Raw genomic sequence first — 57,671 nt, 5'->3', positions numbered from 1 at the left:
CACTTCGTGGACAAGTGCCGGGCCGGCGCCGACTACGCGATCACCCAGATGTTCTTCCGCCCCGAGGACTATCTGAGCCTGCGTGACCGGGTCACGGCCGCCGGTTGCGAGACCCCGATCATCCCCGAGATCATGCCGGTCACCAGCGCCAGACAACTCGAACGGTTCGCCGAGCTCAGCAACGCCTCGTTCCCGCCCGAGCTGAAAGACAGGATCCTCTCCGTCAAGGACGATCCGGCCGCTGTACGCTCCATTGGCATCGAGTTCGCGACGGAGTTCTGCGCAAGGCTGCTCAGCGAGGGTGTCCCCGGACTGCACTTCATTACCCTCAACAACTCCACGGCGACGCTCGAAATCTACGAGAATCTCGGACTGCACGAGCAGTCGTGACCGGCCGTACCCGTCCCGTATCGGGACAGCGGCCGCATGAGAGGGGCGGGCATGGGCTGGACGGTCCTCTATATCGCGTTCGGCATCGTCGCGCTGTGGCTGCTGGGTGAGGTGCTGCTGCAGTACAAGGCGCGGCTGCGCTGGCGCCTGCTCGCCTTCGGTGGATTCCTCTGCGTGGTCCTCGGTGTGCTCATGCCCTCGGTCGTGGTCATCGCGCTGGGCGCGATCGCGTTCGCGGTCGGCCAGACCTATGTGACGCTGTCGTTCCGCCGCGGCTTCTCGACCGGCTGGGCGCTGGGCGGCAGCCCGGGTGCCAGCAGGCGCCGTAAGTCGGGCCCGAGGGACGCCGGCGCCGTGCGCGAGCCCACGCTGGAGGTCTCGGACCTCTCGTACGAGCCGGCCGAGCAGATGGACCCGATGCTCTCGACGGAACCGGCCGAGCCGGAGGTCTACGAGCCCCAGCCACTGCCGGAGGACACCGGCCAGTACGGGATATACGCGGACGCGGGTTCCGGGCCCGAGCATGACCGCAGCGAGAACTACGCCCAGTACGGCGGGGGGTACGCGGCCTACGACGCGTACGCGGACTACGGACAGCAGCAGCAACAGCCGGCGGCCCAGTACGACTACGGGAACGGGCAGCAGCAGTACGCCACGTACGCGGACCCCTATGGGGGCGGCCAGCAGTACGCCGCCTACGGCACGTACGACAGTTACGGTGGCCAGCAGCAGTACGCGACGGCCGACCCGTACGCCCAGCAGACGTACAACGAAACGCCTCCGGGCGGTGTGTGGGTGCCGCAGCAGCGGGACGACGAGTACATCCCTCCGATGCCGCAGGAACAGCCGTCGCAGTACGGCTACGACCAGGGCTACGACGAGCAGCAGTACCGCTACTGAGCGACCGCCGCCCTCGAGACGCCTGCGTGCGGCAGCCCGACGCGCGCCGACCGCGCTGACCGGGCTACTGCGAGCCGCGGAAGTCCGCGCCCTCCACGATCAGTCCCGCGACCAGCGCACCCGACATGCCCGCGTGGGCCAGGCCGCCGCCGGGGTGGGACCAGCCGCCCGCGAAGTACAGACCGGGCACGGAGGAACCGTTGCCCGCGGGCAGGAAGGCCCCGCCCGCGCCCGCCAGGGCAGGGGCGGAAACCTCGAACGCCCCGGTGTCATGGCGGATGTCCGCCGGCGTGCGCACCTCGCTCCAGAGGATCCGGCCGCGCAGGCCCGGCACCGCCGCTTCCGCCGCCTCGGCCATGCGGTCCCCGAACTCGCCCGCCGCAGCAGCCCAGGACTGCCCGGACGGCACCCGACCCGCCACCGTGGCCGTCAGCGTGATCGTCTCGTGCGCGTCGTCGGGGCGCAGCAGCGGATCGTCGGGGCGCAGCACGGTCACCGTCGGCCGAGCGCACAACCGGCCGGCGGTGATCGCGTCCCACTCGGCCGCGGAGTCCGCCGTGTGGACCACCGTGCGGTGCACCGCGTCCGAGGGGCGAGCGCCCCGCAGCGCCAGCAACACCGTGACCCGGCCGGTCCGCACGCCCGACTGCCACTCGGGCCACTGGTCCTGAGGGACCCAGGGCACGATCCCGTCACGGAAGAGCGCGGGCACCGGGGCTCCGGCGACCACCAGGTCCGCCTCCACCGTGCTGCCGTTGTCCAGCTCGAGGCCCACCGCGCGGCCGTCCTTCTCCAGCACCTGTGTCACCGCGGCGCCGAAGACGAACTCCACCTTCCGGGCCACGCACCGCTCGTACACCGCGTCCGCGAGCGCCCGGATGCCGCCCTTCACATACCAGCTGCCGAAAGTCTGCTCCATGTAGGGAAGGACGGCGGCGGAGGCGGGCGCCGAACGCGGATCGAGTCCGTACGCGAGGGCGTGGCTCTCCAGCAGCGCGGCCAGGCGCGGATCGCGCAGTTCCCGGCTGCCGACCTCGTGGAGCGTGCGGGCGGTGCGCCGCAACAGGCCCTGGCGCAGCGCCGGATAGGGGTCCCGGCCCAGTGGTGACCGGTCGGCGGGCAGCGGCTCCTCGAGCAGCGGCCGGCGCGAGCGGTCCCACGCGTCCCGGGCGCGGCCCAGGAACTCGCCCCACCGCCCGCCCGCGCCCGCCCCCAGCGCCGTGTCCAGCGCGGAGACAATGCCGGACCGCGACACGTTCGGCAGCAGGACGTCGGTGCCGTCGGCGAACAGATGGCGGCTCGCCGGGTCGACCTGGACGAGCTCGACGCACTGCTCGAGCGGCTCCTTGCCGGTCTTGACGAACAAGTCCCGCCAGACGGCGGGCAGATGCAGCAGACCAGGCCCGGTGTCGAAGCGGAAGCCGTCGCGCTCGAAGCGGCCCACCGCACCGCCGTGGGCCGCCGAGCGCTCGTACACCGTCACCCGGTGGCCTGCCACGGCCAGCCGGGCAGCCGCCGCCATCGCGCCCATCCCGGCGCCGATCACCGCAATCCGTGCCATGTCCGCGACCTTACCCGGGCCGTGGTTCACCAGGCCGGGGGCGTTGGTGTTGCTGTCCGGTGGAGGGCTTCCACCGGGCTGACGGCATTGCGCGGGCCGTGGTCCACCGGGGGCGTTGAGTACGGAAACGGACGTGCTGGTGACCAGCCCCCGTACCCCACGGCTGGGGATGAGCGCGGAGGGCTGAGTACCCGTACCTAGGAGGAGAGATGAGTATGCGCACGGATGGGGTCCCACCTGCGCAGAAGGAAGAGTGGAGACCACGGAAGGGGCGCGGCGCCCGTACCGCCGGCACGGGGCGGCGGAACGGCGCGGCTCCCCTGCCGCAACGGGGTGCACGACGGAGAGCTCACGACCGCGGGGGACAGCGGGGGACCGGGCTCTTCGGGCCACGGGGGACCAGGGGAACGGGGCGAGGGGAACGGGGGAGCGGGAAAACGGGGAAACGCGCCGGTCCGGCGAGGCTCGGAGGAATCGAGCCTTCACCGGACCGGCGCACTCGTGTTTCGTGCGGATGCGGGTGTGCTTGAGACAGCCGGCTCAGTCCCGGCGGCCGCTCACCCGCCCGTGCAGCAGCAGCGACAGCGCCCCGTGCACATCGTCCAGCGACCGTTCCCGCTGGAACGCCTGCCAGTCCAGCGCCGCCACCAGCACCATCCCGACCAGCGCCGCGGCCGTGAGCGGAACGTCGATCTCCTCGCTCAGCTCTCCGCGCTCGACGCCCTCCCGCAGCACCGTCTCGACGACGGCCACCGCCTCCTGCCGAACGACGAGCAGCGTCGACTGCCAGGCCCGGTTGGTCCGCCACAGCTCGGCGACGTACAGCTGGGTGAAAGCCGGGTAGCGGCCGATGAAGACCAGACCGGCCCGGATCATCGCGTCCAGCGCCTCGACCTTCGTGCCGCCGCGCTGCTCCGTCTCATCGGCGGCCTCCCGCAGTGAGGCGGTCAGCAAACCGACGCCGTAGCGCAGCAGCTCCTCGAAGAGCTCGGTCTTGCTCTTGAAGTTGTAGTAGACCGTGCCCTTCGCGACCCCGGCGCGCTCGGCGATCTCGTCCACCGTGGTGGCGGAGAATCCCTGCTCGGCGATGAGGGTGACCGCCGCCTCGTAGAGCTTGTCCCGAGAGCTCCGGCGTCTGGTGCTGCTGCTGTCCATGAGACCGATTCTCACAGGTTTCACCCCTGTCACAGGCTCAGCTCCGGATGCAGCCGGCTCAGCGTCCATACCTGCTTGCGCCGGGCGGAGACCGCGGTCAGTGCGAGCGCGCCCACGGTGAAGGCGGCCAGCACGGCGCATGCGTGCCACACCGGTCCGAGTCCGCCGCCCGTGATCAGTATGCGCAGTGACTCGACGACGTACGTCATCGGCAGGAACGGGTGGATCGCGTTGAAGAACGCCGGGCTCGTCTGGACGGGGTACGTGCCGCCGGCCGAGGTCAGCTGGAGCATCAGCACCGCGAGGACCAGGATCCGGCCCGCTGCCCCGAAGCGGGCGTTGAGCCACTGGATGATCGCCGCGAAGCAGCAGGTGACCAGTGCCAGGAACCCGACGGCCCCGGCGGCGTGGGCGAGCTTCAGTCCAAGGCCCCAGTGCAGGACCGCCATCAGGGCGGCGACCTGGAGCAGCCCGATGGCGGCGACCGGCAACAGGCCGGCCAGCGCGATCCGCCAGGCGGAGCCACCGGCGGCGAGCGCCCGGCGGTTGAGCGGCTGGATGATCATGTACGCGACCATCGAGCCGACCCAGAGGGAGAGCGGGATGAAGTACGGGGCGAAGCCGGTGCCGTAGTTGTCGGCCTTGTGCAGGGACTGCGCGGCCAGCTGGACCGGATCGGCCATCACCTCGGTGCGGCGGTCGCGCTCCTGCCTGTCGTAGTCGGGGATCTTGTCCACGCCCTCGTTGAGCCCGCCGGCCAGCTCGGTGGATCCGTCGCGGAGCCGGTACAGCCCGCCGTCGAGGTCTCCCGCGCCCTTCTTGAGCCTGCCGACACCCGTGTCGAGGTCGGTGGAGCCCGTCTTGGCGCTGGTCAGCCCGGTGTGCAGCTGGTCGGCACCGCCGGCGACCTTGTGGGCGCCCGCGTTGAGCTTGTTGATGTCGCGGACGGTCGACTCCAGGTCCTCGTCCAGGCGGGGAGCCCGCTCGGCGAGATCCCTCGCCTGCTTCTCCAGCTTCTTGAGGTTCCCGTCCAGCGTCTTGAGACCGCCGCTGTTGTCCTGCACCAGCGCATTGACGTCGTCCGCGATCCCCGCGACGTCGGCGGCCGTGTCCTTCGCCCGTTTGAGAGGGGGGCAGAAGGCCGGGTCCGGGAGCAACTCCTGCTCGCAGCGCGTCCGGTACAGCTCGTCCAGTTCGTCCGCCGACGCGTGGGCGGCGGCCGCGCTGCCCGGTGCGACCTTGACCAGGGTGTCGAGATTGCGGCGGACCGCCTGGGAGGTGTCGGCGACCAGCCGGGCCGAGTCCCCGATGAGCCTGCCGTTGTCCTTGAGGTACGGGCGGATTCCGGACGCGTACGTGTTGACCTTGTCGGCGAGCCGCTGGGTGCCGTCGGCGACCTGCTGGGAACCGGTCTCCAGGTCGGCCGCGCCCTTGTTGAGCTTCGTCAGCCCGCCGGCCAGCTTCCCGCTGCCGTCCTTGGCGTCCTTGAGCCCGTCCGCGAGATCCTTGGAGCCCTGCTTCGCCTTGCCGACCCCGTTCTTGATCTTGTCGGCGCCCTTCGCGGCCTTCTCGGTCGCGCCGTGGATGTCGGAGAACGAGATGAAGATCCGGTCCAGGAAGGAGCGCGAGGTGTCGGTCGACGCGGCGGTGCGCACCTCGGCGAAGACGGTCCTCGAGATCTGCCCGACGATGTAGTTGTTGGCATCGTTCGTACGGACCTGCAGCGCGCCGGTCTCGGGGGAGTCGCCGGAACTCGAGGCGATACGCCTGCTGAAGTCCTCCGGCATGGTCAGCGAGAGGTAGTACGTGCCGTCCTCGACGCCCTTGCGGGCCTCGGCGTCGCCGACCTCGTGCCACTCGAAGACGCTGCTGTCGAGCAGGCCCTTGGTGATCTCGTCTCCCGCGGTGATCTTCTTGCCGGAGGCGGTGGCGCCCTTGTCCTCGTTGACCAGCGCGACAGGGATCTTGTCGAGCCGGCTGTACGGGTCCCAGAAGGAGCACAGGTACAGGGCGCCGTACAGCAGTGGCAGCAGCAGGACCGCGACGAGCGCGGCGGACGGCAGCTTCCCCCTGCCGAAGCGCTTCAGCTCAAGCGCGGCCAGTTTCGGCGAGCGCATCGGCCGCCCCCTCCTCGTTCGTACGGATGTCGGTGGCGGACCCGCTCGCGCGCCTGCTCCCGCTCCCGGGCCTGCTGTCGGTGTCGCTGTCCGCGTCGCTGTCGGACTCGGGCTTGCCGCCGCTGTCGCTGTCGGACGCCGGCTCGGGCCGGGGTGCCGGGTCGGCCTCGGACGCGGGCTCGGCCTCGGTGAGCGCCGCCTCGGCTGTGGTGTCGGCCTGCGCCGCTTCGGCCTCGTCGCCCGGGGCGACCGAGGCGGCGAAGGCAGGGGCGCCCTGGACGGCCGTCGTGCGGACGACGGTGGTGCCCTCGGGCGCCTGGCTGCACACGGCGAGTACCGTCGTGCCGCCGTCGGCGATGCTGCGCAGCAGTGCCCAGGCCTCGGCGCGTTCGGCGTCGGAGAGCTTGAGGTCGGCGTCGTCGACCGCAAGCAGCCGGGGGCGGCCGATCAGGGCGAGCGCGACGGACAGCCGCAGCTCCTCCAGCCGCTCCAGATCGCGTACCGCGGTCCGCCCCTGCTTGGGCAGCGCCGCCAGGTCCAGCCCGGCGGCATCCAAGGCCCTGTCGATACGGCCTTGGGCCTCGGCCGCCCTCTCGGCGCGCGGGCGCAGCAGGGCGCGCAGCGAAGCGTCGAAGCGGCGCTGCAGCAGGGCCCTTTCGCGCAGATGCTCGGCGACGGTCAGCGCCGGGTCCAGATCGCTGACCCCCGGCACCGGGCCGAGAGCGCTGATCCGGCGCACGGCGGCCATCTTGCGTGGCAGCTGCAGAGCAGCCACCTCGGCGTGGCCCTCGGTCGGGCGCATGCGTCCGCTGAGCGCGAGCAGCAGACAAGTGCGCCCCGTGCCCGAGGGGCCCTCGATCGCCACGAGTGACCCCGGTGCCGCGTCGATGCTCACCGAGCGGAACGTCCAGCCGCGCGGCCCCTTGAGCCCGAGCCCCTCGGCTGTGACGGCCGCCCCGTGCGGGCTGTCCACGTGCCCCACCCCCACTCCCCCTTTTTGAACTGACTGGTCAGTTCAAAAAAGTACCCCGAGACCCCCGCTCCAAGCAAAACCGGTGCGCTCTCAACCCTCGCGATCGCGCCGCGGCTCGATCTCCGCCACCATCTCGGCGAGCCGTGCGCAGAGCCGCTTGATCTCCTCATGCGTCTCGTTCCGCTCGGTGATGACCGCCGCGAGCAGCAGCGCCGTCAGAGCCGTGGTCCCGTTGAAGGCCTGCAGCGTCACCATGTCGGCGAACAGGTCCAGATCCGCGAACGGTCCTGACTGCCGGGCCGCGGCGAGGATCGCCAGCGTCGACACCCCCAGCGCACAAGTCGCGGCACCGGCGAGCTGGAAGCGGATGGCGGCCCAGATCAGGAACGGAAAGACCAGGAAGAGCAGGGCCGCACTGGTGGTACCCGTCGCCAGGATGGTGGCGAAGAGCGTGCCCAGCAGCAGCGCCGTCGCCTCGATCCAGCGGCGGGGTCGTGCCTTCGGCGGCCACCGGAACCTGCGCAGTGCGAGCAGGAACGGAGTGACCACGAGGACACCCATCGCGTCACCCGTCCACCACACCGACCACGTCGGCCAGAAATCGCCCGCGTCCAGCGCCCCGGAAAGCACCAGGACACCGGTGCCCACGGTCGCGCTGATCAGCATCCCGGCCAGAGCGCCGAGGAAGACCAGCGCCAGGACATCCCGCAGGCGGTCCAGCCGGTCCCGGAAATCCGTCCGGCGCAGCATCAGGTACGCGCACACCGGAGCCGCGGTGTTGCCGGCGACGATGGCCAGCACAGCGAGGGCCGTGGGGCCGATGGACACATTGACCAGGAAGGCGCCGAGCGCGATGCCCGGCCAGATCCGCAGGCCGAAGACGAGCAGCCCGGCAAGAGCCACGCCGGTCGGTGGCCACAGAGGCGTGACCTGGCCGCCCACCAACTGCTGGAGCAGCCCGAGTCGGGCAGCGCCGTAGTAGAAGGCGGCGACGGCAAGGATGCGCAAAGCAACCGACCAGTAGCGGCCGATCTCTGCAGTGCGCACTTCAGCAGTCTGCGCTGTCGACGGGGCGACGGCGACTCAGGCCGCGCAGAGCGGTTACCAGGGCTCGCGCGGACCGTCGTAGCGGACGACGAGGACGGCGGCATCGTCGCGGTGGCCGGTCCGGTCGGCCACTTTGACGACGGCGGAGGCCAATACGTCGGGGTCGGCGTCGAATCCCGCGCGCGCCAGCTGTGCCACCTCCTCCAGGCCGGCCTCGATCGGGTAGCTCGGTCCTTCCACGACCCCGTCGGTGAGCAGCACGAGGACCCCGGCCTCCCACAGCCGTCGGTGGGTCACCGGATAGCGCACGCCCGACACGACGCCCAGGGGCGGGCCTCCGCTGTCCAGGGCGATGCCGTAGCGGCCGCCGGCAGTGGCCCAGATCATCGGGACATGGCCCGCCCGGGACGCCGTGAGATCGCGGCTGACGGGGTCGAAGCGCAGGAAGCAGCAGGTCGCGAAGAGGCCACACCCCATGGAGATCAGCAGATCGTTGGCGCGGCTCAGCACTTCTCTCGGATCGCTCGTCGCCTCGGCGAGGGCCCGCAGACTGGTGCGGACCTGGCCCATGAACGCGATGGCCTCCACGTCGTGGCCCTGCACATCACCGATCGAGAGCCCGAGCGACCCGTCCGTCATCTCGAAGGCGTCGTACCAGTCACCGCCCACGTCGAGGCCGTCACGTGAGGGGGTGTACCGGGCCGCGATATGCAGACCGGTCAGCTCCGGCAGTCGGGGCGGGAGCATATGACGCTGCAGGGCCATGGCCAGCTCGACCCGGGCCCGTTGCATCTTGATCCGGTCCAGGGCCTGGTCGACGAGCTGCCCGAGCGTGGTCAGGAGTTGCTGCGCGCTGTCGGGCGGAGGGTCGGTGCGATGTCCGCGCATGACAGTCCCGAAAGTTCCCGCGTTCTTCTCAACCCACCTTAGCCTCCGCCCCCGCTCACCAACTCCCAGGAGAAACCAGCAGGTCGGAGCCGATTGTCAGTGGGGCCCCTCACGATGGACACATACGGACACAGTGCCGTCACACGACGACAGGAGGCTCGTCATGGCCAGCTACTCCGCAGCAGCCGCACCGCGGCGCCGCGCCACCGGCCCTGCCCCCTCACTGACCGGACCCGCTCACGACGTCCACCCCGTCCTGCGGCGGGCCTCGGCGCCCCCCGCCGCCCTCGACCTGCTCGCCCAGGCCCGCACCGGACTGGACGAGGCCGCGGCCCTCGACCAGCCCAACGAGCGGTATGCCACGGCACATCTCGCCGCGCTGCGCACCGCTGCCGCGGTTCTCGCCGCCCGCGGCCGCCCCGAGACGAGTGCCCGCCGCAGGCAGCGCATACGCAGCGCCTGGGAGGTGCTGCCCGAGATAGCGCCCGAGCTCACCGAGTGGAGCATGCTGTTCGCCTCGGGTGCGACGCGCCGGGCCCGAGCCGAGGCCGGCATCCAGGGCGCCGCCAGCACCCGCGACGCCGACGACCTGCTGCGCGACGCGGCCATGTTCCTGCGCCTGGTCGAGCGGCTGCTGGTGCTGCAGCCGGTGCTGCCCCAGCCCAGGGCCGACCAGGTGCGGCGGCCGGGGACGGGAGACGCCGTGGGGTGAGACGGAGGGTCGGGACGCCCGGCGGAGGCAATAGGGTGGGATGCGTCTTCACCAGCACACCGCCCGAGGAGTCAACTGCCGTGTCGGACCCGATGCGACCCCGCGCCGCTCTCCGTACCGCCGTGGTCTGGGACGTCCTCGAAGAGGCCCTGGACCGCCGGGTCAAGGCGACCGGGACGGACGCCTTGGACGTCCTCGACACCGGCGGCGGCTCCGGAAACTTCGCGGTGCCCGTCGCCCGGCTCGGCCACCGGGTCACTGTCGTCGACCCCAGCCCGAACGCCCTGTTCGCGCTCGAGCGCCGGGCCGCCGAGGCAGGGGTCGCCGAACGCGTCCGCGGCGTGCAGGGCGACATTCACGGCCTGTTCGACGTCGTCGAGCGCGGTGGCTACGACGCCGTCCTGTGCCACGGCGTCCTGGAGTACGTGGAGGACCTGGCCGAGGGCGTGCGCAACGCGGTGGACGCGCTGCGCCCGGCCGGCGCGCTCAGTCTGCTCGCCGCCGGAACCGGCGGCGCGGTCCTCGCCCGGGCCCTCGCCGGTCACTTCACCGAGGCCCGCCGGGCGCTCACGGACCCGGACGGGCGCTGGGGCGCGGGCGACCCCATGCCCCGCCGCTTCACCGCCGAACAGCTCACCGCCGCCGTCACGGCCGCCGGTGTCGACGTCGGCGCCGTGCACGGCGTACGGGTCTTCGCGGACCTGGTCCCGGGCGTTCTGGTCGACACCGAGCCCGGTGCCCTCGACGCCCTGCTGCAGCTGGAAGCGGCAGCCGCCGAACTGCCCGCGTTCCACTCGGTCGCGACCCAGCTGCACGTACTGGGCGAGAAGCGCCGCTGATCAGCGGCGCAGCCGCAGATGGAGTACGCCACAGACCCCCCGTTCGTGGCCAACGCCCCGTATGATCGGGGGACACCATCCGGCATGGCGGACGGGAGGTTGGGGAATCAACGCCTCAGCACTTGTCCGGCATGGCGGCCCGGACCGGCGATTGGCGAGTGGGCGGGTTTCACGGGGGCGAATCCCTGCCTATCCTGAAAGGGCCGCATACCGGTCGCCCCCGCGACCGACGACTAGGAGGACTCCGTGCCGCTCTCGGAGCACGAGCAGCGAATGCTCGAGCAGATGGAGCGAGCGCTGTACGCCGAAGATCCCAAGTTCGCGACAGCGCTTGAGGGAAGCGGGCTGCGTACGTACACCCGGCGACGGGTCTACCAGGCGGTCGCAGGCTTCCTGGTGGGTATCGCGCTCCTCATGGCCGGAATGGTCGCCCAGCAGATCTGGATCAGCGTGGTGGGATTTCTCGTCATGCTCGGCTGTGCGGTCCTGGCGGTCACCGGCTGGCGCAAAGCGCCGAAACCGGGTGAGCAGCAGACCCCTGGGGAACCGGCCGGGCGCCGGCAGTCCCACCAGCGCAGGTCGATGATGGACCGGATCGAGCAGCGGTGGCAGCGCCGCCGCGACGAACAGGGCCATTGAGCACCGCGGAACACTGAGGCCGCGGAACACAGCCGCGACATCACATACGTGCGGATCGCATACAGGCAGTACGGATACGGGTGAGGGGCGACGCTCTTGAAGCGTCGCCCCTCACCCGTATCCGCTGTTGCTTCCCCGGTGAGCCGCACCGCACGACACGCCGCACGCCGCTCTACCCGTCCGCGGCCGGAAGGTGTCCCGGACCGGGGCCATGTGCCGCCTGCCCGCGAACGGGGCGGGGGCAGGGCTTGCACCCCGCCCCGGCCCGGCCTCAGCCCCGCTGCCGCGACGGGAGGCGCAGCCTCGCCGTCCAGCGCTCCAGACCCAGCCGGCGCGGACTCCACCGCTCGGTGAGGACCGTCCAGCGCTCCGAGACGGCCCACACCACCCGGACCGACGACGGAGGCAGCAGCAGCGCCCGCAGCCGCGTCCAGAAGCCCACCGCGTCCCGCAGCCCCAGCCGGACCTGCCGGGCGTCCTCCACGAGTCCGGTGGCGGGACGGGGGGCGGGTGCGTACAGCACCTGCTCCACCGCACGGGCCATCCGGTGCACCGCCGCCGCGGGCTCGTCCTCCAGTTTGCCGAGCCGGACGATCCGGGCCGCCGCCTTGCGCGGTGTCTGGGACTCGTCGGGCGGGATCCCGAAGTCCCAGGCCGTGTCGTTGATCTCCCGCCAGGCCGCCAGCGTCCTGCCGGGGTCCTCGACGGCCGTGCGCCCCGGGACGGGATGTCCCGCCGCGTCCTCGTCGCCGATGTCGGAGCCGGCCCCGGCCTTCGCCGGAGTGCGTACGCCCGTGGCCAGCCTGCGCACGCGCGTCCTGATCCGCCACAGCAGCGGCAACAGCAGCACCAGCGCCGCCCCCGCCACGCTCAGACTCACGGTCAGCACCGTGCTCAGCGTGGAGTCGTCGGACTGGGGCGGCTCGATGTCGCGCGGCGCGGCGGCGCCGCACTCCCCGAGCCGGCGCTCCGGTTCCGGGCAGGCGTCCCGGTTCGTGGGCCGGGCCGACGGCGCCGAGGAGCCCGTGGCCTCGGGCTGCGCCGGGCTGGTGGGCGAGCCGGAAGGAGCCTGCGGCCGCGCGTAGTCGGGAACGTTGCCCCGACTCGGGGTGGGCTCGAACCGCGTCCATCCCACACCCTCGAAGTACAGCTCGGGCCAGGCGTGCGCATCGCGCAGGCCGACCGAGACCGTGCCGTCCGACTGCGGGGTTCCCGGGGTGAAGCCCACGGCGACCCGGGCCGGGATGCCCAGAGTCCTCGCCATCGCGGCCATCGAGAACGAGAAGTGGACGCAGAAGCCTTCCTTCTGCTTCAGGAAGCGGGTGATCGCCCGGGCTCCCGTCCCCGACTCCACCTTGGTGTCGTAGACGAAACCGCCCTTCCTGGCGAACCAGTCCTGCAGCGTGACGGCCCGCTCCCAGTCGTTCGACGCGTCCTTGGTGACCTTCCGGGCGGTCTGCCGGACCTCGTCCGGCAGCACCTCGGGCACCTGGGTGTACTCACGCAGCAGGGCGGCGGGGGCCGCGGCTGCTCCGACCAACTGCTCCTGTGTCGGCTGCACCACCAGGCTGCTCACCGAGTACTGCACGCCCGAGGTGGTCTGCCCCCGGTCGCCGACCAGGCCCCGTCCTTCGGGTTCGAACCGCCAGTTCCCCTTGATGGCCACCGTGGAGGCCGGGTAGGGCAGGGGCAGCCAGTTCTGCTTGTAGGTGCCGGCAGCCGACAGATTCGTCTTGACCTCGGTGACACCGACCGCAGGGCTCAGTCCGGGTGGCTCCGGCAGCCGCTTGGGCACGTCGACGACCTTGCGCTGCGAAGAACTCCACGCCGTGCCGTTGAACTTGTCCAGCGCGATGATCCGTAGATACAGATCTTTGGTGTCGGGTGCGTTCGTGCGATACCGCAGCACCTCGCGGTTCTCGGACTGCTTCAGGCTGTCGTCGAGCGCGACCAGCGGGTTCACCGCGTCGATCGTGCCGCCGCGACCACCCGCACCCGGGCCGGGTCCGTTGCCCACGCCGCCGAGCAGGCCGCCGCCCAGGGCGGGCAGCGCCGCCGGGACCGCCAGCGCGACACCGAGCGCCAGCACACCGATCCGGCGACCGGTGCGTGCCGGTGCCAGGGCCTGGCCGCTCCCCCCGGCGAGTCCACCGGGCGTACCCCCCTGGCCGGGTGGCGCACCACCGAAGACGCGTCCCCACTGGGAGAGCCGGTCACGGCCCTCGGCCAGCAGCAGCACCAGATAGCCGCAGGCCGCGAGCAGGAACCAGATCCAGCTCGCGCCGCCGGAGAGGCCTGCGGCCACCGAGTAGAGCGCGAGCAGCGGCAGTCCGGCAGGGGCGGCACTGCGGTAGGACACCGCCAGCGCGTCCACCGCGAGGCCGATCAGCAGCACGCCGCCGATCACCATCAGCCTGATGCCGTCGGTCGCGGGGGCCGGGCTCGCGTAGCGCCCCACATCGTCGACGCCCGCGGTCAGCAACTCGCCGAGCCGGCCGAACGCCTCGGGCCCCGGCAGCACGCCGAGCAGCGCCTGGCCGTGTGCGAAGACCACCGTGAGCAGCAGGAGCGTCACCAGCGCCTGCACCGCCACGGTGAGCGGCCGGGCGAGCGGCACGCGCAGGGCGAGTGCGCCGGCCCCGCTCTGGATTGCCAGCAGGAACGCCGCCTGCACCATCCAGCCCGCCGAATCGACCAGCGGCAGCAGCGATGCCGCCGCCATCAGGGTGGCGGCGAAGGCACAGAGTGCGAGCCTTCCGCGACCGCTCATGACCAACCCCCAGAAAACCCGTTCGTACCGGCGGCGGGTGCGTCGGTGTGCTGCCGGCCCGCCTGCCGCCACAGGTCGGCCAGCGGTGTTCCGGGCGGTACGGCGAGGGCCGTCCAGCCCGCCTCGCGCAACTGCCGCAGCCGCTCGTCGACCTGGCCGGCCACCGCACCCCCGGTCACCCACGTCCCGCTGTCCAGGACGAATGCGACCGCGCCGCCGCTGCGCTGGCGCATTCTGGCCGCTATCGCGCCCTGCTCGTCGTCCAGATCGCCGAAGAAGGCGATCAGGAGCCCCTCGTTACCGCCGCGCATCACGTCGTACGCACGGGAGAGACCGCCGCCGTCGGAGTGGTCCACGACGGCGAGGGTGTCCATCATCAGACCCGCGGAGTCTGCGGACTCCTGGGTCGAACCGGCGAAGCCGTCGGAGCCCTCCCCGGGCACCGAGGTGCCCGTGTCCGTCAGCAGCCGGACCGCGAAACCCCGTTCCAGCAGGTGTATCAGTGCCGATGCCGCGCCGGAGACCGCCCACTCGAAGGCCGAGTCCGGTCCGGCCCCCTGATAGGCCGTGCCCCGGGTGTCCAGCAGCACCGTGCACCGGGCCCGCTGCGGCTGTTCCTCACGGCGGACCATCAGCTCGCCGTAGCGCGCGGTGGAGCGCCAGTGGACCCGGCGCAGATCGTCGCCGTGCCGGTAGGCACGGGGGATGATGTCGTCGTCGCCGGCCAGCGCGAGGGAGCGCTGACGCCCGTCGCCGTATCCGGACGCCTCGCCCGACAGGCTCACCGCGGGCAGGTCCTCGGTGCGGGGTATGACGGTGAGGGTGTCGTAAGCGCTGAAGGAGCGCGTCAGCTCACACATGCCGAACGGGTCGCTGAGCCGCAGCTGCAGCGGTCCGAGCGGATAGCGTCCGCGCAGATCCGAGCGGACCCGGTAGGACACCTCCCGCCGGCCGCCCGCCTCCACCCGGTCCAGCACGAACCGGGGCCGCGGCCCCAGCACGTACGGCACATGGTCCTGGAGCATCAGCAGCCCGGTGGGCATCCGAGAGATGTTGTCCATCCGCAGATGCACCCGGGCCTCGGCGGCGGCGGGCACGCGGGCGGGTGACAGCCGCCGGCTGGCCGCGACCTGGTACCGGGTGCGGTACAGCACCAGCACACACAGCAGCGGCAGTGCGGCGAGCAGCAGCCCGACCCGCAGCAGATCCGACTGGCCGAGCAGATACGCACATGCGGCCGCCGCCACCCCGGCGGCGAGGAAGGAACGGCCCCGCGTGGTCAGCCCGCCCAGGGCCGCCCTCACTCCGCCCTTGCCCTTGCCCTCCGGGTCGTCCGAGGCGGCGGGACCCTCGGCCGGCATCACAGCCGCCGGGCCCCGGGCTGCTGGCCGTACAGCGGCGGCTGGGCCGGCCCGCCCGTGACATAGGCGCCCTCGGTGCTGCCGCTCGTGGGCACGGGGGTGCGCTGCACGATGTCCAGTACGACCTGCTCGGCGGTGCGGCGGTTCAGCTGCGCCTGCGCGGTGGGCAGCAGCCGGTGCGCCAGTACCTGTACGGCCAGGCCCTGCACATCGTCCGGCAGGGCGTACTCCCGGCCGCTGAGCGCGGCCGAGGCCTTCGCGGCACGCAGCAGATGCAGCGTGGCGCGCGGCGATGCGCCGAGTCTGAGGTCCGGGTGGTTGCGGGTGGCGGACACCAGCTCCACCGCGTACCGCCGCACGGACTCGGCGACATGGACCTGGCGCACCGCGTCGATGAGCTTCACGATCTCGTGGGCGTGCGCCACGGGCTGCATGTCGTCCAGCGGGGAGATGCCGCCGTGCACATCGAGCATCTGCAGCTCGGCGGCGGCGCTGGGGTACCCGATGGACACCCGTGCCATGAAGCGGTCGCGCTGTGCTTCGGGGAGGGGGTAGGTGCCCTCCATCTCCACCGGGTTCTGGGTGGCCACCACCATGAACGGGTTGGGCAGCTCGTAGCTGTGCCCGTCGATGGTGACCTGGCGCTCCTCCATGGACTCCAGCAGCGCGGACTGCGTCTTCGGCGAAGCGCGGTTGATCTCGTCGCCGATCACGATCTGCGCGAAGATCGCGCCGGGCTTGAACTCGAAGTCACGCCGCTGCTGGTCGAAGATCGACACCCCGGTGATGTCGGACGGCAGCAGGTCCGGCGTGAACTGGATACGCCGCACCGAGCCGTCGATGGAACGTGCAAGCGCTTTGGCCAGCATCGTCTTGCCGACTCCAGGGACATCTTCGATGAGCAGATGTCCCTCGGCCAGCAACACGGTCAGCGAAAGCCGTACGACCTCAGGCTTGCCCTCGATCACACTCTCCACCGACCTGCGGACACGCTCCACTGTGGTGGTCAGATCTGTGAGGCTCGCTCGATCGTCATAGGTCGTCACCCGGCCCTCCTCGGCCCGTTCTAGGGCCGTTGCTGTTCACACAGCACGGCCCGCCCCGAAACACGGACACCGCCTCCGGATGGTTCCGGAGCGACGTCACACCCGCATTCTTGTTGGCGTCACCGCGTTGTGTCACTCGCCTGTGGATAACTGAGGGGGATATGCCAGGTTTGATCGATTTGTCGGGTGCCCGACTGCTCACTCAGCGGGGTCGATCTCCCGCAGTACGCCCTTCGTTACATCGAAGACGAAGCCGCGGACATCGTCCCGGTGCGGCAGGAACGGGGAGGTGCGCACCCGCTGCATCGACTGCCGTACATCCTGCTCGACGTCGCGGAACGCCTCGACCGCCCATGCCGGACGCTGGCCGACCTCGTCCTCCAGCTCGTGCCGGAAGTCCTCGGTGATGCTCTCCAGCCCGCAGTTGGTGTGGTGGATGAGTATCACGCTGCGAGTGCCGAGCGCTCGCTGGCTGATGGTCAGCGAGCGGATCACGTCATCGGTGACCACCCCGCCCGCGTTGCGGATGGTGTGGCAGTCGCCCAGCTCGAGGCCGAGCGCGTCGTGCAGGTCGAGCCGGGCGTCCATGCACGCCACCACGGCCACTTGCAGCACGGGGCGCGCGTCCATGCCCGGATCCTGGAAATCGGCCGCGTAGCGCCGGTTGGCTTCGACGAGACGGTCGGTGACCGTCCCGTCCGTGCGGGCCGCGTCGGCGGAGTGGTGCGCAGAAGTCGACATGGGACGAAGGTAATGCGCACGCGACCTGCCGGCCCGCTGTGAGAGCGGACAAAGAAGGTCAACGTAGGTTGTTGTGAGGTAACCCACAAGCGTGGCGAGGGGGGCCGCGCGGCGCGCTGGCCGGTTGATTGACCGGCCGGGCCTGTGGACTAAAGTGACGCGCAGTTCACGGACATCACCAGCGCATTCGGTGGTCTCCCGCAATTTTCCCCGTGTGCGCGGCGTACGCACGGCCCGGCCATGACCCGCCCGCGCCGGATCTGAGAGGGCGCATGAGCCACACCCGACACGTCCCGGTGATGCTCCAGCGGTGCCTGGACCTGTTGGCGCCTGCCCTGCAGCGGCCCGGTGCGGTCGTCGTCGACTGCACCCTCGGCCTCGGCGGACACAGTGAGGCGCTGCTCACGCAGTTCCCCGAGGCGCACCTGATCGCACTGGACCGCGACAAGGAAGCACTGCGGCTGTCCGGCGAGCGGCTTGCCCCGTTCGGCGACCGGGCGACCCTCGTGCACGCCGTCTACGACGAACTCCCCGAAGTGCTCGCCCGGCTCGGCGTCCCGCGCGCCGACGGCGTGCTCTTCGACCTCGGCGTCTCCTCCATGCAACTGGACGAGGCCGACCGCGGCTTCGCCTACGCCCAGGACGCCCCGCTCGACATGCGCATGGACCAGACGAGCGGAGTCAGCGCGGCCGAGGTGCTCAACACCTACCCGGCGGGCGAGCTGGTGCGGATCCTGCGCGCCTACGGCGAGGAGAAGCAGGCCAAGCGGATCGTCTCGGCGATCGTGCGCGAGCGGGAGAAGGAGCCGTTCACCAACAGTGCGCGGCTCGTCGAACTGATCCGGGACGCGCTGCCGCAGGCCGCCAAGCGCACCGGCGGCAATCCGGCCAAGCGCACCTTCCAGGCCCTGCGGATCGAGGTGAACGGCGAGCTCACGGTCCTCGAGCGGGCCATTCCGGCCGCGGTCGGGGCACTCGCCGTCGGCGGGCGGATCGCCGTCCTGTCCTATCACTCGCTCGAGGACCGGCTGGTCAAGCAGGTCTTCGCGGCCGGCGCAGCGAACACGGCACCGCCCGGTCTGCCCGTCGTACCGGAGCAGTACCAGCCGCGGCTGAAGCTGCTGACGCGCGGCGCGGAGCTGCCCACGGAGGAAGAGGTGGCCGAGAACCGCCGTGCGGCTCCTGCGCGTCTGAGAGGAGCACAGCGCATCCGGGAGGACGTGTCGTGACCGCCGCGGGCGGCACGCCCGGCAGGATCCGGCAGACCTCCCCCTGGCGCGCGGCGGGCGGCGAAGCGATGCGGAGGACACCTTGAGCACAGCGGCCAAGCAGCTGAAGGGGAGGGCCGCGCGGCTCGCGCGGCTGATGCCCTCCGGGTCGGGCACCGCCGCCCGTACCCCCTTCGTCCTGCTGGTCGTGCTCCTGCTGTCCGGGGGGCTGATCACCCTCCTGCTGCTCAACTCCTCGCTCAACCAGGGTTCGTTCCAGTTGAGCGAGATCAAGAAGCGGACCACCGAGCTCACCGACGAGGAACAGGCTCTGCAGAGGGACGTCGACAGCCGTTCCGCCCCCGACGCCCTGGAGCGGCGTGCCCGGGAGCTCGGGATGGTGCCCGGCGGCAACCCCGCCTTCCTCGGCCCGGACGGCAGGGTCCGCGGCGAACCGGTCGAGGCCACCGCACAGGCCAGGCGCGATCCCTCGCCCCTGGCCACCTCCGCGGCTCCGTCCCGGCCGGCCGCGCCCTCCCGGGCGCCGTCCCCCTCGGCCTCGCCCACGGCGCCCCCGCCCTCTCCTTCCCTCTCCGGGGCAGCCGGGGCCCCGCCGCCGAGCCCCTCCACCCAGGCACAGCGCTCCGCGCCCGCGGTGCCCACCGCGCCCGGCCGGTCGGCCCCGGTGACCCGTACGTCCCCGAAGCCCGTCGCGACACCGTCTGCGCAGCCGCCCCCGAATCCCGCCTCCAAGCCGACCCCGACCACCTCCGGCAGGTGACGCAGTGCCCCGCAAGGAACCTCCGCGCCGCCGGGTGCCTGGCCCCGCCAGGCGGCCTTCCGCACAGTCGACCCGGCGCCCCCCGCCCCGCCGCCCGCGCTCCGCGCGGGGCCCGGCCCCCGCCCCCCTCCGGCTCGGCAGCCCGCGCCCCCGGCTGCGGCTGGTCAGCCTCGGCCTCACCCTCGTCATGCTGGCGTTCGTCGTACGGCTGCTCCAGGTACAGGCCGTCGACGCCGACGCCTACGCGGCCAAGGCGGAGAAGAACCGCTACCTCAGCCACAAGCTCGCCGCCGAGCGAGGCGAGATCACCGACCGGGCCGGTATCGCGCTCGCCACCAGCGTCGACGCGTACGACATCACCGCCGACCCGAAGATGTTCACGCCGCAGGACAGCAAGGCCCCGGACGCGCCGGAGCAGGCGGCCGAGCTGCTCGGCCCGATCCTCGGCAAGGACGCCGCCGAGCTGACCCGCAAGCTCAAGACGCCCAGGTCCCGCTACGCCGTGCTGGCCCGCCGCCAGACCCCCCAGGTCTGGAACCAGATCAAGGACCTCAAGGGCGTCTACGCCGAGAAGGCGTCCGCCGACAAGCGGGCGGGCGGCCCCGGAGCCAATGTGCTGGCCGGCGTCTTCCAGGAGCCGAGCAGCAAGCGCGTCTATCCCAACGGTGATCTCGCCGCCGGAATACTGGGTTACGTCAACGCCGAGAACAGGGGCGGCGGCGGTGTCGAGTCCATGCTCGACAAGACACTCGCCGGCCAGGACGGCCAGATCACCTACGCCCAGTCCGGCGGACGCCGCGTACCCACCGCCGGCGGCTCCCGCGAGGTCCCCGCCGTCGCGGGCTCCGACGTCGAGCTGACCATCGACCGCGACATCCAGTGGGCGGCGCAGAAGGCCATCTCCAAGCAGGTGGCCAAGTCCAAGGCGGACCGCGGTTATGTGATCGTGCAGAGCACCCGCACCGGCGAAGTGCTCGCCATGGCCAACGCCCCCGGCTTCGACCCCAACGACCTCGGGCAGGCCAACGCGACCGCCATGGGCAACGCCGCGCTCCAGGACGCCTACGAGCCGGGCTCCACCGCCAAGGTGATGGCCATGGCCGCCGTGCTGGAGGAGAAGGCCGCCACCCCCGGCACCCATGTCGTCGTCCCCAACCGGCTGCACCGCGGCGACCGGCTCTTCAAGGACGACATCGACCACCCCACCTGGTACCTCACGCTCAACGGCGTTCTCGCCAAGTCCAGCAACATCGGCACGATTCTGGCGGCCGGCCAGCTCGGCAGGACCCAGGCCCAGGCCAACCGGGTACTCCACTCCTACCTGCGCGCGTTCGGCATCGGCCGCCCGACCGGGCTCGGGTATCCCGGTGAGACCCCCGGCATCCTCGCCACGCCGCAGAAGTGGTCCACCTCGCAGCAGTACACGATCCCTTTCGGCCAGGGCCTCTCGCTCAACGCCATGCAGGCGGCCTCGGTGTACTCGACCATCGCCAACGGCGGCGTACGCATCGAGCCCACCCTGATCCGCGGCAGCAGGGGCCCCGACGGACGCTTCACCGCGGCTCCCGCACCCAAGAAGAGCCGTGTGGTCAGCGAAAAGACCGCCAAGACCCTGGCCGGCATGCTCGAGTCGGTCGTCGATGACCGGGAGGGCACCGGCACCAAGGCCCGTATCCCCGGATACCGCGTCGCCGGAAAGACCGGAACGGCCAACCGCGTCGACCCCGACCTCGGGCGCTACAAGGGCTACACCGCATCCTTCGCCGGCTTCGCGCCCGCCGACAACCCGGAGATCACCGTCTACTGCGCCATCCAGAACCCCACCAGGGGCAGCTACTTCGGCGGTCAGATCTGCGGCCCGATCTACCAGCAAGTGATGGAGTTCTCCCTGAAGACCCTCAAGATCGCACCGACCGGCAAGGCCCCGGCCCGGCTGCCCGTCTCGTTCCAGCCCGGCGACTGACCGCAGGAGCCCCCAGTGACTTCGATCACCTCCGACTCCGGGAACCGACCCGGCGACCACCCTGCCCAGACCCCCTCTTTTTCCCCCGGGCCCGGTGCGCCCGGTACGCTCACCGCCGTGTCGCACGCTGATCAGTACCGAACCGCCCCACCCCGTCCGGCCAGGGTCCGCCCGATCCCCCTCGGGGAGCTGGCCGACCTGCTGGGGGTCGAGCCGCCCGGTTCCGGTGCGGTCACCGGCATCACCCACGACTCGCGGGCGGTACGCCCCGGTGATGTGTATGCCGCCCTCCCCGGCGCCCGCCTCCACGGCGCGGACTTCACCGCCCAGGCCGCCGACCTCGGCGCCGCCGCGATCCTCACCGACCCGGCCGGCGCCGAGCGCGCCGCGGCCACCGGCCTGCCGGTCCTGGTCACCGAGAACCCACGCGGCCGGATGGGCGAACTCGCCGCCCGGATCTACGGCAGCCCCGGCGAGGGCCTGCTCCAGATCGGCATCACCGGCACCTCGGGCAAGACCACCACGGCGTACCTCATCGAGGGCGGCCTCAGGGCGGCCGGCCACGCCACCGGCCTGATCGGCACGGTCGAGATGCGGATCGGCGACGAGCGCATCAAGTCCGAGCGCACCACCCCCGAAGCCACCGACCTCCAGGCTCTGTTCGCCGTCATGCGCGAACGCGGCGTCGAGTCGGTCGCCATGGAGGTCTCCAGCCACGCCCTGGTGCTCGGCCGGGTCGACGGCTGCGTCTTCGACATCGCCGTCTTCAACAACCTCAGCCCCGAGCACATGGAATTCCACTCCGACATGGAGGACTACTTCCAGGCGAAGGCGCAGCTGTTCACGCCGCTGCGCAGCAGGGCCGCGGTCGTCAACCTCGACGACGAGTACGGCCGAAGGCTGGTCACGCAGGCGTCCGTCCCGGTCACCACGTTCTCCGCCGAGGGCCACCCGGACGCCGACTGGCGCGCCGAGAACGTCGACATCACAGCGGTCGGCTCCACCTTCACCGTCATCGGGCCGAACGGCGAGCGGGTGCGCGCCCAGGCGCCGCTGCCCGGCCCTTTCAACGTCGCCAACACGCTGGCCGCCGTCGTCACCCTCGCCGCCGCCGGGATCGATGCGCAGACCGCCGCCGACGGCATCGCCGTCGTACCCGGTGTGCCGGGCCGCCTGGAGCGCGTCGACGCGGGCCAGCCGTACCTCGCGGTCGTCGACTACGCCCACAAGACAGACGCCGTCGAATCGGTCCTGCGCTCGCTGCGCAAGGTCACCAAGGGCAAGCTGCACATCGTGCTGGGCTGCGGCGGTGACCGGGACACGACCAAGCGCGGGCCGATGGGCGCCGCCGCCGCACGGTTGGCCGACACCGCCGTACTGACCTCCGACAACCCGCGCTCCGAGGACCCCCTCGCGATCCTCGCCGCCATGCTGGCCGGAGCCGCCGAGGTGCCGATCCACGAGCGCGGCGATGTGCTGGTCGAGGCCGACCGGGCGGCCGCCATCGCCGCGGCCGTCGCCCGCGCCCGGCCCGACGACACCGTGCTGGTCGCCGGCAAGGGCCATGAGCAGGGCCAGGACATCGCCGGAGTCGTCCGCCCGTTCGACGACCGCCAGGTCCTTCGCGCAGCCATCGAGAGCGCGGCTGTCCGCGGCCTTGAGCGTCCGGAGAATTGCGCCCATCAGCACGAGAACAGTCAGGGATGACCCAGTGATCGCCCTTACCCTCGCCGAGATCGCCGAAATCGTCGGCGGGCAGTCGTACGACATACCGGATCCGGACACGCGGATCACCGGCCCCGTCGTCATCGACTCCCGGGCCGTACAGCCCGGCAGTCTCTTCGCCGCCTTCGCCGGCGAGCGTGTCGACGGCCACGACTACGCCGAGCGCGCGATCGCCGCAGGCGCGGCGGCCGTGCTGGCCACCCGCCCTGTCGGTGTCGCCGCGATCGTGGTGCCCGACGTCACCGCCGCCCTCGGCGCACTCGCCCGCACCGTCGTCGAACGCCTGGGCACCACCACCGTCGCGCTCACCGGCTCGGCCGGAAAGACCAGCACCAAGGACCTGATCGCCCAGCTCCTCGAGCGCAAGGGCCCCACGGTCTACCCGGCCGGCAATCTGAACAACGAGATCGGACTCCCGCTCACCGCGCTGCGGGCCGGCAAGGACACCCGGCACCTCGTCCTGGAGATGGGCGCCCGCTACATCGGTGACATCCGCTATCTGACCAGTCTCGTGCCGCCGCGGATCGGCCTGGTGCTCAATGTCGGCACCGCCCACATCGGCGAGTTCGGCGGACGGGAGCAGATCGCCGAGGCCAAGGGTGAGCTGGTCGAGTCACTGCCGGCCGACGGTGTCGCCGTGCTCAATGCCGACGATCCGCTGGTGCGGGCCATGCAGTCGCGTACCAAGGCCCGTGTGGTGCTCTTCGGAGAGTCCGCCGAGGCGGCCGTACGCGCCGAGAATGTCCGGCTCACGGAGCTCGGACAGCCTGCCTTCACGCTCCACACACCCACCGGGTGCAGTGACGTGACCATGCGGCTGTACGGTGAGCACCACGTGTCGAACGCGCTCGCCGCGGCCGCCGTCGCCCATGAGGTGGGCATGCCCGTCGATGAGATCGCCCGTGCGCTCTCCGAGGCGGGCACCCTCTCCCGCTGGCGTATGGAGGTCACCGAGCGTCCGGACGGCGTGACGGTCGTCAACGACGCCTACAACGCGAACCCCGAGTCCATGCGCGCCGCGCTGCGCGCGCTGGCCGCGATGGGCAAGGGGCGTCGTACATGGGCGGTGCTGGGCCAGATGGCCGAGCTGGGGGACGAGGCGCTCGCCGAGCACGACGCGGTCGGACGGCTTGCCGTCCGGCTCAACGTCAGCAAGCTCATTGCGGTCGGGGGCAGGGAAGCGGCCTGGTTGCAGCTGGGCGCTTACAACGAGGGTTCGTGGGGTGAGGAGTCGGTGCACGTGTCCGACGCGCGGGCGGCGGTCGACCTGTTGCGCAGTGAGTTGCGCCCGGGAGACGTCGTGCTGGTGAAGGCTTCCAGGTCGGTGGGCCTGGAGCGGGTTGCCGAGGCTCTGCTCGAGGGTGAGGGTGCCGTCCGATGAGGCAGATCCTGTTCGCGGGAGCCATCGGTCTCTTCCTGACCCTGATCGGTACCCCGCTGCTGATCAAGCTCCTGGCCCGCAAGGGATACGGGCAGTTCATCCGCGACGACGGCCCGCGCAGCCACGGCAGCAAGAAGGGCACGCCCACCATGGGCGGCATCTCCTTCATCCTGGCCACGCTCGTCGCATACGCGCTCGCCAAGGTCATCACCGGTGAGGACCCGACCTTCTCGGGTGTGCTGGTGCTCTTCCTGATGACGGGCATGGGCCTCGTCGGCTTCCTGGACGACTACATCAAGATCGTCAAGCAGCGGTCGCTCGGTCTGCGGGCCAAGGCGAAGATGGCCGGCCAGCTGATCGTCGGTATCGCCTTCGCCGTGCTGTCGTTGCAGTTCGCCGACAGCCGCCACCAAACCCCCGCCTCCACCAAGCTGTCGTTCATCACGGACTTCGGCTGGTCGATCGGCCCCGTGCTGTTCGTGATCTGGGCGCTGTTCATGATTCTCGCCATGTCGAACGGCGTGAACCTGACAGACGGTCTGGACGGCCTGGCCACCGGCGCGTCGGTGATGGTCTTCGGCGCATACACCTTCATCGGGCTGTGGCAGTTCCAGGAGTCCTGCGCCAACGCGGAGACCCTCACCAACCCCAACGCCTGTTTCGAGGTGCGCGACCCGCTCGACCTGGCGGTCGTCGCGTCCGCGCTCATGGGTGCCTGCTTCGGCTTCCTGTGGTGGAACACCTCACCCGCCAAGATCTTCATGGGCGACACCGGTTCGCTGGCGCTGGGCGGTGCGCTCGCCGGACTCGCGATCTGCTCGCGCACCGAGCTCCTGCTCGCCCTCCTCGGCGGACTGTTCGTCCTGATCACCATGTCCGTGGTGATCCAGGTCGGTTCGTTCCGTATGACCGGCAAGCGGGTCTTCCGGATGGCGCCGCTCCAGCACCACTTCGAACTCAAGGGGTGGTCCGAGGTGCTCGTGGTGGTCCGCTTCTGGATCATCCAGGGCATGTGCGTGATCGTGGGACTGGGCCTCTTCTACGCAGGATGGGCAGCCGACAAGTGAGCAACCGGGACTGGCAGGGCAAGCGGATCACCGTGGCGGGGCTCGGTGTGAGCGGCATCAGCGCCGCCCGCGCCCTGGCCGGTCTCGGCTCCGTGGTCACCGTCGTGGACGGCGGCGACAGCGAGACGCACCGCACGCGCGCCGCCGAACTGGCCGAACTGGGTATCAGCGTCCGCCTCGGCGACGCCGAGACCCTGCCCGAGGGCACCGACCTCGTCGTCACCTCGCCCGGCTGGAAGCCGTCGAGCCCGCTCTTCGCCGCAGCCGCAGAGGCGGGCGTCGACGTGGTCGGCGACGTCGAGATCGCCTGGAGGCTGCGCGGCCCGGACGCCGCCCCCTGGCTCGCGATCACCGGCACCAACGGCAAGACGACGACGACGCGGATGCTCGCCTCGATCCTGTCGGCCGCGGGGCTGCGCACCGCCGCCATCGGCAACATCGGCACCCCGATCGTCGATGTGGTCATGGGCGACGAGAAGTACGACGTCCTCGCCGTCGAACTCTCCAGCTACCAGCTGCACTGGGCGCCCTCGCTGCGCGCCCACTCGGCCGCCGTGCTCAACCTCGCGCCGGACCACCTGGACTGGCACGGCTCCATGCAGGCGTACGCCGCCGACAAGGGCCGGATCTACGAGGGCAACACGGTCGCCTGCGTCTACAACGTCGCGGACCCCGCCACCGAGGACCTGGTGCGCGAGGCCGATGTCGAGGAGGGATGCCGGGCCGTCGGCTTCACCCTCGGCACGCCGGGCCCCTCCCAACTGGGCGTCGTCGACGGGATCCTGGTGGACCGTGCGTTCGTCGAGAACCGTCAGAAGCAGGCGCAGGAGCTCGCCGAGGTCACCGACGTCGACCCGCCCGCCCCGCACAACATCGCCAACGCCCTCGCGGCGGCGGCGCTGGCGCGTGCGTTCGGCGTCGCACCGGCGGCGGTACGTGACGGACTGCGCGCCTTCCGCCCCGACGCACACCGCATCGAGCGCGTCGCCGAGGTCGAGGGAGTCACGTACATCGACGACTCCAAGGCCACCAACACCCATGCCGCGGAAGCCTCCCTGGCGGCGTACGACCCGATCGTGTGGATCGCGGGGGGACTTGCCAAGGGGGCGACCTTCGACGAGACCGTCGAGAGGTCGGCGAAGCGCCTGCGCGGCGTCGTACTGATCGGGGCGGACCGCGCTCTCATCCGTGAAGCCCTCGCGCGACACGCCCCCGAGGTCCCGGTCGTCGACCTCGACCGGACCGACACTGGGGCGATGTCCGCGGCGGTACGGGAAGCGGCGCTGCTCGCCCGGCCGGGAGACACGGTTCTGCTGGCCCCGGCCTGCGCCTCGATGGACATGTTCGCCAACTACAACACGCGAGGCGAGGCGTTCGCGGAAGCGGTGCGCGCCCTCGCCGCCGAGCGCGCCTGACGGCCCGACCTCCGCCCGCGCCAGGCACGACTGGAGGGGACAGCGACCATGCCGGCCGAGAACGACACCGCCGCATCGCCCGACCCGTCCCGGTCCGGGACGTGCCCTCCCGGGGCACCGGACGCGGCGGCGGGAGCCGCGGCGCCCGCCACCCGCAGGGTCCGCGGCGCGGCTCCCGGGGACCTCGCCCGGGCCCGGGCGGCAGCCACCACCGCCGGCGGCGCCGTACCGACCGCGGGCGGCGTGCTCCCGGCGACCGCGCGGCGCCTGCGGGCATGGGGGCTCGGGGGTGCCCGGAAGGCTCTCGGGGCAGCGGCCGGGACCGTACGCGCCGGCACCCGCGCTTCCGCCGTGCCCGCCACGTCCCCCACTGCCGGTGGCGCCGTCCCGACCGGTCACGCGGCGCCTGCTCGTCCAGGACGTCTCCCCCAGTGGCCTGCCAGGGCGTCGCGGGCGCTCGGAAGCACCCTCGCTCTCGCAGTCCTGCCGGTACCCGCACTCGCCGGCCCGCCCGGCCTCGCTCTGCGCGGCAGGGGTACCGGGGCAGCCGTGCCGCGGCCGCCCGCCGCCCCCGGCGGCAGCGGCCGCAGGACCGGCCTGCCCCGCCCGCCGCGCATCAGCGGGGCCCGCCGGCTGTTCGAGCAGGCGCGGCGGGCCTGGGACCGTCCGCTGACCGCCTACTACGTCATCCTCGGCAGCAGCATGCTGATCACCGTGCTGGGCCTGGTGATGGTCTACTCCGCCTCGATCATCAAGGCGCTCGAGCTCTCGCTGCCCGCCACGTACTTCTTCCGCAAGCAGTTCCTGGCCGCCGCCATCGGCGCCGGGCTGCTGCTGCTGGCCTCCCGCATGCCCCTCAAACTGCACCGCGCCCTGTCCTACCCCCTCCTGATGGGCGCCGTCTTCCTGATGGTGCTGGTCCAGGTCCCGGGGATAGGGCATTCCGTCAACGGCAACCAGAACTGGCTCTACCTCGGTGGCCCTTTCCAGCTCCAGCCCAGCGAGTTCGGAAAACTGGCACTGATCCTGTGGGGCGCGGATCTGCTCGCCCGCAAGCAGGACAAGCGGCTGCTGACCCAGTGGAAGCACATGCTGGTGCCGCTCGTCCCGGTCGCGTTCCTGCTGCTCGGTCTGATCATGCTCGGCGGGGACATGGGCACTGCGATCATTCTCACCGCGATCCTCTTCGGCCTGCTGTGGCTGGCCGGTGCCCCCACGCGCCTGTTCGCCGGTGTGCTCGCCGTCGCCGGACTGGTCGGCCTTGTGCTCATCAGGACCAACGAGAACCGGATGTCCCGGCTCTTCTGTGTCGGCGCCATCGACCTCGGTCCCAAAGGCGAGTGCTGGCAGGCCGTGCACGGCATCTATGCTCTTGCCTCCGGCGGATGGTTCGGTTCCGGTCTCGGTGCAAGTGTGGAAAAATGGGGTCAACTTCCCGAACCGCACACCGATTTCATCTTCGCCATCGCCGGGGAGGAACTGGGGCTGGCGGGGACGCTGTCGGTGCTCGCCCTGTTCGCGGCTCTAGGCTATGCGGGTATCCGCGTGGCCGGACGCACGGAGGACCCCTTCGTGAGGTACGCAGCGGGAGGTGTGACCACGTGGATCACGGCCCAGGCCGTGGTCAACATCGGTGCGGTGCTCGGCCTGCTGCCGATCGCCGGTGTCCCGCTGCCGCTGTTCTCCTACGGAGGATCGGCCCTGCTGCCGACGATGTTCGCCGTCGGGCTGCTGATCGCCTTCGCGCGAGAGGATCCCGCTGCGAAAGCGGCCCTGGCCATGCGGAGGCCCGGGGTGAGATGGAAGACGATGAGACGGCGCGTCAAGAAGCGTCCGTCCGGAGAGCGGTGAATTTCGGTGCATGTCGTACTCGCCGGTGGGGGGACCGCCGGCCACATCGAGCCAGCGCTCGCCCTCGCGGACGCCCTGCGCAGGCAGGACCCGAGCGTGGGCATCACGGCCCTCGGCACGGAGCGCGGGCTCGAGACCAGGCTCGTACCCGAGCGGGGCTACGAGTTGGCGCTCATCCCCGCCGTTCCGCTGCCGCGCAAGCCCACCCCTGAGCTGATCACCGTCCCCGGGCGGCTGCGCGGCACCATCAAGGCCGCCGAGCAGATCCTGGAGCGCACCAAGGCGGACTGCGTCGTCGGCTTCGGCGGCTATGTCGCCCTGCCCGGCTATCTGGCCGCCAAGCGCCTCGGTGTGCCGATCGTCGTCCACGAGGCCAACGCCCGCCCCGGTCTTGCCAACAAGATCGGGTCGCGGTACGCCGCGGGGGTCGCCGTCGCCACGCCCGACATCAAGCTGCGAGGTGCCCGCTACATCGGCATCCCGCTGCGCCATTCCATCGCGACGCTGGACCGTGCCCGGGCGCGTCCCGAGGCGCGCGCGGCCTTCGGGCTCGACCCCAACCTGCCGACGCTGCTGGTCTCCGGCGGCTCGCAGGGGGCGCGCCGGCTCAACGAGGTCATCCAGCAGATCGCCCCGGTGCTCCAGCAGTCCGGCATCCAGATCCTGCACGCGGTCGGCCCGAAGAACGAACTGCCGCGCGTGGACAACATGCCCGGCATGCCGCCCTATGTCCCGGTACCGTACGTGGACCGGATGGATCTCGCGTACGCGGCTGCCGACATGATGCTCTGCCGCGCGGGCGCGATGACCGTCGCCGAACTCTCAGCCGTGGGGCTGCCCGCCGCGTATGTGCCGCTGCCGATCGGCAACGGCGAACAGCGGCTCAACGCCCAGCCGGTGGTGAAGGCCGGTGGCGGACTGCTGGTCGACGACGCCGAACTGACCCCCGCGTGGGTCCAGGGCAATGTGCTTCCGGTACTCGCCGATCCGCACCGGTTGTACGAGATGTCCCGCGCGGCCGCCGAGTTCGGCCGCAGGGATGCCGATGATCTGCTTGTCGGAATGGTGTACGAGGCGATTGCGGCACGCCGGCAGGCGTGAGAAGGCAGGGGAGCGTGGCCGGACCGACCACCGCCGAGCGCGGTGCACGGAAATCCCCGAACGGCACGGACGGATCGGCCCGCCCGCCCCGCAGAGGGGCTGCGGACGGCCGGTCGCGCCTACCGGGGCCGCGTTCCCTGCTGATCGCCCTCGCCGCCACCGTGCTTGTCGCGGGCGGGATCTGGGTGCTCTACGGCTCCGCGTGGCTGCGCGCGGAGCGGGTGCGGACCACCGGCACCGACGTACTGAGCGTGCGCGAGGTGGAGAAGGCGGCGGCGGTGCCGATCGGGACCCCGCTGATTTCCGTCGACACGGACGCCATTGAGGCCCGGCTGCGGCACAAACTGCCCCGTATCGACTCGGCGGACGTCACGCGGTCATGGCCGCACGGGATCAGTCTGAAAGTGGCCGAGCGCAAGCCGGTTCTGCTGCTGAGAATGGGCACAAAGTTCGCCGAAGTGGACGTGAAGGGCGTGCGGTTCGCGACCGTGGACACCGGCGCGGCACCGAAGAACGTTCCGCTGCTCGAACTGGCGGCAGATGGGTCCCCGAGTCTGCGGCGGTTCGGAACCGACCGGCTGGTGGCCGAGGCGGTCCGGGTCCGCGCGGGACTTCCCCCGCAGGTCGCCGCCGACACCCGCACCGTGACCGTGCGCTCGTACGACGCCATCTTCCTGGAGTTGACCGGTGGTCGCACCGTTGTCTGGGGCAGTTCCGAGGAGGGTGAGGCGAAGGCCCGTGCACTGACCGCGCTGATGAAAGCCGAGCCCAAGGCCCGGCACTTCGACGTGACGGCCCCCACTGCCCCGTCCGTGGCCGGGAGTTGACGCACATCTGCGCTGGTTAACACCCTGGTTGGTCATTGCTGTGCGTGATCACATAGGGTGAAAAGAAAAACGGGAGGTTCGGCGTGTTCGTTGAACGTGCGCCACTTGTCGACTTAGTGTCCTGTTCGGAAGAGTCCAGGGAACAGTCACACTGGTAACCCTAAACTTCAGCGTTAGGGTTCGGGTCGGCAGCCAGGTTGGTCGGGCCGTCCCCATTCGACATCAGTCGTCGCAGCGCAGCCCCGCGAGGCGGCGACACGTAACTCGAGGCGAGAGGCCTTCGACGTGGCAGCACCGCAGAACTACCTCGCAGTCATCAAGGTCATCGGTGTCGGCGGCGGTGGTGTCAATGCCATCAACCGAATGATCGAGGTCGGTCTCAAGGGTGTCGAGTTCATCGCGATCAACACGGACGCGCAAGCGCTGTTGATGAGCGACGCCGACGTGAAGCTCGACGTCGGCCGTGAACTCACCCGGGGCCTCGGTGCCGGAGCCAATCCGGCAGTCGGTCGTAAGGCGGCAGAGGATCACCGCGAGGAGATCGAGGAGGTCCTCAAGGGGGCCGACATGGTCTTCGTCACCGCCGGCGAGGGCGGCGGCACCGGCACCGGCGGCGCTCCCGTCGTCGCCAACATCGCCCGCTCGCTGGGTGCCCTGACGATCGGCGTGGTCACCCGGCCGTTCACCTTCGAGGGCCGCAGGCGCGCGAACCAGGCGGAGGACGGCATCGCAGAGCTCCGCGAAGAGGTCGACACCCTCATCGTCATCCCCAACGACCGGCTGCTGTCCATCTCCGACCGTCAGGTGAGCGTGCTGGACGCGTTCAAGTCCGCGGACCAGGTGCTGCTGTCGGGCGTCCAGGGCATTACCGACCTCATCACCACCCCCGGTCTGATCAACCTCGACTTCGCCGACGTCAAGTCCGTGATGTCCGAGGCCGGATCGGCGCTCATGGGTATCGGCTCGGCCCGCGGCGACGACCGGGCGGTGGCCGCCGCCGAGATGGCGATCTCCTCGCCGCTGCTGGAGGCGTCCATCGACGGTGCCCGTGGTGTGCTGCTGTCCATCTCCGGCGGCTCGGACCTCGGCCTGTTCGAGATCAACGAGGCCGCCCAGCTGGTGAGCGAGGCCGCCCACCCCGAGGCGAACATCATCTTCGGCGCGGTCATCGACGACGCGCTCGGCGACGAGGTCCGGGTCACGGTGATCGCCGCCGGCTTCGACGGCGGACAGCCGCCGACCCGCCGGGAGAACGTGATCGGCTCCGCGTCGGCCAAGCGCGAGGAGCCGGCGAGCCCGGCCCGGACCGACAGCTCGCGTGCCTCGGGCGGCCTGGGAACCGTGCCGGTACGTGACGAGCCCGTCGCCCAGGCCGAGCCGGCACCGGTGGCGGGCGACTACGGCTCTCCGGCCGCGTCGCCGCAGGTTCCCTCGGCCCGTCCGTACGACACCCACGCCGAAGAGCTGGATGTCCCGGACTTCCTGAAGTGACAGTGCACCACGACGCGATACACGAGAGCGGCGCGCACTTCGCCTTCACCGACCGGTGGGGCGGGGTGAGCGCCGTTCCGTACGAGGAGCTCAACCTCGGCGGCGCGGTCGGCGACGATCCGGAGGCGGTGCTGACCAACCGCGCGATCGCCGCGAAGTCGCTGGGACTCGATCCGGCACACGTCGTGTGGATGAACCAGGTCCACGGCAAGGACGTCGCCGAGGTGGACGGACCATGGACCACCCCGGCCGTGCCGCCCGTGGACGCAACCGTCACCGCGCGGCGCGGGCTCGCCCTCGCCGTGCTCACCGCGGACTGCACTCCCGTACTGCTGGCCGACCCGGTCGCCGGGGTGGTGGGCGCGGCGCACGCGGGCCGCCCCGGAATGGTCGCGGGCATCGTCCCGGCGACGGTCGACGCGATGAAATCGCTCGGCGCCGATCCGGAACGGATCATCGCCCGCACCGGACCGGCCGTCTGCGGTCGCTGTTACGAAGTGCCCGAGCAGATGCGGGCACAGGTGGCCGCGGTCGAACCCGCCGCCTGGTCCGAGACCAGCTGGGGCACCCCCGCTGTCGATGTCACCGCCGGGGTCCATGCCCAGCTCGAAGCGCTCGGGGTGCGCGACAGGCAGCAGTCGCCGGTGTGCACACTGGAATCGCTTGACCACTACTCGTACCGCCGCGACCGCACGACCGGGCGGCTCGCCGGATACATCTGGCTGGAAGAGTCATGACCGACCGCAGAACCGAACTCGCCGGGAACCTGGCAGCGGTGGAGGAACGTATCGCCTCCGCGTGCGCGGCCGCGGGCCGCAAGCGGGAAGAGGTGACCCTGATCGTGGTCACCAAGACCTATCCCGCCGAGGATGTGCGTCTCCTCCACGAGCTGGGAGTTCGCCATGTGGCGGAGAACCGGGACCAGGACGCCGCCCCGAAGGCGGCGGCGTGCACGGATCTGGATCTCATCTGGCACTTCGTCGGTCAGTTGCAGACCAACAAGGTCAGATCTGTAGCGAGTTATGCCGATATTGTGCAGTCTGTCGACCGCCTCAAGCTCGTTTCGTCGCTGTCCGCAGCGGCGGCGCGTGCGGAGCGTGAACTGACGTGCCTGATCCAGGTGGCGCTCGACGCGGAGTCGGGGCTGCGCGGGGAGCGCGGAGGCGTAGCGCCCGGCGGCATCGAGGAATTGGCCGCGGGGATCGCGCGGTCGCCCGGACTGAGGCTCGGCGGACTGATGACCGTCGCGCCGCTCGCAGGGCCGTACGCGGGGCGGCAACAGGCCGCGTTCGAGCGGCTGATGGAATTCTCGTCAAGCCTGCGCGCGGACCATCCTGCTGCGAACATGGTGTCAGCAGGGATGAGTGCGGACCTCGAACAGGCCGTGGCGGCCGGAGCGACACATGTGCGCGTCGGCACTGCGGTGCTCGGAGTCCGACCCCGGCTCGGGTAACGTCGCGAAGCAAGTCGGACCACAGTAGAAAATATGGTCATTCCCGCCCAAAGCGGGCAGACCGAGTGGATCGCGGGCACTTGGTGACGAGGCCGATCCACCACAGAGCGGAGGACTCAGAGAATGGCCGGCGCGATGCGCAAGATGGCGGTCTACCTCGGCCTCGTGGAGGACGATGGGTACGACGGCAGGGGATTCGATCCCGACGACGACTTCGAACCCGAGCCGGAGCCGGAGCGTGAGCACCGGCGGCACCAGCCCCCGCATCAGGTGGAGCGGGAGGAGCCGGTGCGGGTGGTGGCGCCGCCCGTCCAGCGCGAGCCGGTACCCCTTCCCGTCGACAGTGGGCGCCCGGCGCGAATCGCGCCCGTGGCATCCATCACACCTGAACGCCCGAGCCTGGAGAAGAACGCACCCGTGATCATGCCCAAGGTCGTCTCCGAGCGGGAGCCGTACCGCATCACCACGCTGCATCCGCGGACCTACAACGAGGCCCGTACCATCGGGGAACACTTCCGGGAGGGCACCCCGGTGATCATGAACCTCACCGAGATGGATGACACGGACGCAAAGCGACTTGTCGACTTTGCGGCGGGACTCGTGTTCGGCCTGCATGGCAGCATTGAAAGGGTTACGCAGAAGGTGTTCCTGTTGTCTCCTGCTAACGTCGATGTCACGGCGGAGGACAAGGCCCGGATCGCTGAGGGCGGATTCTTCAACCAGAGCTGAGATACGACAACGGGAACGACCCGGCCGCAGGGCCGGGAAACACGAGAGCCAGGGGAGAGGGAAGCGCGGGATGGGCGTCGCACTGGATGTGGTCTACGTCGCGCTGATGTGCTTCCTCATCGTGCTGATTTTCCGGCTGGTCATGGACTACGTCTTCCAGTTCGCTCGTTCATGGCAACCCGGTAAGGCGATGGTGGTCGTTCTGGAGGCCACCTACACTGTCACCGATCCACCGCTCAAGCTTCTGCGGCGGTTCATTCCGCCGCTGCGTCTCGGGGGCGTGGCACTCGACCTGTCCTTCTTCGTTCTGATGATCATCGTCTACATCCTGATCTCCCTCGTGAACAGGTTTGCGAGCCAGGTGTGAGCGATACGGTCCTGCCAGCTGCCGACGACTACGTAGAGGTGAAGAAGAGATGCCGCTGACCCCCGAGGACGTGCGGAACAAGCAGTTCACGACGGTCCGCCTCCGAGAAGGCTATGACGAGGACGAGGTTGATGCCTTCCTCGACGAGGTCGAATCCGAACTGACGCGTCTGCTGCGTGAGAACGAGGATCTGCGCGCCAAGCTGGCCGCCGCCACGCGTGCCGCTGCGCAGAACCAGCAGCAGCAGGCCATGCGCAAGCCGCCGGAGCCGCAGGACGGCCGTGGTCCGGGGGCTCCCGTGCCCGCCGCCATATCCGGACCGCCGGTCCAGCAGCAGCCCCCGCAGATGGGCCCGCCCCAGCTGCCCGGTGGCGCCCCGCAGCTCCCTGCCGGTCCCAGCCACGGCGGCCCGCAGGGCGGCATGGGCGGTCCGATGCAGGGTGGCCCCATGCAGGGTGGCCCCATGGGCGGTCCGATGGGTGGCCCGATGGGTGGCCCGATGGGTGGCCCCATGGGCGGTCCGCAGATGCCGCAGCAGGGCCCGGGCGGTGACAGCGCGGCCCGAGTGCTGTCCCTCGCCCAGCAGACCGCCGACCAGGCGATCGCCGAAGCCCGCTCCGAGGCCAACAAGATCGTCGGTGAGGCGCGTTCGCGTGCCGAGGGCCTGGAGCGCGACGCGCGCGCCAAGGCGGACGCGCTCGAGCGGGACGCGCAGGAGAAGCACCGCGTCGCGATGGGCTCGCTGGAGTCGGCCCGCGCCACGCTGGAGCGCAAGGTCGAGGACCTGCGCGGCTTCGAGCGCGAGTACCGGACCCGGCTGAAGTCCTACCTGGAGAGCCAGCTGCGTCAGCTGGAGACCCAGGCGGACGACTCCCTGGCCCCGCCGCGCACCCCCGCGACCGCTTCGCTGCCGCCGTCCCCGTCGATGGCTCCGGCCGGTGCGGGTGCGATGGGCCACACCATGGGCGGCAACCCGTCCATGGGCCAGCAGATGGGTGGCCACGGTCCCTCGTCCGGCGGCCCGTCGTACGGCGGTCAGCAGCAGATGTCGCCGGCGATGACCCAGCCGATGGCACCGGTGCGGCCGCAGGCGCCGCAGCCGATGCAGCAGGCGCCGTCGCCGATGCGGGGCTTCCTGATCGACGAGGACGACAACTGACGGCGGGTCGCGCGGAACGCGCGTAGCCGTCGGCAGGCAAAGGGCCGGGCCCGGGACATGACGTCCCGGGCCCGGCCCTTTGCCGTGTCCGGGGGCGGTGGCAGGGACGCTGCGCGGGGCCCTTTCCCCACCCCGCCCCGTCCCCGAACCGGGGACAGGCCCCCAGCCCCCGTACGGCCTGCGGCCGTGGCCTCGATCGCCGGACGGGCTGCATGTGCCACACGCAGCCCCGCCGACGATTGAGACGCGGGGGTCCGGGACGGAGCCCCGGTTACGGGGCGGGGTGGGAAAACCCGACGGGCCCGGCCAACTGCGTGGCCGGGCCCGTCGGGACGGGGCTTACGCCTTGCGGAGGCGGAACGTCAGGGCGAGGCCCTCGTCCGTGAACGGGGAGCCGTAGGTGTCGTCCCCGGATCCCGTGGCGAAGTCCGTCGCCAGGACCTCGTCCGCGATCAGGGTCGCGTGGTCGGCCAGGGCCGAGGAGACGTCGGGGTCCGTGGAGGTCCAGCGCAGAGCGATGCGGTCCGCGACGTCCAGGCCGCTGTTCTTGCGGGCCTCCTGGATCAGGCGGATGGCGTCGCGGGCCAGGCCCGCAAGCCGCAGCTCCGGGGTGATCTCCAGGTCGAGGGCCACCGTCGCTCCGGAGTCGGACGCCACCGACCAGCCCTCCCGCGGTGTCTCGGTGATGATGACCTCCTCCGGTGAGAGGGTGACCGGCGAGCCGTCGACCTCGACGGTCGCCGTGCCCTCGCGCAGGGCCAGCGACAGGGCCGCCGCGTCCGCCGCCGCGACCGCCTTGGCCACGTCCTGGACGCCCTTGCCGAAGCGCTTGCCCAGGGCGCGGAAGTTCGCCTTGGCGGTGGTGTCCACGAGCGAGCCGCCGACCTCGGAGAGCGAGGCGAGCGAGGAGACGTTCAGCTCCTCCGTGATCTGGCCGTGCAGTTCGGGGGAGAGGGACTCGAAGCCGCTCGCCGCGACGAGCGCACGGGACAGCGGCTGGCGCGTCTTCACCCCGGACTCCGCACGTGTCGCGCGGCCGAGTTCGACGAGTCGGCGCACCAGGGCCATCTGCGAAGAGAGGGTCGGGTCGATCGCGGACAGGTCGGCCTCGGGCCAGGTGGACAGGTGGACCGACTCGGGGACCTCAGGGGTCACCGGGACGACCAGGTCCTGCCACACCCGCTCGGTGATGAACGGGGTGAGCGGGGCCATCAGACGGGTCACCGTCTCGACGACGTCGTGCAGCGTCCGCAGTGCCGCCTTGTCGCCTTGCCAGAAGCGGCGGCGCGAGCGGCGTACGTACCAGTTCGACAGGTCGTCGACGAAGGAGGACAGCAGCTTTCCGGCACGCTGGGTGTCGTACAACTCCATCGCCTGCGTGACCTGGTCCACCAGCGCGTTCAGCTCGCTGAGCAGCCAGCGGTCCAGGACCGTGCGCTCGGCCGGGGCCGGGTCGGCCGCCGACGGCGCCCAGCCGGACGTACGGGCGTACAGCGCCTGGAAGGCCACCGTGTTCCAGTAGGTGAGGAGGGTCTTGCGCACCACTTCCTGGATCGTGCCGTGGCCCACCCGGCGGGCGGCCCAGGGCGAGCCGCCGGCGGCCATGAACCACCGCACCGCGTCCGCGCCGTGCTGGTCCATCAGCGGGATCGGCTGCAGGGTGTTGCCCAGGTGCTTGGACATCTTGCGGCCGTCCTCGGCGAGGATGTGGCCCAGACACACCACGTTCTCGTACGACGACTTGTCGAAGACCAGTGTGCCGACCGCCATCAGCGTGTAGAACCAGCCGCGCGTCTGGTCGATCGCCTCGGAGATGAACTGCGCCGGGTAGCGCTTCTCGAAGATCTCCTTGTTCTTGTACGGGTAGCCCCACTGCGCGAACGGCATCGAGCCCGAGTCGTACCAGGCGTCGATGACCTCGGGAACGCGCGTCGCCGTCGCCCGGCAGGTCGGGCAGGGGAACGTGACCTCGTCGATGAACGGACGGTGCGGGTCCAGCGCCGACTGGTCGGTGCCCGTCAGCTCGGTGAGCTCGGCGCGCGATCCGACGCAGGTGAGGTGGCCCTCCTCACAGCGCCAGATCGGCAGCGGTGTGCCCCAGTACCGGTTGCGGGACAGTGCCCAGTCGACATTGTTGTTCAGCCAGTCGCCGAAGCGGCCGTGCTTGACCGATTCGGGGATCCAGTTCGTCCGCTCGTTCTCCTCGAGCAGCCGGTCCTTGATCGCGGTCGTGCGGATGTACCAGGACGGCTGCGCGTAGTACAGCAGGGCCGTGTGGCAGCGCCAGCAGTGCGGATAGCTGTGTTCGTACGGGACGTGCCTGAACAGCAGCCCGCGCGCCTGAAGATCGGCGGTGAGCGCCTCGTCGGCCTTCTTGAAGAAGACGCCGCCGACCAGCGGCAGGTCCTCCTCGAAGGTGCCGTCGGGGCGGACCGGGTTGACCACCGGCAGGCCGTACGCGCGGCAGACCCGGAGGTCGTCCTCACCGAAGGCGGGGGACTGGTGGACCAGACCCGTACCGTCCTCGGTCGTCACGTAGTCGGCGTTGACCACGTAGTGGGCGGGCTCGGGGAATTCGACCAGCTGGAAGGGTCGGTCGTACGTCCAGCGCTCCATCTCGGCGCCCGTGAAGGTCTCGCCGGTGGCCTCCCAGCCTTCGCCCAGGGCCTTCTCCAGCAGCGGTTGGGCGACGACGAGCTTCTCCTCGCCGTTCGCCGCCACGACGTAGGTGACCTCGGGGTGCGCGGCGACCGCGGTGTTGGAGACCAGGGTCCAGGGAGTCGTCGTCCAGACGAGGAGCGAGGCCTCGCCGGCGAGGGGGCCGGAGGTCAGCGGGAAGCGGACGAAGACCGAGGGGTCGACGACGGTCTCGTAGCCCTGGGCCAGCTCGTGGTCGGACAGGCCGGTGCCGCAGCGCGGGCACCAGGGGGCGACGCGGTGGTCCTGGACCAGCAGGCCCTTGTTGAAGATCTCCTTGAGCGACCACCACACCGACTCGATGTACGCCGGGTCCATCGTGCGGTAGGCGTCGTCCAGGTCGACCCAGTAGCCCATGCGGTTCGTCAGCTCGGCGAAGGCGTCCGTGTGCCGGGTCACCGACTCGCGGCACTTGGCGTTGAACTCCGCGATGCCGTACGCCTCGATTTCCTTCTTGCCGGAGAAGCCGAGCTCCTTCTCGACAGCGAGCTCGACCGGCAGACCGTGGCAGTCCCAGCCGGCCTTGCGGGCGACGTGGTAGCCGCGCATGGTGCGAAAGCGCGGGAAGACGTCCTTGAAGACGCGGGCCTCGATGTGGTGTGCGCCGGGCATGCCGTTGGCGGTCGGCGGGCCCTCGTAGAACACCCACTCGGGGCGTCCCTCGGACTGTTCCAGGCTCTTGGCGAAGACCTTGCTCTCGCGCCAGAAGTCGAGCACGGCGTGCTCGAGGGCGGGCAGGTCGACCTGGGCGGGCACCTGTCGGTACTGCGGCGGTGTCATCGGCGGTCTCCTCCGGCGGACTGTTCGTCGTTCCGTCGGAGGGACGAGAGCGCTGCGCTCCCGCGGTACCACCCTCCTTGGCGGTGCCCACGGACACCGCCCCCTCATTGGGGTCGCGACGCCGGGTCTACTCGCCTGACGGCTTTCTTCCGGCAGCTCCGGGGTGATGCTTCACTTCGCGCTCGCCCCCGGGCTCGCACCGTCCCCGGGTCGCTCATGACTGCGTCCGACGTTACTGGTCCCCATCCACGCCTCTCGCTGCGCCCAGTGTACGGGCCCCCACCCGGGGCGGCCGACCGCTTTTCCCGGTGGTTCGCGGGCGGCCCGCCCCCACCTGCGCACATGACCCGAATGGCCATATGGCGCCCCGGCGGATCGGGCGGCCCCCCGGGTGGCGATTACCGGGCGGGGAGCTGGGCACAACGGATGCATGCCCGTCGCGACGCAGCCCGGGGCGGGTCGAATCGGCGGCGTGCCCCGTTGCCGCGGGGCTGGGGTCGATTTATCGTCCCAGCACGATTCGCGAGCAAGATCACAATATGTGAAGGGGCCGCGGCCATGGTGGCGAAGAAGACAGCCGAGAAGTCGGCGTCCGCACGGTCCGCCGTCGCTGATGCGGCGGGCAAGGGTGCGAGCGGGATGAAGAGCACCGTCGCGAGGAAGACCGCGGCAGCCGGCAAGTCCGTGGCGAAGCGGGCTGCCGCGAAGAAGACCACCACCGAGACGACCATGGCCAGGACGAAGACCACCGCGAAGAAGGCCGCCGAGAAGGCGGAGAAGCCTGCCGCGAAGTCTGTCGACAACGAGAAGCCCGTCGACAGGACGACGGTCGGGAGGAAGACAGCCGGGAAGAAGGTCACCGGCAAGAAGGCCACTGCGAAAAAGGCCGCTGCCGAGAAGGCGGCGACGAAGAAGACGGAGTCGGCGTCGCGCAAGGCACCGGCGAAGAAAGTGACAGCCAGAAAGGCGACCGCCAAGAAGGCGACTGCCACGAGAACCGCGGCCGCGCCGGCCGCGAAGAAGGCCGCGTCCGCGGCCGCGAGGTCGGCCAAGGCCGCGAAGCAGACAGGAGCCACCACGGTGGGAGCAGCGAAGAAGACCAAGAGCCCGGTGGCGTTGCCCACGGCGCGTACGACGGCCGCGGTCGCAGCGGGTGAGCTTGCGGTACGGCCTGGCGAGGACCAGTGGACCGAGGACGAGGTCACCTCCGCGCGGGCCGAGCTGGAGAGCGAGGTGTCCCGGCTGAACGCCGAGCTCACCGCCTCCGAGGTGGCACTGACCGGTCTGATGCGGGACTCCGGGGACGGAGCCGGTGACGACGACGCCGACACCGGGACGAAGAACATCACGCGTGAGCACGAGATGGCGCTCGCCGCGAACGCCCGGGAGATGCTGGAGCAGTCCGAGCGGGCGCTGCTGCGTCTGGACGCGGGGACGTACGGACTCTGCGAGAACTGCGGCAACCCGATCGGCAAGGCCCGTATGCAGGCGTTTCCGCGCGCGACACTGTGCGTCGAGTGCAAGCAGAAGCAGGAGCGACGGGGCTGAGTCAGCGGTCGGCGCCGTAGCGGTGTGCCGTACCCTCGTGCACAGTCAGGCACCTAGGCAGAGGGACTCACGTGGCAGAGGCGGAGCGCATCATCGGTACGCCAGATGTTGACGACGAGGCTGCGGCGCCCGCCGAGCAGCCCAAGGGCAGGCGCAGGATCGCCGTGCTCTTCGCGGTGGCTCTCGTGGCTTATCTGCTCGACCTCGTCAGCAAGATGATCGTGGTGGCGAAGCTGGAGCACCATGAGCCGATCGAGATCATCGGCGATCTGCTGAAGTTCGCGGCGGTGCGGAACCCGGGTGCCGCGTTCGGCATGGGCGAGGCCTTCACCGTGATCTTCACCTTCATCGCGGCGACGGTGATCGTCGTGATCGCCCGGCTGGCCCGCAAGCTCTACAGCCTGCCCTGGGCGGTCGCACTCGGCCTGCTGCTGGGCGGGGCGCTCGGCAACCTCACGGACCGGATCTTCCGCTCGCCCGGCGTCTTCGAGGGCGCGGTCGTGGACTTCATCGCGCCCGCGCACTTCGCTGTCTTCAATCTCGCGGACTCCGCGATCGTCTGCGGCGGACTCCTGATCGTGCTGCTGTCGTTCAAGGGGCTGGATCCCGACGGGACCGTCCACAAGGACTGACAAGGCATACTCGACGGGTGAGTACGATTCCCGAGTTCCGAACCCTGCCCGTACCCGACGGCCTCGAGGGCGAGCGCGTCGACGCCGCCATCTCCCGGATGTTCGGGTTCTCCCGCACGAAGGCGGCCGAGCTGGCCGCTGCCGGAAAGGTGCAGGTCGACGGCTCGGTCGTCGGAAAGTCAGAGCGCGTGCGCGGCGGCGCCTGGCTCGAGGTGGAGATGCCGCAGGCACCCGCGCCGGTCCAGATCGTGGCCGAGCCCGTCGAGGGCATGGAGATCGTCCACGACGACGACGACATCGTCGTGATCGTCAAGCCGGTCGGTGTGGCCGCGCACCCGAGCCCCGGGTGGTCCGGGACCACGGTGATCGGCGGGCTCGCGGCTGCCGGATACCGGATCTCGACATCGGGTGCGGCCGAGCGGCAGGGCATCGTGCACCGGCTGGACGTGGGCACCTCGGGCCTGATGGTGGTCGCCAAGTCGGAGCGGGCGTACACCCTGCTGAAGCAGCAGTTCCGGGAGCGCACGGTCGACAAGCGGTACCACGCGCTGGTGCAGGGCCACCCCGATCCGCTGAGCGGCACGATCGACGCCCCCATCGGCCGCCACCCCAACCACGACTACAAGTGGGCGGTCACGGCCGAAGGCAAGGCGTCGGTGACGCACTACGACCTGATCGAGGCGTTCCGGGCCGCGTCGCTGCTCGACATCAAGCTGGAGACCGGGCGTACGCACCAGATCCGGGTGCACATGGCCGCGCACCGCCACCCCTGTGTGGGCGATCTGACATACGGCGCCGACCCCACGATGGCCAAGCGGCTCGGGCTGACCCGGCAGTGGCTGCACGCCGTGCGGCTCGGCTTCGAGCACCCGTCGGACGGCCAGTGGGTCGAGTTCGAGAGCAACTACCCCGACGATCTGCAGCAGGCTCTGGACACGATCGAGGCGGAGAGCGCATGAGCGCTCCCGCGTCCGACGCCTTCGTCGTACGGGTCGCGGTGGACCCGGCCGACCGGGAGACGTGCTTCGCGGTCCGCAAAGAGGTCTTCGTCGCCGAACAGCAGGTGCCGCCGGAGATCGAGTACGACGCCTACGACGCGGCGGACGCCGACACGATCCATGTCCTCGCCGTCGGACCCGACGGACCGCTCGGCACGGGCCGGCTGCTGCACGGACCGGCCGCGGCCGGGAAGACCGGCGGCGATACGACGGTCGGCTCGCTCGGCCGGCTCGCGGTGACCAGGGCGGCCCGCGGACTCGGCGTCGGCGCGGCCCTGGTGCGCGCGATCGAGGACGCGGCCCGGGACCGGGGGCTCGCCGCCGTGGACCTGCATGCGCAGACGCATGCGACAGGCTTCTACGAGCGGCTGGGTTACGTGGCGTACGGGGCGGAGTTCCTGGACGCGGGAATCGCGCACCGGGCGATGCGGCGGGTGCTGTAGAGCTCGCTCACGCGACGGTGACGTGGATGCCGAGCAGTGTGGAGCGCCGGGCCTTCTCACGCACCGTGACGGTGGCCCATCCCGGCCAGTCCAGCTTGGGCAGCAGAACGGCCTCGAGCTCGGAGGCCCTGTCGGGCTCCGGAGGCTCGTAGAACAGGGAGAACGTGCCGAGCGGGGCCAGCAGGCTCCGCACCAGGCTCAGCTCGCGGGCGGCCGTCTCCACCCAGAACACATCGACGTTCACCGCGAAGATCTTGTCGTAGCGCTCGGGGGCCGGTTTCAGCTCGGCGAGTGCGGTGTGCCGCAGCTCGGCCCGCCCCCTCGCGAGATGCGCGGCGTTGCGCTGCCGGGCGCCCGCGACGGCGTGTGCCGAGCGGTCGATCGCCGTGATGGTGCCGGTACGGAGCCGGTCGGCGACCAGGGCGACGGCGATGCCCCGGCCGCAGCCGATCTCCAGCAGACGGTCGTCCGGCCGGACGGACAGCTGCTGGACCGCCCAGGCGAGTCGTTTCGGCGTTCTGATCACACAGCCGACGGTAGCGACACCCCCGGCCGCCTGCGCGCCGCGTGCACCCGCGCCCGCCTTCGTGTGGACTACCTCCGGAGGGGCCGCAGCGTCCCGGGCACCGGCCTGCCGGGGGAGGCGCGGCACCCGTGCCCGCCTGGCCGACGCCTGTGACAAAGGGCGCGGACGCCCTCCGGGCCGTCCGCGCCCGGATCACCGGCGCCCCGGGCACGGGGCGGCCACCGGACCACGGCCCCCGCCCTGTCGGCGCCCGTGGCGGAGGCCGTGGACGCCCTCCGGGCCGTCCGCGCACCGGCGGGTGACCCCGGCGCGCGGGCACGGGCCTGCCACGGGACCATGCAACCGTGCGCCGCCCGCCACGGGAGCCCCCCACCCCCGCGTGGACCCGCGGCCCGGGGCGGGGTCGCTGGATAGGATCCGGGCATGGCGCGCACCGTGGTGATCAGTGGTGGGGGGACCGGGATCGGGTTCGCGGCGGCGGAGGTGTTCGCCGCGGACGGGGAGCAGGTCGTGCTGCTCGGGCGGCGGGAGGACGTCCTCGCGCGGGCCGCCGGGCGGCTCCCCGGCGCCGCTCACTGCGCGGCCGACCTCAGCGAGCCGCAAGGGGCCCGCCGGGCCGCGGAGTTCATCGAGCGGGAGTACGGCGCCGTCGACGTCCTGGTGCACAGCGCGGGCGGCAACGGCGGACTCGAGCAGCGGCCCGAACACATGGACGCGCTGGAGGCAGTCGCCCACGACTGGACCGTCAACTTCAAGCTGAACACCCTCACTGCCGCGCTGCTCACCGAGGCGCTGCAGGGCCATCTGGCCACCCCCGGCGGCCGGGTGCTCTTCGTCGGCTCGATCGCCGCGTACCGCGGCTCGGGCCCGGCCCCGTACGCCGCCGCCAAGGCCGCCCTGCACCCGTACGCCTTCCAGCTCGCCCGCCGGCTCGGGCCACGCGGCATCACCGTGAACGTCGTGGCGCCGGGCTATGTCGAGGAGACCGACTTCTTCGGCGGCGCGTTTCCCGAGGAGCGGCGCGCGGCGCTCGTCGCCGAGACCTGCACCGGGCGGGTCGGCCACCCGGGAGATGTGGCCCAGACCCTGCGCTGGCTCGCCTCACCGGCCGCCGGGCACATCACCGCCCAGGTCATCCAGGTCAACGGCGGCGCGGAACGCGGACACTAGGTAACGCGGATGTCAGGGCACGCCCTAGCCGCGGCCGGTGCGTGCGACCTCCTCGCGGGGAGTGTGTGTACCGGGTGGCTCGACGGCCTGCGCCATGGAGATCCGCGGCAGCGCGTAGGGATGGTGGTCGCACAGCCAGGCGATCAGCTGCTCGCGCACCGCGCAGCGCACCGTCCAGACGTCGTCCGCGTCCTTGGCCGTGACCACCGCCCGCACCTGCATGGTGGTCGGTGTGGTGTCCGTCACGGCGAGCGACCAGTCGCGGCCGTCCCAGGCCGGGCACTCCCGCAGGATGTCCCTGATCTTTTCCCGCATTTCGGGCACCGGTGCCGAGTGGTCCAGATGGAAGAAGACGGTCCCGGTCATCTGCACCCCGCCGCGTGACCAGTTCTCGAAGGGCTTGCTGGTGAAGTACGAGACCGGCATGGTGATCCGGCGCTCGTCCCAGGTCCGTACCGCGAGGAAGGTGAGGGTGATCTCCTCCACCGTCCCCCACTCGCCGTCCACCACCACTGTGTCGCCGATCCGCACCATGTCGCCGAAGGCGATCTGCAGCCCCGCGAACAGGTTGCCCAGCGTCGACTGGGCGGCGATACCGGCGACGATGCCGAGCACACCGGCCGACGCGAGCATCGACGCGCCGACCGTACGCATGGCGGGGAAGGACAGCAGCATCGCGGCGACCGCCACCACCCCGACCACCGCGATGACGACCCGTTGGATCAGCGTCACCTGGGTACGGACCCGGCGGACCCGGGCCGGGTCGCGGGTCGTGGTGGCGTAGCGGGCGTACGAGGACTCGACGACGGCGGTGGCGATCCGTACGACCAGCCAGGCCGAGGCGGCGATCAGCGTCAGCGTCAGTATCTGGCCGATGCCCCATGCGTGGTCCCGGACGACCTGGAGGTCCGCGTGCCTGAACGCCCCTCTGAGCAGGGCGGCGCCGAGCACGAGGAGGAGCGCGACGCGGCAGCGGCGCAGCAGGCCCCACAGTGGTGTCTCGGGGTGCCGGGCGTCTGCCCGGCGCAGCATGAGGTCGGCCAGCCAGCCCACGAGTAGCGTGAGCACGACCGAGCCTCCGACAACGATCAACGGACGCAGCACGTTCTCCATGCCTTCGAACGTAACCTGACCCGATGAACATCATGCTTTTCCATTCGACATACGGTCTGCGGCCTGCCGTGGAGGCGGCTGCCGAGCGGCTGCGGGGTGCGGGGCACGAGGTGTGGACGCCCGACCTGTTCGAGGGCAGGGTTTTCGATTCCGTCGAGGCGGGCAGGGCGTACAGGGACGAGGTCGGGCTGGATGAACTGCTGAAGCGGGCAGTCCTGGCTGCCGCGCCGCTGTCGGAGCGGGGGCTCGTGTATGCGGGGTTCTCGCTCGGGGCGGCGTTCGCGCAGAACCTGGCGCTCGGTGACGAGAAGGCGCGCGGACTGCTGCTGTTGCACGGCACGTTCGAGATCGCGGAGGATGCGTCGGTCGACGAGCTGCCGGTGCAGCTGCATGTCGCGGACCCCGACGCCTTCGAGCCGCACGACTGGCTGACCGCCTGGTATCTGCGGATGGGCAAGGCCGGTGCGGATGTCGAGGTGCACCGCTACCCGGGCGCCGGACATCTGTACACCGACCCGGACCTCGCCGACTACGACGAGGAGGCCGCGGAACGGACCTGGCGGGTGGCGCTCGGCTTCCTGGAGACCCTCGCGGAGCGCTAGGGGTTGTCAGTCGCGGGTGCAGCGGCCTGTGGGACTGCCGGCCGGCGGGCGGCACTGCAGAGCAAAGTCGGTCGAACTCGAGCTCAGATAACGCCCTAGGCAGGTGTTCGCGGAGGTCCGGCCGCGCTCGGCACAGAAGTTGAGCGCGGCGCGGCCGTCGGCGAACGGGCCGGGCGCGTAGATCACCCAGAAGCCCGGCCGTAACGACGCGTAGTCGTCGCTGCGTACGAATACGGCTTCGGGGACGGTCCGGCGGATCTTGGCGAGCCGGAGGTCCCGTGCGGCGGTGCCGGATCCGACCGGCTCGGAGAAGAGCTGGGCGATCCACTGCCCGGAGGGCGGCGGCTCGCTGCTCGGCATTCGAGTCGGAGTCGGCGGCGTCCGTGTCGGACTGGGAGACGGACTCGGGGTGGGCGCCGGGAGGGGGCGCGAAGCCGTACTCGGCGTGGGCGTGACCGGAGCCGTACTGCCCTTGCCGCCGGCCGTGCCGCCCGTGGTGCCTCTCCCGTGTTCGCGCAGCGCGAGCACGAGTGCGGTCGCGGCGGTGATCGCGACCGCCACGGCGATCACGGCGACGACGACGGGCGTACGGTTGCCCCGGCTCTGCGACGGAGGTGCCGGCTGCGGCACCTGTGCAACGGTCGGGCGGGGGCTGTCCAGCTGTGTGGGGACGGGCGGTACGGGTCCCGGCGGCATCGGCGCCGTCGTCGTCGGCTGCGCCCAGTGCGGCGTCGCCCCCGCCCCCGCCTGCGCCTGCGCCTGCGCCTGCGCCTGCGCCAGCATCGCGTCCAGCCGTGCCGCATCGGGCCGGGCCGCCGGGTCCCGGACCAGCACGGCCTGGAGCACAGGTGCGAGCGGCCCCGAGCGGACCGGCGGCGGTACCGGCTCGTCGAGCACGGCCGCCAGGGTGGCCAGCGTGGAGCCGCGGCGCAGCGGGCTGACGCCTTCCACGGATACGTAGAGCATGAGCCCGAGCGACCACAGATCCGCGGCGGGATCGTCGTTGCGGCCGCGGAGGCGTTCCGGGGCGATGTACTCGGGCGAGCCGATGAGTTCGCCGGTGGCGGTGAGGGAGCTCGCGCCTTCGAGTGCCGCGATACCGAAGTCGGTGAGAACGGCGCTGCCGTCGGGCCGCAGCAGGACGTTGGCGGGCTTCACATCCCGGTGCTGGATGCCCGCGGCGTGCGCCGCCCGCAGGGCGGAGAGCACCTCGCGGCCGATCCGCGCCGCCCGGGCGGGCGTCAGCACGCCCTCGTCGAGCCGGTGCTGGAGCGTGTCGCCGGCCACCAGCTCCATCACGATCCACGGATGCGGATCGCTGTCGACGATGTGATGGACCGTCACCACATGCGGATGGCTGAGCCGTGCGAGCGCCCGGGCCTCGCGGAGCACACGCTCGCGCACGGCACCGGACGCTCCCGCGTCGGATCTGACGGCTTTCAGGGCGACTTCGCGGTGGAGCACGGTGTCGCGAGACCGCCACACCGTGCCCATGCCGCCACTTCCGAGCCGCTCGATCAGCTCGAACCGCCCGTCGATCAGGTCCCCCGGCGCATTCATGGCGCCAGGTTAGAGGCTCGACTCCTGGGAGTCGTAGGTGTAGTCCCTGGCCTGCGTGCCTCAAACCGAGAGGTGCGTCCCTCGGTCGCCCGAGGATCTTCCTGCTTCGTTGCCGCCTGCCCGCCCGGATTCCTCCGTTGGGGTCTTACACCAGCTCCACAGGCCGACACCGCCCGCCCGGCGGCCAGAAGGGCCTTCGCCGCATTGTCGTCCCTATCGTGGGAGGTGCCACACGAAGGGCACAACCATTCGCGGACGTTCAGAGGCAAGGTGGGTATTAGGTAGCGGCATTTTGAGCAGGTTCTGCTCGATGGGAACCACCGGTCCACCGCAACGAGTTCGCGGCCGTACCACTCGGCTTTGTAGGTCAGCATGGTACGGAGTTCCCCCAGGCCGCGTCAGAGATCGCGCGGGCCGACGGGCGGTGCTTCAGAAGCCCTCGCACATGTAGATCTTCGATGACGATCGTTTGGTTGTCACGAACGAGTCGAGTGGTGAGCTTGTGCAAGTGGTCCCGTCTGCGATCAGCAATCCCCGCGTGGATGCGGGCGACCCTGATCCGTGCCTTCTCCCGGTTCTTCGAGCCTTTCTCCTTGCGAACCATTGCCCGTTGCGCTTTGGCCAGACGTGTGCGGTCCTTGCGTTCATGTCGAGGATTGGCGATCTTCTCGCCGCTGGACAGGGTGGCGAGATGCGTCAGTCCGACATCGACGCCCACCGTCGCATCGACGGCCGGCAACGACTTGATACTTGTGTCTTCCACGAGAATGCAGACGAACCAATGGTCTGCCCTGTCTCGAACCACGGTCACGAGAGTGGGGGTCGCGTCCTCGGGCAAGGGGCGTGACCAGACGACGGCCAACGGCTCGCGCATCCTGGCAAGCTTGAGGAGGCCATCGCGCAGCCGGAACGCCGATGTCGTGTACTCCGCCGAAGCCTTGGACCTCTTGCGGGACTTGTACGTGGGATAGCGCGCGCGCCCGTCGGAGAAGTTGCTGAACGCGCCCTGTAGATGCCGAAGTGCCTGCTGCGGAGGAACCGAGGAGACGTCCGACAGACAGGCGAGCTCATCGGTGCGCTTCCAAGTCGTCAGCATGGCCGAAGCCTGGTTGCAGGTGATGCGTTCTTGCCGTCCGTACCAAGCCGTAGTTCGTGCATCCAATGCGAGGTTGTAGACCTTGCGGACGCAGCCAAAGGTGCGGGCGAGCTCGGCTGCCTGCTCTTCGGTGGGGTGAAAACGGTACTTGAATGACCGTTTCACGGGCTTGGCGTGCATGGCTCACAAGGTATGTGTGACCTTGTGAGCCATGACGTCGCTTTCTGAAATTGCTCGCAACTGCCCGAGTTGGATCGATCCTCAGAGCACCGGCTTGTTCACACGCTCGACCTTCTGCGTTCCGCTGAGCGTGCGATAGGAGCGGGCCCACTTGGTGGTCGCGCCGCTCTGCGTGCGGTCGGACAGGACATAATAGTCCATTTGTGAGCGCTCGGCCGTGACATCGAGGACGCCGTAGCCGTGGCTGTCCATGTCCAGCCACTTCACATGCCGGTTGGCCGCCTTGATCGCCGTCGAGGCGACGAGCGAGACGGTGCCCGGTGCGACATGGAGGAGGTCGTTCAGGTTGTCGGAGGTCACCGACGTCACCACGAACTCGGTCGCCGCCGACTTCGACAGCGGATACGTCGCCGCCTTGACCGGGACGTCGTTCGCCCATGCCATGTGGATGTCGCCGGTGAGGAAGACCGTGTTCTGGATCCCGCGCTGCGTCAGATGGGCCAGCAGCTCCTTGCGGTCGTCGGTGTAGCCGTCCCACTGGTCCACGTTGATGGCGAGGCCCTCGGCGGGAAGGCCCAGCAACTCGGCTATCGGCCCCAGCAGATGGGCGGGCAGCGAGCCGAATGCGACCGGCGAGATCATCACCGAGGTGCCGACCAGCCGCCAGGAGGTGTCCGAGGACGAGAGCCCCGCCTTCAGCCAGTCCAGCTGGGCGCGCCCGGTGATGCTGCGGTCCGGGTCGTCCACATCGCCGTTGCCCACGCTCGACTGCTGCGATCTGAACGACCGCAGATCCAGCAGGTGGAGGTCGGCGAGCTTGCCGAAGCGCAGCCGGCGGTAGACGGTGCCTTCGGTCGAGGCGCGCACCGGCATCCACTCGAAGTACGCCTGCTTGGCGGCCGCGGCGCGGGCCGCCCACTCGCCCTCGGCGCCGGGCGTGTGGTTCTCCGCCCCACCGGCCCAGGCGTCGTTGGCGATTTCGTGGTCGTCCCATATCGCGATCACCGGGTGCGCGGCGTGCAGCGCCTGCAGATCGGCGTCGGTCTTGTAGGTGGCGTGCCGCAGGCGGTAGTCGGCGAGGGTGACGATCTCGTGCCGGGGCTCGTGCTGCCGTACGACGTACTCCGGGGCCGGGTAGCCGCCGGTCGCGTACTCGTAGATGTAGTCGCCGAGATGCAGGATCGCGTCCAGGTCGGTCCGGGCGGCCAGGTGCCGGTAGGCGGAGAAGTAACCCGATTCCCAGTTGGCGCAGGAGACCACGCCGAAGCGCACGCCGGACGGGGCGGCGTCGGCGGCCGGGGCGGTGCGGGTGCGGGCGACCGGAGAGACGGTGGAGCCGGCGGTGAAGCGGAAGTAGTAGGCGGTCGACGGGCGCAGGCCCCTGACGTCCACCTTGACGGTGTGGTCGGAGGCGGCCTTCGACGTGGTGGTGCCGCGGGCGGCGAGGCGGGTGAAGCCCTTGTCCTCGGCGACCTCCCACGCCACTTCGGTGTCGGCGCCCTTGCCGGAGCCCGGCACCGCGTCGGCGCTCGGGGTGATGCGGGTCCACAGCAGCACGCCGTCGGGCAGCGGGTCGCCCGAGGCGGTGCCATGGAGGAACGCGGGTCCCTGGTCGGCCGCCGAAGCGACGGAGGAGGTGGCGGCCGCGATGACGGGAGCGGCTACTGCGGTGGCGGCCGCGGCCTTGACGACCGTACGGCGGCTCGGAGTTGAGGAAAATCGACTGGTCACGGCCGATCAGACTACTGATCGGTACGTCGAATGGGCGAGCGAACGGAAAAAGTTCGCCCGCCCATCGAGAGCGGTCAACCGGACGGTTGCCGGCCGGTCCGCGGACCCGGACCGAGATGCAGTTGTCTGGGCTGGTTCAGGCTGTTTCGGCTGTTCAGCCCTTGAGGGCCTTGTCCACCACCGTGTTGAACTCCTCGACCGTCAGAGGCGGGTTCTCCTGCGCACCCACACTGAGCTTCTTGCCGTCCATCTTCAGCGTCGGCGTGCCGCCGACACCGCTCTTGTCGAACACGGCCGACATCTTCATCGCCCAGGCGTCGAAGGTCCCGTCCTCGACGTTCTTCTTGAACTCGCTGTTGTTCTTCAGGGCCGGCACCGAGTCGGCCACCTTGAGCAGATACGAGTCCTTGGCGAACGTGTCGTCGCTCTCCTTCGGGTGGAACGGCTGCGAGTAGAGCGCCGACTTGTAGGACATGAACGCCTCGGGGCTGACGTTCAACGCCGCGCCCAGCGCGCTGAGCGCGTTCTTGGAGCCCTGGCCGTTGATTGACTTGTCGCCGTCGATGAAGGTCGCGCCGATGTACTTGACCTTGTACTTGCCGGCGTCCACGTCCTTCTTCACCGTCTCGCCGACCGCCTGCTCGAAGGTCGCGCAGACCGGGCAGCGCGAGTCCTCGTACAGCTCCAGGGTCTTCTTCGCGGACGGCTTGCCGATGACGACGGTCGTGCCGTTCTTGCCCTCGGTGTTCTTCGGCGCGGTGATGTCGCTCGCATCGGCCGCCGACTCCCAGTGGCTCGGCTTGTTGGCCTGCATGATGCCGTAGCTGATGCCGCCCGCGGCCGCCAGCACACCGATGGTGGAGGCGATGACGATCAGCTGACGGCGGGTCTTGTCCTTCTTGGCCTGGCGCTCGCGCTCCTGGCGCAGCCGCTCGCGGGCCGCGGACTTGTTGGCCTTGCTGTTGCGTGCACTCATGATCATGACTCCGGATGGGGGGCGTACCGGCATGGCGGTACGCGAGGTGGGACCGGGTGAGGGGAACTGCCGCGGGCTCAGCCCCTGTCCGGGCGGTCTTCTCGGGCCCGCGACGACAGTTGGGGCACCTCGCTGAGCTGCCGGAGTCGCCCACGTACGTCCGGTACGAGAGCGATCCTCCGCCTGGCGATGCGTCCCCTCGGCCCTCCGGACCCGGGGTGACCCCATGCATCTGACGCCGCGGGCTGATCCTCGAGGATCGCCCGGACAGGACCTAGCCGGGAACGGCGGTCGCGCGCGGCGGTCCCCTCCGCCCGACGAAGTGCACCGACAGGCGGGTACGGGACACCCGGGCCCGGCCCGGCGCGCGGCGTGCGCGCGCGGGCAGCGGCGCGGACATGCCGTCCTGCGCGGCGACCGCGAGCAGCAGCGGCCGGAAAGTGAACGCGCCCACGGTCCGCAGCACGGAGGCGAGCGCCCTCTCGCCGCGCCGCAGCCACGCCGCGGCCAGCAGCCCGACCGACACATGGGCGGCGAGAAGCAGCCAGGGCAGTCCGGGGGCCCGGGAGTTCAGCAGGGCGGCAAGGCCGCTGTCGGGCGACAGGGGCGCGCCGACGGCCGTGCCACCGCACAGCACGTCGAGTCCGAACGAGCGCAGCGAGCCGGTGACCGGGCCGCCGGCGGAGCCGTAGCAGGCATGCTGGCCCGCGGTGAAGACGGTGTCCGCGGCCAGCTCCAGCGGGACCAGCAGCGCGGCGATCCGCCAGAAGCCCTGCTCCCGGCCGCCGAGCGCGAAGGCGATGGCGAAGACCGCCGCCGAGAGCCCGGCGACGGTTGTCAGCGGCAGCGGGACCCGGGACAGCAGCACATGGGAGGCGGCGGACAGCGTGACGACCAGTGCGGTGAAGATCGCTGCCCGCAGCCCCCTGAGCTGCATTCCGGAGATGTTCATCGTCCGCGAGTGTGCCATGTGCGGCTGTAAGGGCTCCTTAAAGCGCCTCAGAGCGTCCTGCCGAACTGGCCGAGGCGGCCGTTGCGGAACAGATCCACGAAGATCTGGTGGTCGGCCCGGGCCCGTGCGCCGTAGCTGTGCGCGAACTCGACCAGCAGCTTGCCGAAGCCCTCCTCGTCCGCGGCGATCGCCGCGTCGATGGCGCGCTCGGTCGAGAAGGGCACCAGCGAGTGACCGCTCTCGTCGTCCGCGGCCGCGTGCATCGTGGCCGTCGCGCGGCCGAGGTCGGCGACGACCGCGGCGATCTCCCGCGGGTCGTCGATGTCCGACCAGTCCAGATCCACCGCGTACGGAGAGACCTCGGCGACCAGCTGGCCCGAGCCGTCCAGCTCCGTCCAGCCCAGCCACGGGTCGGCGTGGTCCTGGAGCGCGCGCTGCGAGATCACCGTGCGATGGCCCTCGTGCAGGAAGTAGCCGCGCACCTGCTCGTCGGTGATGTGCCGGGAGACCGCGGGGGTCTGCGCCTGCTTCATGTGGATCACCACATCGTTCTCGAGGGCGTCGCTGTTGCCCTCCAGCAGGATGTTGTACGAGGGCAGGCCGGCCGAACCGATGCCGATGCCGCGCCGCCCCACCACGTCCTTGACCCGGTAGGAGTCGGGCCGGGTCAGACTCGACTCGGGCAGCGTCTCCAGATAGCCGTCGAAGGCGGCCAGAACCTTGTACCGGGTGGCGGCGTCCAGCTCGATGGAGCCGCCGCCGGGCGCGAAGCGGCGCTCGAAGTCACGGATCTCCGTCATCGAGTCGAGCAGCGCGAAGCGGGTGCGCGAGCGGGCGTCGCGCAGCGCGTCCAGCAGCGGTCCCTCGGCGGTGTCCAGCGTGAACGGCGGCAGTTCGGAGATGTCGCCGCCCTTGGCGCCGACCGCCAGTGCGTGGATGCGCTCGCGGTAGGCGGCGGCGTAGATCTGCACCAGTTCGGTGATCTGGTCGTCGCTCAGCGCCTTCGTGTAGCCGATGAGCGCCAGCGAGGCGGCGAGCCGCTTGAGGTCCCAGGTGAAAGGCCCCACATAGGCCTCGTCGAAGTCGTTGACGTTGAAGATCAGCCGACCGTTGGCGTCCATGTACGTGCCGAAGTTCTCCGCGTGCAGATCGCCGTGGATCCACACCCGGCCGGTCCGGTCGTCCAGGTACGGGCCGCTGGGCGGCTTCCCGTCACCGCCACCGCCGTGCTCCCGCTCCAGGTCGTTGTAGAACAGGCACGCCGTACCCCGGTAGAACGCGAACGCCGAGGCCGCCATCTTCCGGAACTTGACCTGGAAGGCGGCGGGGTCGGCGGCCAGGAGGGCGCCGAAGGCGGTGTCGAAGACGGCGAGGATCTCCTCGCCGCGCTCTTCAGCTGTGACCTCGGCGGATCGCGGTACCGACATCGCTTGGTGCCTCCTGGTGCACGGAAAATGGGACAGGCTTTCCGCCCCCTCCAACGCGCGACGGTACTCCGGAGTGCCCGCCCGGTGTCAGTGCGGAGACGTAGACTTCCACGCTGACCCCACAGACTGTCCGCAGCCTGTCGATCAGTGCCACCCGTCGCCCGACCACCGCCCTCGACGGGTCCCCCCGGACTTCGTCCGGGGGGACCCCCATCGCGCCACAGTGTCTTCCGGAGGCCTTCCGCCGTGACCAAGCCGCCCTTCACGCACCTGCACGTACACACCCAGTACTCGCTGCTGGACGGTGCGGCGCGGCTCAAGGACATGTTCGATGCCTGCAACGAGATGGGCATGACGCACATCGCCATGAGCGACCATGGCAACCTGCACGGCGCGTACGACTTCTTCCATTCCGCGAAGAAGGCGGGGGTCACCCCGATCATCGGTATCGAGGCGTATGTCGCCCCCGAGTCCCGGCGGAACAAGCGGAAGATCCAGTGGGGCCAGCCGCACCAGAAGCGGGACGACGTCTCCGGTTCGGGTGGTTACACCCACAAGACCATCTGGGCGGCGAACGCGACGGGACTGCACAACATCTTCCGCCTCTCCTCCGACGCCTACGCCGAGGGCTGGCTGCAGAAGTGGCCGCGGATGGACAAGGAGACCATCGCCCAGTGGTCCGAGGGCCTGATCGCCTCCACCGGCTGCCCCTCCGGCGAGCTGCAGACCCGCCTGCGCCTCGGCCAGTTCGACGAGGCACTCAAGGCGGCGTCGGAGTACCAGGACATCTTCGGCAAGGACCGGTACTTCCTGGAGCTGATGGACCACGGCATCGAGATCGAGCGCCGGGTCCGTGACGGGCTGCTGGAGATCGGCAAGAAGCTCGGCATTCCGCCCCTGGTGACGAACGACTCCCACTACACATACGCACACGAGGCGACTGCGCACGACGCCCTGCTGTGCATCCAGACCGGCAAGAACCTCTCCGACCCCGACCGCTTCAAGTTCGACGGCACCGGCTACTACCTCAAGTCGACCGACGAGATGTACGCGATCGACTCCTCGGACGCCTGGCAGGAGGGCTGCCGCAACACCCTCCTTGTCGCGCAGCAGATCGAGACGGAGGGGATGTTCGAGAAGCGCGACCTGATGCCGAAGTTCGACATCCCCGACGGGTACACCGAGGTGACCTGGTTCCAGGCGGAGGTCCGGCGCGGCATGGAGCGCCGCTTCCCGGGCGGCATCCCCGAGGACCGTCAGAAGCAGGTCGAGTACGAGATGGACGTCATCATCCAGATGGGGTTCCCGGGGTACTTCCTCGTCGTTGCCGACTTCATCATGTGGGCCAAGAACCAGGGCATCGCGGTGGGCCCGGGCCGCGGCTCCGCGGCCGGCTCGATCGTCGCGTACGCCATGGGCATCACCGACCTCGACCCCATCCCGCACGGCCTGATCTTCGAGCGGTTCCTCAACCCCGAGCGCGTCTCCATGCCCGATGTCGACATCGACTTCGACGAGCGCCGGCGTGTCGAGGTGATCAGGTACGTGACGGAGAAGTACGGCGCCGACAAGGTCGCCATGATCGGCACGTACGGCAAGATCAAGGCGAAGAACGCGATCAAGGACTCCGCCCGCGTGCTCGGCTACCCCTATGCGATGGGCGACCGGCTCACCAAGGCCATGCCCGCCGACGTCCTCGGCAAGGGCATCGACCTCAACGGCATCACCGACCCCTCGCACCCGCGCTACAGCGAGGCCGGCGAGATCCGCGCGATGTACGAGAACGAGCCGGACGTCAAGAAGGTCATCGACACCGCCAAGGGCGTCGAGGGTCTGGTCCGGCAGATGGGCGTGCACGCCGCCGGCGTGATCATGTCCAGCGAGACCATCACCGAGCACGTCCCCGTATGGGTCAGGCACAGCGACGGTGTGACCATCACGCAGTGGGACTACCCGCAGTGCGAGTCGCTCGGCCTGCTGAAGATGGACTTCCTCGGTCTGCGGAACCTCACGATCATGGACGACGCCATCAAGATGGTGAAGTCCAACAAGGGCATCGACCTGGAGATGCTCTCCCTCCCGCTCGACGACCCCAAGACCTTCGAGCTGCTGCAGCGCGGCGACACCCTCGGCGTCTTCCAGTTCGACGGCGGGCCCATGCGGTCCCTGCTGCGGCTGATGAAGCCCGACAACTTCGAAGACATCTCCGCCGTGTCCGCGCTCTATCGCCCGGGCCCGATGGGCATGAACTCGCACACCAACTACGCCCTGCGCAAGAACAAGCAGCAGGAGATCACCCCGATCCACAAGGAGCTCGAGGAACCCCTCACGGAGGTCCTCGACGTCACCTACGGCCTGATCGTCTACCAGGAGCAGGTCCAGAAGGCCGCCCAGATCATCGCCGGGTACTCGCTCGGCGAGGCCGACATCCTCCGCCGCGTCATGGGCAAGAAGAAGCCCGACGAGCTCGCGAAGAACTTCGTCCTCTTCCAGAAGGGCGCCCGGGAGAAGGGCTACAGCGACGAGGCCATCCAGGCCCTGTGGGACGTGCTGGTCCCCTTCGCCGGATACGCGTTCAACAAGGCGCACTCCGCCGCGTACGGCCTGGTCTCCTACTGGACGGCGTACCTCAAGGCCAACCACCCCGCCGAGTACATGGCGGCGCTGCTCACCTCGGTCAAGGACGACAAGGACAAGTCGGCCGTCTATCTGAACGAGTGCCGTCGCATGGGCATCAAGGTTCTTCCGCCCAACGTCAACGAGTCCATGGCGAACTTCGCCGCCCAGGGCGACGACGTGATCCTCTTCGGCCTCACCGCCGTGCGCAACGTCGGCCAGAACGTCGTCGAGTCGATCATCAAGTCCCGCAAGGCGAAGGGGAAGTACAGCTCCTTCCCCGACTTCCTCGACAAGGTCGAGGCCGTCGTCTGCAACAAGCGCACCGTCGAGTCGCTGATCAAGGCGGGCGCCTTCGACGAGATGGGACACACCCGCAAGGGCCTGGTCGCCCACCACGAACCGATGATCGACAACGTGGTCGCGGTCAAGCGCAAGGAGGCCGAGGGGCAGTTCGACCTCTTCGGCGGCATGGGTGAGGAGGACACCAGTGAGCCGGGCTTCGGGCTCGACGTCGAATTCTCCGACGTCGAGTGGGAGAAGTCCTATCTGCTCGCCCAGGAACGCGAGATGCTCGGCCTGTACGTCTCCGACCACCCGCTCTTCGGTATCGAGCACGTCCTGAGCGACAAGACCGACGCGGCGATCTCCCAGCTCACCGGTGGGGAGCACGCGGACGGCGCGGTCGTCACCATCGGCGGCATCATCTCCGGGCTGCAGCGCAAGATGACCAAGCAGGGCAACGCCTGGGCGATCGCCACCGTCGAGGACCTGGCCGGCTCCATCGAGTGCATGTTCTTCCCGGCGACGTACCAGCTGGTGTCGACCCAGCTGGTCGAGGACACGGTGGTCTTCGTCAAGGGCCGGCTCGACAAGCGCGAGGACATCCCGCGGCTGGTCGCGATGGAACTGATGGTCCCCGACCTGTCGTCGGCCGGCACCAACGCCCCGGTGGTCGTGACCATTC

General features: G+C 70.4%; 46 protein-coding genes and 1 pseudogene (2 of these 47 cut by a window edge). 28 read left to right on the top strand and 19 right to left on the bottom strand.

The window, feature by feature from the left end:
• Positions 1–390: the end of a methylenetetrahydrofolate reductase [NAD(P)H] gene (metF, locus tag ACFYWI_RS06520; RefSeq protein WP_389226052.1), read on the top strand. It extends 528 nt beyond the left edge of the window; 390 of the gene's 918 nt are visible here — the last part of the coding sequence; the start codon falls outside the window, past its left edge; the stop codon is at positions 388–390.
• A gap of 51 nt (positions 391–441) precedes the next feature.
• Positions 442–1,290 (top strand): hypothetical protein, encoded by an 849-nt coding sequence (locus ACFYWI_RS06515; RefSeq protein WP_389226049.1) that lies wholly within the window; start codon positions 442–444, stop codon positions 1,288–1,290.
• A 64-nt stretch (positions 1,291–1,354) separates the two neighbouring features.
• Here ACFYWI_RS06515 and ACFYWI_RS06510 read toward each other — a convergent pair whose 3' ends face one another.
• From ACFYWI_RS06510 to ACFYWI_RS06485, 6 genes are all read right to left on the bottom strand, one after another.
• Complete coding sequence (locus ACFYWI_RS06510; RefSeq protein ID WP_389226046.1) at positions 1,355–2,851, bottom strand: phytoene desaturase family protein; 1,497 nt, start codon at positions 2,849–2,851, stop codon at positions 1,355–1,357.
• A 540-nt stretch (positions 2,852–3,391) separates the two neighbouring features.
• On the bottom strand, positions 3,392–4,006 hold the full coding sequence (locus ACFYWI_RS06505; RefSeq protein WP_389226043.1) for a TetR/AcrR family transcriptional regulator: 615 nt from the start codon (positions 4,004–4,006) through the stop codon (positions 3,392–3,394).
• A 29-nt stretch (positions 4,007–4,035) separates the two neighbouring features.
• The gene (locus ACFYWI_RS06500) at positions 4,036–6,123 is read right to left on the bottom strand and encodes a YhgE/Pip family protein (RefSeq protein WP_389226040.1); all 2,088 of its coding nucleotides are present in this window, start codon (positions 6,121–6,123) and stop codon (positions 4,036–4,038) included.
• The gene (locus ACFYWI_RS06495) at positions 6,095–7,096 is read right to left on the bottom strand and encodes an ATP-binding cassette domain-containing protein (protein WP_389226037.1); all 1,002 of its coding nucleotides are present in this window, start codon (positions 7,094–7,096) and stop codon (positions 6,095–6,097) included. Before ACFYWI_RS06495 ends, ACFYWI_RS06500 begins: the two co-directional genes overlap by 29 nt.
• A 90-nt stretch (positions 7,097–7,186) precedes the next feature.
• A complete protein-coding gene (locus ACFYWI_RS06490; RefSeq protein WP_389226034.1) occupies positions 7,187–8,143 on the bottom strand; it encodes an MASE1 domain-containing protein in 957 nt (318 codons plus the stop codon).
• Between the two features lie 54 nt (positions 8,144–8,197).
• Positions 8,198–9,031, bottom strand: coding sequence for a PP2C family protein-serine/threonine phosphatase (locus tag ACFYWI_RS06485; protein ID WP_389226030.1), 834 nt, complete (start codon positions 9,029–9,031; stop codon positions 8,198–8,200).
• 163 nt (positions 9,032–9,194) lie between these two features.
• Here ACFYWI_RS06485 and ACFYWI_RS06480 point away from each other — a divergent pair, with 163 nt between their 5' ends.
• From ACFYWI_RS06480 to ACFYWI_RS06470, 3 genes are all read left to right on the top strand, one after another.
• Positions 9,195–9,743 carry an SAV_6107 family HEPN domain-containing protein gene (locus ACFYWI_RS06480; protein WP_389226027.1) on the top strand — a complete coding sequence of 183 codons (549 nt, stop codon included), beginning with the start codon at positions 9,195–9,197 and terminating at the stop codon, positions 9,741–9,743.
• Positions 9,744–9,823: 80 nt separating this feature from the next.
• Positions 9,824–10,582 (top strand): methyltransferase, encoded by a 759-nt coding sequence (locus ACFYWI_RS06475; RefSeq protein WP_389226024.1) that lies wholly within the window; start codon positions 9,824–9,826, stop codon positions 10,580–10,582.
• A gap of 246 nt (positions 10,583–10,828) precedes the next feature.
• A complete protein-coding gene (locus ACFYWI_RS06470; protein ID WP_389226021.1) occupies positions 10,829–11,221 on the top strand; it encodes a DUF3040 domain-containing protein in 393 nt (130 codons plus the stop codon).
• 271 nt (positions 11,222–11,492) lie between these two features.
• Here ACFYWI_RS06470 and ACFYWI_RS06465 read toward each other — a convergent pair whose 3' ends face one another.
• From ACFYWI_RS06465 to ACFYWI_RS06450, 4 genes are all read right to left on the bottom strand, one after another.
• Positions 11,493–13,991, bottom strand: a complete 2,499-nt coding sequence (locus ACFYWI_RS06465; protein ID WP_389226018.1) for a DUF3488 and DUF4129 domain-containing transglutaminase family protein — start codon at positions 13,989–13,991, stop codon at positions 11,493–11,495.
• Positions 13,988–15,352: a DUF58 domain-containing protein gene (locus tag ACFYWI_RS06460; protein WP_389226015.1), complete on the bottom strand. Its 1,365-nt coding sequence runs from the start codon at positions 15,350–15,352 to the stop codon at positions 13,988–13,990. The genes ACFYWI_RS06465 and ACFYWI_RS06460 overlap by 4 nt, the downstream gene beginning before the upstream one ends.
• Entirely contained in the window at positions 15,352–16,398 is a 1,047-nt protein-coding gene (locus tag ACFYWI_RS06455) for an AAA family ATPase (protein WP_389226012.1), read from the bottom strand. Before ACFYWI_RS06455 ends, ACFYWI_RS06460 begins: the two co-directional genes overlap by 1 nt.
• A gap of 198 nt (positions 16,399–16,596) precedes the next feature.
• Complete coding sequence (locus tag ACFYWI_RS06450) at positions 16,597–17,139, bottom strand: beta-class carbonic anhydrase (RefSeq protein WP_389226009.1); 543 nt, start codon at positions 17,137–17,139, stop codon at positions 16,597–16,599.
• Between the two features lie 272 nt (positions 17,140–17,411).
• Here ACFYWI_RS06450 and rsmH point away from each other — a divergent pair, with 272 nt between their 5' ends.
• From rsmH to ACFYWI_RS06370, 16 genes are all read left to right on the top strand, one after another.
• The gene (rsmH, locus tag ACFYWI_RS06445; protein WP_389226006.1) at positions 17,412–18,368 is read left to right on the top strand and encodes a 16S rRNA (cytosine(1402)-N(4))-methyltransferase RsmH; all 957 of its coding nucleotides are present in this window, start codon (positions 17,412–17,414) and stop codon (positions 18,366–18,368) included.
• Positions 18,369–18,450: 82 nt separating this feature from the next.
• Positions 18,451–19,128 carry a septum formation initiator family protein gene (locus ACFYWI_RS06440; RefSeq protein WP_389226003.1) on the top strand — a complete coding sequence of 226 codons (678 nt, stop codon included), beginning with the start codon at positions 18,451–18,453 and terminating at the stop codon, positions 19,126–19,128.
• Between the two features lie 4 nt (positions 19,129–19,132).
• Entirely contained in the window at positions 19,133–21,091 is a 1,959-nt protein-coding gene (locus tag ACFYWI_RS06435) for a peptidoglycan D,D-transpeptidase FtsI family protein (protein WP_389226001.1), read from the top strand.
• Positions 21,092–21,106: 15 nt separating this feature from the next.
• The gene (locus tag ACFYWI_RS06430) at positions 21,107–22,798 is read left to right on the top strand and encodes a UDP-N-acetylmuramoyl-L-alanyl-D-glutamate--2,6-diaminopimelate ligase (protein WP_389225998.1); all 1,692 of its coding nucleotides are present in this window, start codon (positions 21,107–21,109) and stop codon (positions 22,796–22,798) included.
• A 4-nt stretch (positions 22,799–22,802) separates the two neighbouring features.
• Positions 22,803–24,197, top strand: a complete 1,395-nt coding sequence (gene murF / locus ACFYWI_RS06425; RefSeq protein ID WP_389225996.1) for a UDP-N-acetylmuramoyl-tripeptide--D-alanyl-D-alanine ligase — start codon at positions 22,803–22,805, stop codon at positions 24,195–24,197.
• The gene (mraY, locus tag ACFYWI_RS06420; RefSeq protein ID WP_389225994.1) at positions 24,194–25,264 is read left to right on the top strand and encodes a phospho-N-acetylmuramoyl-pentapeptide-transferase; all 1,071 of its coding nucleotides are present in this window, start codon (positions 24,194–24,196) and stop codon (positions 25,262–25,264) included. Before murF ends, mraY begins: the two co-directional genes overlap by 4 nt.
• Positions 25,246–26,679, top strand: coding sequence for a UDP-N-acetylmuramoyl-L-alanine--D-glutamate ligase (gene murD / locus ACFYWI_RS06415; RefSeq protein ID WP_389225991.1), 1,434 nt, complete (start codon positions 25,246–25,248; stop codon positions 26,677–26,679). Before mraY ends, murD begins: the two co-directional genes overlap by 19 nt.
• A gap of 483 nt (positions 26,680–27,162) precedes the next feature.
• Positions 27,163–28,530, top strand: a complete 1,368-nt coding sequence (gene ftsW / locus ACFYWI_RS06410) for a putative lipid II flippase FtsW (protein ID WP_389226323.1) — start codon at positions 27,163–27,165, stop codon at positions 28,528–28,530.
• A gap of 6 nt (positions 28,531–28,536) precedes the next feature.
• Positions 28,537–29,631, top strand: a complete 1,095-nt coding sequence (murG, locus tag ACFYWI_RS06405; RefSeq protein WP_389225989.1) for an undecaprenyldiphospho-muramoylpentapeptide beta-N-acetylglucosaminyltransferase — start codon at positions 28,537–28,539, stop codon at positions 29,629–29,631.
• Positions 29,632–29,645: 14 nt separating this feature from the next.
• Entirely contained in the window at positions 29,646–30,458 is an 813-nt protein-coding gene (locus ACFYWI_RS06400) for a cell division protein FtsQ/DivIB (RefSeq protein WP_389225987.1), read from the top strand.
• A 285-nt stretch (positions 30,459–30,743) separates the two neighbouring features.
• The gene (gene ftsZ / locus ACFYWI_RS06395; protein WP_389225985.1) at positions 30,744–31,949 is read left to right on the top strand and encodes a cell division protein FtsZ; all 1,206 of its coding nucleotides are present in this window, start codon (positions 30,744–30,746) and stop codon (positions 31,947–31,949) included.
• Positions 31,946–32,686: a peptidoglycan editing factor PgeF gene (pgeF, locus tag ACFYWI_RS06390; protein WP_389225983.1), complete on the top strand. Its 741-nt coding sequence runs from the start codon at positions 31,946–31,948 to the stop codon at positions 32,684–32,686. The genes ftsZ and pgeF overlap by 4 nt, the downstream gene beginning before the upstream one ends.
• Positions 32,683–33,402, top strand: a complete 720-nt coding sequence (locus ACFYWI_RS06385) for a YggS family pyridoxal phosphate-dependent enzyme (RefSeq protein ID WP_389225980.1) — start codon at positions 32,683–32,685, stop codon at positions 33,400–33,402. Before pgeF ends, ACFYWI_RS06385 begins: the two co-directional genes overlap by 4 nt.
• A gap of 123 nt (positions 33,403–33,525) precedes the next feature.
• Positions 33,526–34,131, top strand: coding sequence for a cell division protein SepF (locus tag ACFYWI_RS06380; RefSeq protein ID WP_389225977.1), 606 nt, complete (start codon positions 33,526–33,528; stop codon positions 34,129–34,131).
• 70 nt (positions 34,132–34,201) lie between these two features.
• Complete coding sequence (locus ACFYWI_RS06375; RefSeq protein WP_389225974.1) at positions 34,202–34,498, top strand: YggT family protein; 297 nt, start codon at positions 34,202–34,204, stop codon at positions 34,496–34,498.
• A 49-nt stretch (positions 34,499–34,547) separates the two neighbouring features.
• Positions 34,548–35,657 (top strand): DivIVA domain-containing protein, encoded by a 1,110-nt coding sequence (locus ACFYWI_RS06370; protein ID WP_389225972.1) that lies wholly within the window; start codon positions 34,548–34,550, stop codon positions 35,655–35,657.
• Positions 35,658–35,996: 339 nt separating this feature from the next.
• Here ACFYWI_RS06370 and ileS read toward each other — a convergent pair whose 3' ends face one another.
• A complete protein-coding gene (gene ileS / locus ACFYWI_RS06365) occupies positions 35,997–39,134 on the bottom strand; it encodes an isoleucine--tRNA ligase (RefSeq protein ID WP_389225969.1) in 3,138 nt (1,045 codons plus the stop codon).
• A 558-nt stretch (positions 39,135–39,692) separates the two neighbouring features.
• On the opposite strand from ileS, the gene ACFYWI_RS06360 reads away from it, so the two are divergent.
• The 4 genes from ACFYWI_RS06360 to ACFYWI_RS06345 all read left to right on the top strand — a co-directional run bounded on the left by ACFYWI_RS06360 (position 39,693) and on the right by ACFYWI_RS06345 (position 42,755).
• Entirely contained in the window at positions 39,693–40,682 is a 990-nt protein-coding gene (locus ACFYWI_RS06360) for a TraR/DksA family transcriptional regulator (protein WP_389225966.1), read from the top strand.
• Positions 40,683–40,753: 71 nt separating this feature from the next.
• Positions 40,754–41,314: a signal peptidase II gene (lspA, locus tag ACFYWI_RS06355; RefSeq protein ID WP_389225963.1), complete on the top strand. Its 561-nt coding sequence runs from the start codon at positions 40,754–40,756 to the stop codon at positions 41,312–41,314.
• Positions 41,315–41,331: 17 nt separating this feature from the next.
• On the top strand, positions 41,332–42,273 hold the full coding sequence (locus ACFYWI_RS06350; protein ID WP_389225960.1) for an RluA family pseudouridine synthase: 942 nt from the start codon (positions 41,332–41,334) through the stop codon (positions 42,271–42,273).
• Complete coding sequence (locus ACFYWI_RS06345; protein WP_389225958.1) at positions 42,270–42,755, top strand: GNAT family N-acetyltransferase; 486 nt, start codon at positions 42,270–42,272, stop codon at positions 42,753–42,755. The genes ACFYWI_RS06350 and ACFYWI_RS06345 overlap by 4 nt, the downstream gene beginning before the upstream one ends.
• A 7-nt stretch (positions 42,756–42,762) precedes the next feature.
• Here ACFYWI_RS06345 and ACFYWI_RS06340 read toward each other — a convergent pair whose 3' ends face one another.
• Entirely contained in the window at positions 42,763–43,281 is a 519-nt protein-coding gene (locus ACFYWI_RS06340; RefSeq protein ID WP_389225955.1) for an SAM-dependent methyltransferase, read from the bottom strand.
• A gap of 423 nt (positions 43,282–43,704) precedes the next feature.
• On the opposite strand from ACFYWI_RS06340, the gene ACFYWI_RS06335 reads away from it, so the two are divergent.
• Positions 43,705–44,451 carry an SDR family NAD(P)-dependent oxidoreductase gene (locus tag ACFYWI_RS06335; protein ID WP_389225952.1) on the top strand — a complete coding sequence of 249 codons (747 nt, stop codon included), beginning with the start codon at positions 43,705–43,707 and terminating at the stop codon, positions 44,449–44,451.
• 24 nt (positions 44,452–44,475) lie between these two features.
• On the opposite strand, the gene ACFYWI_RS06330 is transcribed toward ACFYWI_RS06335, so the two are convergent.
• Positions 44,476–45,564 (bottom strand): mechanosensitive ion channel family protein, encoded by a 1,089-nt coding sequence (locus ACFYWI_RS06330; RefSeq protein ID WP_389225949.1) that lies wholly within the window; start codon positions 45,562–45,564, stop codon positions 44,476–44,478.
• A gap of 23 nt (positions 45,565–45,587) precedes the next feature.
• Between ACFYWI_RS06330 and ACFYWI_RS06325 the strand changes: the two genes are divergently transcribed.
• Positions 45,588–46,166: a dienelactone hydrolase family protein gene (locus ACFYWI_RS06325; RefSeq protein ID WP_389225946.1), complete on the top strand. Its 579-nt coding sequence runs from the start codon at positions 45,588–45,590 to the stop codon at positions 46,164–46,166.
• 6 nt (positions 46,167–46,172) lie between these two features.
• Here the strand turns inward: ACFYWI_RS06325 and ACFYWI_RS06320 are convergent, their stop codons facing one another.
• The 6 genes and pseudogenes from ACFYWI_RS06320 to ACFYWI_RS06295 form a co-directional block, all read right to left on the bottom strand.
• Positions 46,173–47,726, bottom strand: a complete 1,554-nt coding sequence (locus ACFYWI_RS06320) for a serine/threonine-protein kinase (RefSeq protein ID WP_389225943.1) — start codon at positions 47,724–47,726, stop codon at positions 46,173–46,175.
• Positions 47,723–49,002, bottom strand: a pseudogene (locus ACFYWI_RS06315) (RNA-guided endonuclease InsQ/TnpB family protein). The gene ACFYWI_RS06320 and the pseudogene ACFYWI_RS06315 overlap by 4 nt, the downstream one beginning before the upstream one ends.
• Positions 49,003–49,083: 81 nt before the next feature.
• Entirely contained in the window at positions 49,084–50,733 is a 1,650-nt protein-coding gene (locus tag ACFYWI_RS06310; protein ID WP_389225940.1) for an alkaline phosphatase D family protein, read from the bottom strand.
• Positions 50,734–50,887: 154 nt separating this feature from the next.
• The gene (locus ACFYWI_RS06305; protein ID WP_389225938.1) at positions 50,888–51,709 is read right to left on the bottom strand and encodes a DsbA family protein; all 822 of its coding nucleotides are present in this window, start codon (positions 51,707–51,709) and stop codon (positions 50,888–50,890) included.
• Positions 51,710–51,983: 274 nt separating this feature from the next.
• A complete protein-coding gene (locus ACFYWI_RS06300) occupies positions 51,984–52,661 on the bottom strand; it encodes a hypothetical protein (protein ID WP_389225935.1) in 678 nt (225 codons plus the stop codon).
• Positions 52,662–52,708: 47 nt separating this feature from the next.
• A complete protein-coding gene (locus ACFYWI_RS06295; protein WP_389225932.1) occupies positions 52,709–54,088 on the bottom strand; it encodes a DUF2252 domain-containing protein in 1,380 nt (459 codons plus the stop codon).
• A 246-nt stretch (positions 54,089–54,334) separates the two neighbouring features.
• On the opposite strand from ACFYWI_RS06295, the gene dnaE reads away from it, so the two are divergent.
• Positions 54,335–57,671 carry the 5' portion of a DNA polymerase III subunit alpha gene (gene dnaE / locus ACFYWI_RS06290; protein WP_389225929.1) on the top strand. The gene runs 203 nt beyond the window's last position, so 3,337 of the gene's 3,540 nt are visible here — the first part of the coding sequence; it begins with the start codon at positions 54,335–54,337; its stop codon lies beyond the right edge, outside the window.

It is taken from the genome of Streptomyces sp. NPDC002889, assembly GCF_042888425.1.
Taxonomy (GTDB): Bacteria; Actinomycetota; Actinomycetes; order Streptomycetales; family Streptomycetaceae; genus Streptomyces.
This window is presented reverse-complemented; position numbering and strand designations above follow the sequence as displayed.

Excerpts from the sequence above, each read along its gene's own strand:
- ACFYWI_RS06325 (WP_389225946.1), top strand. The coding sequence starts at position 45,588 with ATGAACATCATGCTTTTCCATTCGACATACGGTCTGCGGCCTGCCGTG.
- ACFYWI_RS06510 (WP_389226046.1), bottom strand. The coding sequence starts at position 2,851 with ATGGCACGGATTGCGGTGATCGGCGCCGGGATGGGCGCGATGGCGGCG.
- ACFYWI_RS06345 (WP_389225958.1), top strand. The coding sequence starts at position 42,270 with ATGAGCGCTCCCGCGTCCGACGCCTTCGTCGTACGGGTCGCGGTGGAC.
- ACFYWI_RS06305 (WP_389225938.1), bottom strand. The coding sequence starts at position 51,709 with ATGAGTGCACGCAACAGCAAGGCCAACAAGTCCGCGGCCCGCGAGCGG.
- rsmH (WP_389226006.1), top strand. The coding sequence starts at position 17,412 with ATGAGCCACACCCGACACGTCCCGGTGATGCTCCAGCGGTGCCTGGAC.
- ACFYWI_RS06370 (WP_389225972.1), top strand. The coding sequence starts at position 34,548 with ATGCCGCTGACCCCCGAGGACGTGCGGAACAAGCAGTTCACGACGGTC.
- ACFYWI_RS06330 (WP_389225949.1), bottom strand. The coding sequence starts at position 45,564 with ATGGAGAACGTGCTGCGTCCGTTGATCGTTGTCGGAGGCTCGGTCGTG.
- ACFYWI_RS06515 (WP_389226049.1), top strand. The coding sequence starts at position 442 with ATGGGCTGGACGGTCCTCTATATCGCGTTCGGCATCGTCGCGCTGTGG.
- ACFYWI_RS06500 (WP_389226040.1), bottom strand. The coding sequence starts at position 6,123 with ATGCGCTCGCCGAAACTGGCCGCGCTTGAGCTGAAGCGCTTCGGCAGG.
- ACFYWI_RS06465 (WP_389226018.1), bottom strand. The coding sequence starts at position 13,991 with ATGAGCGGTCGCGGAAGGCTCGCACTCTGTGCCTTCGCCGCCACCCTG.
- ACFYWI_RS06505 (WP_389226043.1), bottom strand. The coding sequence starts at position 4,006 with ATGGACAGCAGCAGCACCAGACGCCGGAGCTCTCGGGACAAGCTCTAC.
- ACFYWI_RS06480 (WP_389226027.1), top strand. The coding sequence starts at position 9,195 with ATGGCCAGCTACTCCGCAGCAGCCGCACCGCGGCGCCGCGCCACCGGC.
- ACFYWI_RS06375 (WP_389225974.1), top strand. The coding sequence starts at position 34,202 with ATGGGCGTCGCACTGGATGTGGTCTACGTCGCGCTGATGTGCTTCCTC.
- ACFYWI_RS06450 (WP_389226009.1), bottom strand. The coding sequence starts at position 17,139 with ATGTCGACTTCTGCGCACCACTCCGCCGACGCGGCCCGCACGGACGGG.
- ACFYWI_RS06300 (WP_389225935.1), bottom strand. The coding sequence starts at position 52,661 with ATGAACATCTCCGGAATGCAGCTCAGGGGGCTGCGGGCAGCGATCTTC.
- ACFYWI_RS06320 (WP_389225943.1), bottom strand. The coding sequence starts at position 47,726 with ATGAATGCGCCGGGGGACCTGATCGACGGGCGGTTCGAGCTGATCGAG.
- ACFYWI_RS06385 (WP_389225980.1), top strand. The coding sequence starts at position 32,683 with ATGACCGACCGCAGAACCGAACTCGCCGGGAACCTGGCAGCGGTGGAG.
- ACFYWI_RS06485 (WP_389226030.1), bottom strand. The coding sequence starts at position 9,031 with ATGCGCGGACATCGCACCGACCCTCCGCCCGACAGCGCGCAGCAACTC.
- ACFYWI_RS06460 (WP_389226015.1), bottom strand. The coding sequence starts at position 15,352 with ATGCCGGCCGAGGGTCCCGCCGCCTCGGACGACCCGGAGGGCAAGGGC.
- ACFYWI_RS06295 (WP_389225932.1), bottom strand. The coding sequence starts at position 54,088 with ATGTCGGTACCGCGATCCGCCGAGGTCACAGCTGAAGAGCGCGGCGAG.
- ACFYWI_RS06380 (WP_389225977.1), top strand. The coding sequence starts at position 33,526 with ATGGCCGGCGCGATGCGCAAGATGGCGGTCTACCTCGGCCTCGTGGAG.
- murD (WP_389225991.1), top strand. The coding sequence starts at position 25,246 with ATGGGCAGCCGACAAGTGAGCAACCGGGACTGGCAGGGCAAGCGGATC.
- ileS (WP_389225969.1), bottom strand. The coding sequence starts at position 39,134 with ATGACACCGCCGCAGTACCGACAGGTGCCCGCCCAGGTCGACCTGCCC.
- ACFYWI_RS06335 (WP_389225952.1), top strand. The coding sequence starts at position 43,705 with ATGGCGCGCACCGTGGTGATCAGTGGTGGGGGGACCGGGATCGGGTTC.
- ACFYWI_RS06360 (WP_389225966.1), top strand. The coding sequence starts at position 39,693 with ATGGTGGCGAAGAAGACAGCCGAGAAGTCGGCGTCCGCACGGTCCGCC.
- mraY (WP_389225994.1), top strand. The coding sequence starts at position 24,194 with ATGAGGCAGATCCTGTTCGCGGGAGCCATCGGTCTCTTCCTGACCCTG.